The following is a 56,859-nucleotide window of genomic DNA, read 5'->3' on the forward strand; positions in this document are numbered from 1 at the left end:
TGGAAACGCCGTTCTTCGGTGTTCGGCTCCCTCTCGTGGCATTGCTTCGCAATGCACTGCCGGGCAGTGGATGACCTGGCATCTTCGCAACGAAGGCCATCTGGTGAACGAGAAACGGATCAGACGGTTGATGCGGCTCATGGGCTTGATGCCGATCTACCAGAAGCCCAACACCCGCTGCCCGGCAGCACATGCGCAGCATGTGCGAGAGGGGGCAAGGCGGCGAAGGGCCACAAGACGTATCCCTACTTGTTGCGAGGGTTGCGCGTCGACCGGCCCAACCAGGTCTGGGCCGCAGACATCACCTACCTGCCAATGCGACGGGGCTTCTTGTATCTGGTGGCGATCATGGACTGGCATACCCGCAAGGTTCTGGCCTGGCGCATCTCGAACACGCTGGAAGCCGACTTCTGTGTCGAGGCTCTGAATGAGGCGATCCACCGCTTCGGCCCGCCAGAGATCATGAACACCGACCAGGGGAGCCAATTCACGTCCTTTGCCTGGACAGATCGTCTGCGCCGCTCCGGCGTGCGGATATCGATGGATGGCAAGGGTCGGTTCCTCGATAACATCTTCGTCGAGCGGCTCTGGCGGAGCCTGAAATACGAGTGCGTCTACCTGCACGCCTGGGAGACTGGATCAGAGGCGAAGGCGGGCGTTGGAAAATGGATCGACTTCTACAACCGCAAACGCCCCCATTCCGCCCTTGGCGGCAAGCCTCCGGCCGTGGTTTATTGGCTGAGAAAAGAAGAAACCCAACCCGATCAGCAGGAGCAGAGAGTAGCTTAAGTTACGCCGAAAGATGTCCAACGATTGGGGAGTAGCTCACATAGTGGCTGAGCCAAGATAATATGGCGCTTTTGAAACAAACATGGGAGCTTCGGCCATTTTGGATTTGGAGCTACCAGAATTGATGACATTGGGTTTCGATCCACGCTTTCGTGGAAGCCGATCAGTAAGACGGCTTGGTGTTACAGATGTCCGTTAGCGGCGAGGCATCGACAAACGATATAGATGCCGGTCGAGTGACCAATTTGATGGTCGTGTCAGGGCGGTGAAGCGCAACTGCCTGCGCTCGCAAAAAAAAGGCGTGGACGGCTCTGGTCGCTACATACTCAGCGCTCTAGACACTGCCACGACTGACTGCAGCGTTTTGGCGATGAATTCACTCTCATCCTGGCCAGCGATAGGTGAATGCACGGAAACACCAGCAATTGCATCCGACCCTTTAGTTACCGGACTTGCCAACGTTATTGTTCCCGCTGACGTTTCTTGTTTCACAACCGCAAAACCCAATTCCCGGCACTTGGAAATCTCTACCAAGATTTCTTCGGGGTTGGTCTTTGACCAGGGAGTAACAGCAGTCAGGTTCGTCACGTTCAAGAGCTGGCGTACTTGCTCATCATCTTGCAAAGACATTATGCAACGGCCGCTAGCCGACAGATGAATGGGGACTTTCCGTCCAGGAAGGGTGTTTTCAAAATTCCCCGAGTATCCAGGAAGGCGATGAACATAAATCATTGTGTCACCGGCTGGAACGGAAAGCGAAACGTCCAGTCCAAGGTCTTCCCGCAGCTTCACCAAATGTGGCCATGCCCGTTTGGCGAATTGGTTTCGAGAAAGGTAGCTGAAGAGCAGATCCACTGTCTTGACTGTCGCTCCGTACCGTTTGGAGTTCGCTTCTTTCTCAAGGTATCCTGCTTTGACAAGTGTAGCAGTCAACCGCTGCAGAGTAGGAACTGTTAGGCCAGTATTCTTGGCGATTTCGGTAAGAGACATTGGTCCCGTGCTCTCTGACAAGGTGTCCAATACCAGAAATCCGCGTTCGACCGAAGTAAGGAACCTAGGATCTTCCTTTGGGTTTGGTTTCATCTGCTGCTGCATTTGCATCAAACATAGGCTCCAATAGCTTGCGCTGCTTGTTTGACCGCGTTTCCGAGGGCGTGCCTTTTGTCTGGGTCGTTGAAGGTTTCTGTTGGTCCCCCAACAATGATTGCACCCTGCACTTTGCCATTTGACCCAACAACGGCGGCACCTACGGATGCAGCCCCCATTAGGACTTCTTCGCTCTGATAAGCGTATCCGACTTCACGGGTTTTATTGATGGCTGCGTAAATATGTTCCTTGGTGGACAACGAGCGTGGGGTGATCTGGCGGATCGTGGAGCCAGCGATCACCTTCTCCCGCTCTTCGTCGTCCATGGCGGCAAGAATCGCTCTCCCCGACGCTGTTTGAATTGCGGGCCATCGTCGGCCGAGGGGAGAGAGGTTCAGCAATTCGTCTCGGCTTGGAATGCGCGAAAGGTAGACGATTTCTGTGCCATCCAGAACGGTCAAATCCGCTCTCGTGGCGAACCGTTCGGACAGATCAATCAGATATGGCGTGGCTGTCTCAAGAAATCGGTTGTTGCGTAGGTATCCATAAACTGGTCGCAGACAGGCGCGCCCCGGAACGTACCTCTTTCCGGCTTCTTCTCGTTCAAGATACCCTAATGTTTCAAGGGTGTAGATACTTCTCTGCACCGAACTCTGCGTTTCGTGATTGAGCGCCGCGACGTCCTTAACTGACAGAGAATCCGGGGATTTCTGGAATGCTTCAAGAACTTCGAGGGCTTTCTGCAGCGCGTTCGAACTCATTGGGTATGATCTCCTAACTTACGCTTGAGTAGATCATGGAACAGTCAGTTTTCGCAATCATGCATTCGGAAAATTCGGTTGACTGAAGGTAAAAATGATTCTTAAATTGCATATTGAGTAAAAAAATCGATATACGATAAAGTGGGAGGACCCTATGAAGAACTTGTTGAAATCCGCGGCCCTAGGCTTGCTTGCGCTGTCTGCGCCAGCGTTTGCAGATGATTGGCCATCGAAGAATATCAATCTAACAGTTGGCTATGGTGCAGGGGGGACGACCGACTCTACAGCGCGCGTTCTGGCAACCTTGCTCGAAGAAGAACTCGGCACTTCGGTGACAGTGATCAACAAGCCCGGTGGTGGCGGTTCAGTTGCAGCAGGCCTTGCAGCCGCGCAGCGGCCGGACGGCTACAACGTGTTTACCTTCACGACAGGGGCGGCTGTTCTTTCCCCTCACCGTCAGGATCTGCCCTACGATACTCTTTCGGACTTCACTTTCATCGCACAGTATGGTGCTTGGAACCTCGGTATCGTGGTGCCTGCCGATGCGCCGTATCAGACCTTTGAAGAATTGGTTGCCTTCGCGAAGGAAAATCCTGGCGAAATCAGCTATGCGATCGCGGGCACCGGCACTCCTCAGCACCTGACAATGGAGCGCCTCGCTTCGGAAGAAGGGCTGGACTGGAAGGCAGTTCCTTTCAAAGGCGGAGCGGCGTCAGTGACAGCGTTGCTTGGAAATCACGTCGACGTGATGGCCGGGGCAACCGAATGGCTCCCCCAAGTACAATCTGGCGATTTCAAATTGCTAGCCATCATCACAGATGCGCGCATGGACCAGTTTCCGGACGTGCCGACTTTGAAAGACCTTGGTTATGATATCGCAGCACCATCAATCCTGGGCATCGCGGCTGCAGATGGCGTGCCGGATGATGTGGTCGCCAAACTCGATGCGGCAATCCAAAAAGCAACTGAGAGCGAGGAACTGCAAGCCATCATCGACAAACTGGCGATGAAGATGACCTATCGGAACAGCGCCGATTTCGAGCAGAATGTCCGCGAAAACTACGAGATCCAGGGCGAGATCATTCGCGCCGCCGGACTTGGCAAATAGCAACGCGACATTCTGAGGACCCGCCGCATTTGGCGGCGGGTCTTCTTTTTCCATGGGAGGTGGGACATGGCTCGAACAACTTCAGACATAATCTCAGGACTAGTGCTGGTTGGTGCATCAGCAGTGCTCTATTTTTACCTGATACCGAATTTCGTAGAAGGAAACGAAAGCGGCGCTATGTCGCCCCAGTTCTTTCCGAGACTTGGCACAATTCTCATAGGGATTGGCGGGGCGGCATTGATTTTAATCACAGTAGTGACACGCGCCTCGGAAGAAACCGCTAGTGACGCGGAAGATCAAACCGACCCATCGGGAAAAACATTCGTCGCGCTGCTGATCGCTGCCGCAATGGCTGGGTTTATTCTACTCTTTCAGTGGGTCGGATACTTCTACGCTGCACCACCTCTCATCGCCATTCTGATGTTCCTGTTCGGCGCGCGGAACCCGCTCATCATTATCCTTACCGCAGCTGTTGCTACCGGCGCATTGTACGCCGTGTTCAGCCTCGGTTTGAAGCTTCCGCTTTTCTGAGGTGCATCGATGCTAACAGAACTTTTCTCCGCCCTGGACATGCTGCTCTCGGTCCAAAACCTCGTGGCAATCTTTGCAGGTGTAGCCTTTGGCGTCTTCATGGGTGCAGTTCCCGGTCTGACTGGGACAATGGGCATCGCATTGGTCATCCCGCTTACCTACGCATTTGAGCCTATCACCGCGTTTGCGCTTCTCCTCGGAACCTATAAGGGCGCACTTTTCAGCGGGTGTATTCCTGCAATTCTCATCAATACACCAGGTACTCCCGCGGCTGCCGCCACGGTTCTTGACGGTTATCCCTTAACCAAACAGGGCCGTGGCGGCGAAGCCATGGGGATGGCCTTATGGTCGTCAGTTATCGGCGATGTCATTTCGACCGTGGCTCTCATCTTCGGCGCTATTCTGCTTGCTCAGCTTGCCACCAAGTTTGGCCCACCGGAATTCGCCATGCTGGTCTTGTTTTCGTTGACGATTGTTGCCGGTGTCTCTGGCGATTCCATGATCAAAGGGCTGATCGCAGCTGCTGTCGGCTTCATCTTTGGAACAGTTGGTCTTGATCCGATGATGGCGACACCGCGCTTTACCTTTGGCGAGCTCACTATGTTGAACGGCATATCGCTCATGGCGATGTTGATTGGCCTCTTCGCAGTTTCAGAGTTGTTCATTCAAGCCGAAGCGTCAGCCTCTTCGATCTCAAAGGTCCTCGTGCCCAAAGCCAAAGTGAGTTGGGCAAAGATACGCGAAAAACTCCCTACGATCCTGCGTGGTTCGGCTATCGGCATCGTGCTGGGCTCGATTCCAGGTCTTGGAGCAACGCCCTCAGCATTTCTGTCCTATTCGGAAGCAAAGCGTGCCTCGAAAACTCCTGAAAAATTTGGAAAGGGATCGCTCGACGGCGTCGCAGCCGCTGAATCAGCAAACAACGCTACAGCTGGCGGCGCTTTGATCCCTCTTATGGCCTTGGGTGTTCCTGGCGATGTTGTAACTGCCGTTCTGCTTGGTGCCTTCCTGATCCACGGGTTAGCTCCTGGGCCACAGCTCTTTGCCGAAAACCTCGACCTCGTTTATGCGATCTTCATTGCGCTTTTACTTGCTGCACTAATGCTTCCTGTGATCGGTTTGGCTGCGATCAGGCTCTTCTCGCGCATTGTTATGATACCGCGATACGTGTTGTACCCGATCATTGCGATACTCTGTTTGCTAGGTGTTTTTGGCTTCAATTCCAGTCCGACGGACCTCTGGATCATGTTGGGGTTCGGCTTTCTCGGATACGGCATGAGAAAGCTCGCCTTCCCACTCGCCCCTATGATGATTGGCTTTGTGCTGGAACCTATAGGTGAGCAATCTGTCAGGCAGGCACTAACAATTTCATCGGGTGATTGGTCTGTTTTTATATCAACCCCAATCTCTATTCTGTTTCTCGTTCTGACGGTCCTGTCGATCGCGTTCATTGCACGCAGAACTTTGAAGGATCGTAAGGAGGCGAAAGCATGAGCCGCGCAGCAAGCCAGTCTTTTCAAGTACGTAAACCTGCAATCAAAACTGAGAAGGGTCTTGTCGCATCGCAAAACCGTATCGCATCGGAGATCGGCGCGGACGTTCTGCGAAAAGGAGGAAATGCTATCGACGCCGCGATCGCCACGTCTTTTGCGCTCGGCGTGGTCGAGCCATGGATGAGCGGAATTGGCGGCGGGGGCTATATGATCATCCGCCGCGCTGATGACAAAGGCGCGCAGGTGGTCGACTTCGGTATGCGGGCACCGTCAGGTCTAATGGTCGAGGACTATCCGGTTATGGACGGCACGGCGAGCGATCTCTTTCCGTGGCCAGTCGTCAAGGACGACGCCAACGTCTTTGGTGCCAGATCAGTCGCTATCCCCGGACAAGTGGCTGGTATGGCCAAAGCCCATGAGGCTTTTGGATCAATGCCTTGGGCCGACCTTGTTGCGCCTGCGGTTATCGAAGCGGAAGAAGGGCTGTTGGTCGATTGGTATGCTCAGCTGATCCTAGCGGGTGCGGCCAAGGGGTTGGCCAAGTTCCCTGCATCTCGCAAAACCTATTTGGATGACGATGGCTTTCCGAAAGCTTCTGCATGGACGGCGCTTGGACAGACGCGGTGCGATCAAAGTGCACTCGCAACAACTCTGGCCTCCATCGCTTCGCAAGGAGCAGCAGCCTTTTATCGGGGAGACATTGCGCGGAACATCGTAAAAGATCTGCAATCTGCAGGCGGGCGTCACCTGCTGGAGGATTTCGAAAACTATCAGGCAACGATCGTTCCAGCTTCAGAATTCGCCTATAAGGGCCATCGCGTATTCGGAACACCTGAGATGACTGCGGGCCCAACCTTGGTGCGGGTGCTCCAATTGCTCGAAGGCTGGACACCAGAAGGTTCGAAGCCAACAGCGGAAGACCTTGTCACCTTTGATCGAGCCATCCGACAAGCCAACCAAGAGCGCTTCGCGACAATGGGTGACGTTGCGAACGAACTTGTCCCAAGCTGCACGACCCATTTCAATGTGGTGGACGAAGAAGGAACAATGGTGGCTGTCACCCAGACTCTTCTTTCGATCTTTGGTTCGCGCATGACGTTGCCGGGAAGCGGCATACTTATGAACAACGGAATTATGTGGTTCGATCCAGAACCCGGAAAGCCAAACTCAATAGGCGCAAACAAACGCTGCCTCGCAAATATGTGTCCGACACTGCTTGAGCGTTCGGACGGAGCCCGGTTTGGTTTGGGTGCTGCTGGCGGACGCAAGATCATGCCAGCTGTTGCCCAGCTAACGTCCTACTTGTTGGACTATGGAATGGACGCCGACACAGCAATGCATGAACCAAGAATTGACGTCAGCCTTGCCGAAACGACAATTGCGGACAACACACTCCCAGACTCAATCCTAGATGCTCTGGAACTGAAGCTTCCGAGTGTAACCGCTGCACCGCGTACCACGTATCCTTATAACTTTGCCTGTCCATCGGTTGTTGAGCGAAACGAGTCAACAAACTTTGGAACTACCGAGATAATGGCCCACTGGGCAGACACCGTATCTGCGGAAGCTTAGTGCAATGAACAGTTTTCTGGCGGAGGTCGGTTGGCTTGATCTGGTTGCTTTGGTGACGCTTGGCTTCAGTTTTACGCTCTATGGCCCCAACAGTTCATTCATTCCAGGTGTTTAGCCCCCAATCATTGGCAGCTTGCGGCGTAGGTGATGTCCGAGCACCAGACCTGGTTCAGACGATCAACGCGAAGATTACTTAACAGTTAAGGATAAAGACAATTCTATCTTTAACGCCTCCTTCACCGCGGTCATTTTAATTTCTTGTCTTGAATATGCTGAGGCCAGACTTTGGGTACCTTTCATCTTTATGACGGGGTTTCTCGGTCCATGAATTGGCGAAGCTTCCGGTAGTGAGACTATAGTCAAATGGCAACCAATACATTCGAAGCCTTCTATCTCGGCGTTTTTTCTGACCTCGACCCGAACGAAGGGAATTTTCAGGCGGAAAACTCAGGCTCGTTAGTCGGGCAGACCTTCGGCGGATCGGCTGCGCCCCTCTATGACAGCATCGACAGTCTGACGACGGATGACGCCAACAATGATGGCGGCATTCTGGAAAACGACACCGGGCAGGTTGGCGAGGATCTGGTTTTTGGCGGCGTCGCCTCCACGCTGGACAGCGTCATCGAATATAACGTTACACTCACCTATATCGACGGCACCACGGCAACCACACAAATCATGTTGCTTCAGGACGAATCCGGCCGCGTGTTCTTGGCGCCGTTTTCTACAGGCAGTGGCAACAATACAGCGCTGAGTGCAAAGCCGATTGAATCGATATCGCTCGACTCAGTCTCTGCTGACAACTACAGCGGCCTACTTGCCAACACTGAACAAGACGCCTTCATCGACGGTGCGGTTGATGGCACCGCCGGCGATGACAACATGGGGACCACCTATACCGACGCGGATGGCACCCAGATGAACGCCTATGGCGGAAATGACACCGTTGATGCGGGTGCGGGCAATGACACCGTCAATTCGGGCAACAACAATGACGTCGTTTATGGCGGAGAAGGCAACGACAGCATCGACTCTGGCAGCGGGACCGACACCGTTTATGGCGGAGAGGGCAATGACACCATCGACAGCGGCACAGGGGCCGACGTTGTTTATGGCGGCGCGGGCGACGATCTCATCACTGACAATGTTGGTGGTGCCGGTTCCCACGACACCGTCGACGGCGGTAGCGGCAACGACACAATCGAAGGTGGTTCCGGCGACGACCTGATCTTTGGCGGCATAGGTGCCGACAGCATTGATGGTGGCGCAAATAACGACGTCGTTGAGGGCGGCGAAGGCAACGACACAATTTTCGGTGGGGATGGCGCTGATACAATTATTGGCGATAGTAATCTGGGTGCGGGTCAGACGGAATACATCGCGCAAGGTTTCCTGAAGGGCGAGAACTTCACCCTCACCAATGACCATTTTAATTCGGCCGGCGCAACAGAGTTTACCATCGACGGCGCACCGGTTGAGATCCGCTTCGTTGACAATGATGCTATTAGTGACGGAGACGCCGCGACCCAAGAGATCGCAGACGACGCCGATCAGATGATCGAAATCAATGGCGTCCTTTACAATTTTAGCGCTGATTTTCAGGAGACGTTCACCGGATCGGACGGCAACACCTATGAATTCTTGATCGTCGACGTTGACTTAAATCAGGATGGTACGTTTGACAACTATACGGTATTTGGCGATCACGCCACTGATCCGGATGGCGATCTAGCCTATGAAGACGGCTACCTACTGATCCCGGTCGGGACGCCCCCCGCACCAGGAGTCGATCTGACCGCGACCGGAACAACGACACCCTTCACCTCGATCCCCTACGCGTCACTATATGGTGCGCGCGCGACAACCTACGCAGACAGCATTGATGGTGGCGCGGGTGACGATTCAATCTACGGCGGCACCGGCCAGGACACGCTTTATGGCGGCACCGGTGACGACTATCTGGACGGCGGCGCGGATCGCGATCAATTCGTAGTCGAAGACGGATTTGGCAATGACACCATTGTGGGTGGTGAAACCGGAACCGATTCAGACACTATATTACTTAACAATGTGACCACCGGTGGCGTGACGGTTACCTTTACAGATGCTGAAACGGGTACTATCACCGATGGCGCCGATACGATCTCCTTCAGTGAAATCGAAAACCTGTCGGGGACGAACCAGGGCGATTATTTTGACCTGTCGGCGCGCACCGATGACAATTCCTACATTTTCTCGCTTGGCGGTGATGATACACTCATCGGTGGCTCGGGCCAGGACGATCTGCGCGCCGGGGATGGCAATGATTACATCGACGGGGGCGATGGCGGGGGTAACCTCGAAGGTGGCAGCGGCAACGACACGGTCATCGGCGGTTCTGGCAATGAAGACATCTATGGCGGCATCGGCGATGACCTGATTTACGCCGAAGCCGGCGACGACGTGATCTATGCCGGGACAGGGGCGGATACGATCATCGCCGGAACGGGCGATGACAACATCGAACTGGGCTCCGACTCGGATCGCGACATTCTGATTCTGGAAGACGCTTTCAGCACCATCGGCGGAACGGACTATGTCTGGGATTTCGACCTGACCGACAGCGGCGACGGCACGACCGTCGACCAGTTGGATGTCAGCGACCTGCACGACGCAAACGGCAATGCCGTCAACACCTGGGATGTCGTTGTCAGTGACACAAATGGCAACGGCACCGGTCACGCCATCCTGACATTCCCCAATGGCGAAAGCGTCACGCTGTTTGGTGTCACGCCAGCGCAGGTCGACAATGCCTCGAAACTCAATTCCATTGGCATTCCCTGTTTCACCCCAGGAACCATGATCAAAACCCCGAATGGGGAAACGCCCGTGGAAGAACTGGCTCTTGGTGATATGGTCACAACGCTTGAGCATGGGCACATGCCCATACGCTGGGCGGCCCGTTCTGACATCAGCTATCAAAACGCACCGCTTCCGGAGCAATATGTACCGGTGCGCATCAAGCCTGGTATTCTGGGCAATCAGCGCGCACTTGTTGTCTCACCGCAACATTGTATCCTCATGGCAAATCACGACGCTTCAAGGACATTTTATGTGCGCGCCAAGCATCTTGCCGAAGAAACGTCGCTGGCCTCATTTGCGCGCAGGCGCAACACCGTGAGCTATGTGCATATTCTGCTGGATCAACATGCCACATTGATCTCGAACAATATCCCCAGCGAGAGCTTTTATCCCGGCCCCTATGCGGTGGAAAACCTGTCAGCGTTAAACCGTATGAGATTGTTTGCACTGATCCCTGATTTGGCCTCGCAACCGGTTGCCACGGCCTATGGCGCGCGCGCTGCGCCGACGTTGACCCGCAGCCAGCTGCGCAAATGCGTTGCCAGCGGAACGCTTGCTGGCGCCGTGCCCGCACTGCCAGAGCTGTCGGAACTGTAAGTTCATTCTGGAACTGCTCTGCCTCCTGAAACTGGATCGTTTGAAGGTGGAGTTTTCCGCTATTAATCCCTGGCTGGGAGAGGAGCGGAATCGCATGAAAGCATCGAAGTTCACGGAAGCGCAGAAGGCCTTCATTTTGAAGCAGGGCGAGCAAGGTACGCCGGTCGCCGCGCACTTCGCCAAGGACAATCCGGTCCGGCCGCATGCGCAAGGTCGAAGTAAGGAGGACATCCGCGCTGCGCGTGGCTTCGTCTCGGTCAGACATCAGCGTGACGACATTGGGCTGCGTGGGACGCAGTTCAGCAGCCTCTTCGATCGTGATGATATCGTTGCCGAGGAAATGCGTGCCATCAAAAAGAAGATGAAGCACGAGAAGGCGAGCTACTACAAAACGCACGGGCTAAGGAAAAATGCGACGATCGAGCTGTATCTGGCGGGATGTGATGACGAAATGGTCAAAGCCGTCACCGGCCATTCAGGCGTTGAGATGCTGAAAAAGTATGGTGGGCCGATCCGGCAAAGAGAGCTCGCGAAGCGCGCTCAAGAGGCAAGAAATCAAATGGAACGAAGCAAGACCGAAACGTGAAAGTTTCAACGGTTGTTTCAAAAATGGCAGTGAAGGAGAGCAAGGATGACGCAAGTCATTGATTTTATTGGAGGCGAGTACCGGAATCGAACCGGTGTACACGGATTTGCAATCCGCTGCGTCACCACTCCGCCAACTCGCCTTACCGGTGGTGTGAGGCGTGATTAATCACATGCCGGGGGGCGGTGCAAGGGGGCGTGCGCAGAACCGGCGGGAAATTTTGAAAAATTCTGCGGCCGCAATGGGCTGGAGTGCCGCTTTGAGTGTCGATCTGCCGGGGGCGCCAGCGGGGCAGGCTGCCTTGGTGGCTGTCCGTAGTCCTGCCGGGTGTCGCAACGGGGGGACGGTTACGCCGGGCTGCGGGCGGGTTTGGTCAGATCCGACCGGCTTTGTCTGCTGCCGGGTTTGGCCCGAGGAGAGCCTGCCTTAGGGCGTCGGCGATCAGCTGGGGGACGCCGGGCAGCGCCCCGAGCACGGGCAATATGTCGCCGGGATAACTGGCATCGGCCAGCGCCTCGGGGATGTCGTCGCGGACGTGTTCGCCGGATTGTGCAAAGAACGGCAGGCAGAGGGTCGGGTGTTCCGGTTTGGCCGCTGCAAGATCGCGGGCGGCGTCCGCGATACGCGGATCTTCCTCGACATAGCCTGTGATCAGATCCGTGCCCGGCAGGTGGTGGCGCATGGCGGCTGCAAAGGCCTCGGCGGCTTCGGCGGCCTTGGGCCCCCGGGCCGACCCATGAGCGGCCAGAAGGATGCGGGTCCGGGGCAGCGACCATCCGCGTGCCTCGCAGGCCGTGGCCAGCGCCTTGCAGGCCAGTTCCGGCAGGGCCGGGTCCAGACCGAAGGGGGGTAACAGGTGAACATCATGCCCTTGGAGCCGCTTGGGCAGCACCGAGCCGGTGAACCAGCCGTTGGCCATGAAGAACGGATAGATCAGCGCGCCCTTTGGTGTCACCTGTTCCAGTCGATCAGCTGTGGACAACGTGGCCGAGCGGATATCCCAGTCGGGCAACATCGCAGCGACGGCATCGGCCAGATCGGCCAGCGCGCGTTCCTGGGGCGCCGGATCGGAAGGCTGGCCATGCGCGGTAATCACGGCGGTCGGGCGATGTGGGGGCAGGGGGGCGGGATCGGTCATCTGGAGGAGCCTTTCGGCTGTAGGAGGGGGCTGGCAGGGCATCGACCTTGCGGGTCGCCTGCGGGTGTTTCGATGGCATTACGGCAGGGCGGGGGCGCTGGATCAATCTTCTGCGGGCCGCCATGGCCTCGCCACCGCTGGGGCTGGGGGCAAGCCATGGGCGTCATTGAGGCGGCTGTCGCAGATCGTCGAGGAAACTGCGCAGCTGCTCCGGCTGAATGGGTTTTGTGAACAGTCTGGCACCTGTGTTTTGGGCAAGCCGGGCGACCTGCGGGCGGCGGTCGGCGGAGATCAGGCATGCGGGCAGCGCGCCAAGGTCGCGGTTGAGGCGGGCGATCACCTCGGCGCCGTTCTGGTCCGCCCCCAGTTGCAGGTCAATCACCAGAACATCCGGTGTGACGTCGATTTCCGTCAGCAAGGCGCGGGCATCCTCTTCACTGGCACAGGGCAAGACATCGATCCCCCATTGCTCCATCGTCAGGGTCAATGCGTGGCGCAGATCGGGATCGGTGACGATCAGCAGCGCGATCAGCTGCCCCAAGGGCACAGCTGCCGGATCCGGGGAGGCTGTCCCGGAAGGGGCGACCTCGGCCATGCGAGCGCCGGACAGCTCCGACTGATGTGACTGGTGCAGCCGTGCGGTGTCACGGGGCAGATCAACGGCAAAGACCGTTCCGCGCCCCACACGGGATCTGAGCGTCAGGGGATGGCCCAGCAACCCGCAGGCGCGTTCCACAATCGCAAGGCCAAGGCCCATGCCGTCAGCGGCGCTCACCGTGGCGTTCAGCCGCTGGAATTCTGCAAAGATCAGCGTGCGATCCTCGTCGGGAATGCCGGTCCCGGTGTCCCAGATCTCAACCCGGACCGAGTCCCGGCGGGGGCGGATGCCGACAAGCACACCCCCCCGGCTGGTATAGCGCAGCGCATTTGATATCAGGTTCTGCAGGATGCGCCGCAGGTAGGTCACATCGCTCAGCACCCGCGTCTGGCTGAGCCTGAGGCGGAACGAGAGGCCCTTGGCATCTGCCATCGGGCGCAATTCGTCATGCAGTTGCAGCAGCAGGTCGTCGAGATCGACGGACGTCACATGCCGTGTGGCGCGGCCGGAATCCAGTCGCGAAATATCAAGGAGCGCTGAGACCAGTGTCTCTACACTGTCCAGCGCATTTGCCGCCTTGTTCAGGGTTTCGCGGGGACCGCCTGTCGGCAATTCGCTCTGCAGCGCTGCGACAAAGAGCTTTGCCGCCGAGAGCGGTTGCAGCAGGTCATGGGAGGCGGCGGCCACAAAGCGCGACTTTGAGGCATTGGCGCGTTCGGCGGCCTGAAGCGCGTCTTCCAACTCCAGAGTTCGGTCAAGCACACGCTGTTCAAGCGTGTCACGGGCCTCGCTCATCGCGCGCGCGGCGGTCCGTTCGGCGGTGACATCGGTGAAGCTGATCACGAAACCGCCGTCGGGCATTTCCTGCATAAAAACCGTCAGGACCCGCGTCATGCCCTGCTGCACGTCGAAGGAAAGCGGCGCCCGTATCGCTGGGCCGGATCGTATCCGTTCAGAAGGGATATCCGGTGCAGGATCTGCTTTTGGCCGGGTCCAGAGGGTGACCTGATCGGCCATATCGGCCTGTTCAAATGTGAACTCCGCCCGCAGATGTTCGAAGATCCGCTCGAAGCGGCTGCCGATGCGAAACCGGCTGATCGGAATGGACAGCAGCTCTCCCATGAGCCGGTTCCAGCCAACCAGACGCGCCTGCTGATCGAAGATGCAGACCCCCTGGTTCAGGTGTTCCAATGTGGCGCGGATGAGCCGGGCCTGATCGTCGAGGATGCGTTCACGTTCCTGGTGCTGAAGACGCATGATGTCGGTGACATCGGTTTGCAGGATGACGGTGCCACTGTCGGAGGTGCGGTGTTCGCTGACCTGAAGCCAGCGGTTCCCGGTCATGCGAACGTTGAACATGACGCTGCGGTCCTGATGCCGGGCCAGCCTGCGCGCGGCCCATTCGGCGGCTGTGGTCCCGGCGGGCAGCGACAGGGCCGAGCTGCCGCTGACCAGATTGACATAGGCCTCAAATGCCAGCCCCGGCCGCAGCCGCGCGTGGATGTCGGGCATGTGCATCCCAAATCGGCTGTTGCACATCACCAGTACATCCTGCGGATTAAAGAGGGCAAACCCCTCCTGCACGGTTTCGATGGCATCGGCGAGATTGGCGCGCGCCGCCTCGGTCTCGCGGTTGGCCTCGGCAAGTTTGGCATTGGACAGGTTCAGAAGGTCCAGCGTGCGCTCCAGATCGCGGGTGCGGCTGCGGATTTCCTCTTCCAGCAAAACGGCGCGTTCGAACTGCGCATAGGCGAGACCGGAGGCATCGGTGTTCTGTTCCACCCGGCGCATCAGCGTTGCGGTGATTTTCAGCAGTTTTTCGTTCTGCCGCTCCAGCGAGTCGCGGGGATCAATCAGGCCTTGCGTCATGATCGTGCCGGTGGGTCGCAGGCCAGGGGCGGATAGATGGCAACCCCTGTCAGCGTCTGGTTCACATGGATGGAATTCACCTGTTCACCATAGGTGCAGAATCCGACAGCACGATGTTTGGCAAGAAGCGATGAGATCTGCGGCGTGAGCTGTTTTTGCTGGGCTTCCATCCGTCGCAGGAGGCAATCGCAGGCAAGGATCACATCCGGGGTCTGTGTCTCGCCAAGAGCGGTCAGGGCACGGTCGAGGTGATCGACCATGTCCAGGGGTTCGGCCAGTGTCAGCACGACGCCTTCGTCGATGGCGGAAAAGAACACCAGATCGCCCGTCTCAGCGACCTGCTGAATGGCGCGCACATGGTGCTGGCCACCCAGGCGCACGACGACGGGATGGGCCGCAAAGGTGAAAGTGGTCAGCTGTTCAGGATCCTTGCCCAGGAGCCGTGCATATTCGCGCGCAGCCGGCTCGGCGTTGATTTCATAGACCAGCCGACGGGCGGGATCGGCACCGGTGACCACCATGCGCTGGGCCGTGGGCACCAGATGGTCGGTGTTGAAGACCTTGACCGGGCAATTGCTGCGGATCTGTAGCAACACCGCCGCATTCTGGCGCGCCATGCCGTCACAGAGCACATAGGTCGCGCCAAAATCGGTACCATCGCCTGCGGAGCCGCCAAACAGTGGCACGGGGCCCAGACCGGGTGCGAGATCGGCGGTCAGCGCGTCCTCCTTGATCGACAGCCCGTCGATCAGCAGAAAGGCGAATTCGGAGGTCCATTGCGGCGTCTCTCGCGCCATGTCGTTGCGGTTGCGGATGATCTGGTCGATCTGGCACTGGGCATCATATGTGTTCAGATCTTCGATGCTCAGCACACGTGCGCAGAAATGGCTGCGCGGCAGGCCGATTGCGATGATCTCCCCGTCGGTATAGCCAGCTTCGCCGATCTCGCCTGCGGTGGTGCATCCAATAACAGTGGCCGGTGCGAGCTGCTGCGCCGCAGCCGCGCTGAGCGCATGGATATCGGCCTGCGGCGAGACAAAGAGGATGACCAGCTCCAGCTCGTCCAGCGGCGCCAGCGTTCCGGCCAATGTCGCCAGCGCATCAGGGGAGTCTGCCGCTGCCCGTCCCGTGCGGGTGATGCGATCCGCATTGTGCAGCGCCCCCGCCATGGCGGGCAGAGAGACCCGGTCTGAAGCCTGCGCCGTTGCGCGGGGATCAGCCGTGTCAGGGAAGGGGGCGGGGCGCGTCATGTCGGATGGTAGGCAGCTCAGCCCAGATCTTGCAAGACGTTTGCAAAGCTTGTTTCCTTTGCAATCAGAACCGCTTGGGTCCGGCTTTGGACCCCGAGTTTGCGCATGATCGCGGTGACATGCGCCTTTACCGTGGTTTCGGCGATCGACAGGTCATAGGCGATCTGCTTGTTCAGTTTGCCCGCGCAGATCAGTTGCAGGATCCGCGCCTGCTGATTGGTCAGCGTCGCCAGACGCCCGGTCGCATCCTGCGTTTCACTGTCCCGCGGCAGCAGCACATAGCCGGGCGGGACGAAAGGCGTGCCCCTGCCGATGGCGTCAAAGGCGTCGATATAGATCTCGCGCTGGCTGTGCTTGGGCACAAAGCCGGCGGCACCGGCGTGGATGGCTGCGCTGATGACCCGGTTGTCCGCCATCGACGATACGACAAGGATCGGCGCGGTCGTCGCATTGTGCAGCCGTATCAGCCCGTCGAGGCCCTGAGCATCGGGCAGGTTGAGATCCAGCACCACCGCATCGGGAGCAGGAGTGTCCGAAACCTCGGAAATGGCCTGTTCCACTGTCGCGGCGGTTGCGATGCTGGTGATCCCAACCGTGGCGCGCAGCGTCATCGCCAGGGCGTCGCAGAACAGCGGGTGATCCTCGACGATCAGCGCGGTCACAAAGCCTGCCGGGTCCTGCGCATCCGGGGTGCGAGGTCGCTGGGGATGATCTGGGGCGGGCGAATGGGTCATCACACTCCTCAAGCCTATGCCAATGGTCCATGGTCTGCGCCGGGCAATCGCGGGTCACATTGCGCGCCAAAGCCACGCGCCCGTCATGCCGCTCATGCTAGCAGCACCTGCAAGCCGCGACCAATAGGCGAAAAGTCTAAGACGGCTCGCGAAGATGCAACGGCCGTGATTTCGCGTCTGGCGGGAGCGTAGGCCTGTGCTATCCTTGTTGCGCGCACCGTCGCCGTCTGATCTGCAACCAATGTCGCATATCGGCGCGCAGCCGGATTGCGTTATGCAGGCGCCAGCAGGGGCGTCCCAGTGCCCGCAACACGATGTATCGCCAGCAAAAGGAATAGGCTTATGAAACTTGCCGATACCCGCAGCATCGCTGCCCCGCGCGCCGAGGTCTGGCAGGGGCTTCTGGATGCCGAAACGCTGAAGGATGCGGTGCCCGGCTGCCAGGAAATGGAGGGATCGGCCGAGGAGGGTTTCACGGCGGTTGTGGTACAAAAGGTCGGCCCGGTTAAGGCGACATTCCGCGGCACTGTGACCCTGTCCGATCTAGATGCGCCCAATAGTCTGACCCTGCGGGGGGAGGGCAAGGGCGGCGCGGCTGGGTTCGCCAAGGGCGACGCCCATGTGACGCTGAGCGATGGTGAGGACGGGCATACCCTGCTGACTTATGAGGTCGAGGCCAAGGTCGGCGGCAAACTCGCCCAGCTTGGAAGCCGGATCATCGACGGGTTTGCCAAAAAGATGGCCGACCAGTTCTTCGAGCGGTTCCAGACCGCCGTCGAAGGGGATAGTTCGGTCGAAACAGATGCCTCAGCGGAGGAGGCCGGGACACCCGACGCCAGCCAGGACGAGGCGCCGCGCAAAGGTTGGATTGGCCGGGTGCTCGGCAATTGAGCGGACAGGTGGTCAGGGGAGAGATGCCGGTTAATCCGGCTCTTCCAGATGAAATTTCACGATTTCACGCCACAGCCGCTTGACGCTCCGAAAGCACCGATTTATAGACCAAATTCCCTGAGCGGGTATGGTGAAATGGTATCATAAGAGCCTTCCAAGCTTAAGGTGCGGGTTCGATTCCCGCTACCCGCTCCAGGATTTCCGACATAGATCAGACCGGTAGCTGCGCAGAAGATCTCTCCGGGGTGTTCAGGGCGGTGCCGAACCATTCATGCGGCGGTATGACAGGCTTTGACGGCCTCTGTGCGCTTGACCTCAGGGGTTTGCGGGGTCATGAACCTTGGCGATGCGCAGGCGACAGAGCCTGCCACACGGAACGTCGAAGGAGCTGACATGGCGGGCAATCAAGCGGTCCCGACTGCGGATGTAGAGCGCGAGAAATCGCGCAAGATTGGTGTCCTGTCTGCCCTCTGGCCGTTTATGCGCCCCTACCGCCTGTTGATGGCCACCGCGACGCTAGCACTCGTGCTCACCGCGGGCCTGTCGCTGACGCTGCCGCTGGCGGTTCGCCGGGTGGTCGATAACTTCCGGGTTTCCGATGCTGAGCTGCTGAACCAGTATTTCGCCGCTGCTCTGGTGATTGCGGCGCTGCTGGCCGTGGGCACGGGCCTGCGCTATGCGCTGGTCACGCGGCTGGGAGAGCGGGTGGTTGCAGATATCCGCAAGGCGGTGTTTGACCGCGTCATCGGCATGAGCCCGGCGTTTTTCGAGCAGATCATGACCGGAGAGGTGCTGAGCCGGATCACCACGGATACAACGCTAATCCAGTCGGTGCTGGGCTCGTCGGTGTCGATTGCCCTGCGCAATATGCTGATCTTTGGCGGCGGTCTGGTGCTGATGCTGCTGACCTCGGCCAAGCTGACCAGCCTTGTTCTGCTGATCGTGCCTGCGGTGATCGTGCCGATTCTGGTGTTGGGGCGGCGGCTGCGCAAGATCAGCCGCGAGAATCAGGATTGGATCGCGGCCTCTTCCGGCAACGCGGGTGAGGCGCTGGGCGCGGTACAGACGGTTCAGGCCTATACGCATGAGAGCGCCAGCCGGGGCGAATTCAGCCGGATGACAGAAACCGCATTTGACGTTTCAATGCGGCGGATCCAGACCCGTGCTTTCCTGACCGTGATCGTGATCTTTCTGGTATTCTCCGGCGTGGTTGGCGTCCTGTGGATGGGCGCAAACGATGTGCGCGCCGGGGTCATGTCCGAAGGCACCCTGGTCCAGTTCGTGATCTATGCGGTGCTGGTTGCAGGCTCGGTGGCGGCGCTGTCAGAGATCTGGAGCGAATTGCAACGGGCCGCTGGCGCAACCGAACGTCTGGTGGAGCTGCTGACAGCGGTGGATGAGGTGCAGGATCCGTCGCGTCCGCAGGCGCTGGCCGAACCGGTGCGGGGCGAAATCCGATTTGACAATGTGTCCTTCCGCTATCCCGCCCGTCCGCTGATTCCGGCCCTGAGCGACGTCTCCCTGACGGTGAAGCCGGGCGAGACGGTTGCCTTTGTCGGCCCCTCCGGTGCGGGCAAGACAACCATCATCCAGATGATCCAGCGGTTCTACGATCCCACTGATGGCGCGGTCTGTCTGGATGGTGTCTCGTTGCGGGACCTGCAACGGGATGCTTTCCGCCGACATATCGCGCTGGTGCCTCAGGACCCGGTGATCTTTGCCGCCTCGGCGCGGGACAATATCCGCTTTGGTCGTCCCGAGGCCAGCGACGCCGAGGTCGAGGCCGCCGCCCGTGCGGCCGCCGCCCATGACTTTATCACTCGGCTGCCAGAGGGCTATGACAGCCAGGTCGGGGAACGTGGCGTGATGCTGTCGGGCGGTCAGAAACAACGGATCGCCATCGCCCGCGCGATTCTGCGCGACGCGCCGGTGCTGTTGCTGGATGAGGCCACATCCGCACTGGATGCCGAAAGCGAACGACTGGTGCAAGCCGCTGTCGATGAGCTGAGCCAGGGCCGCACCACCTTGATCGTGGCGCATCGACTGGCAACCGTGAAAAAGGCAGATCGCATCGTGGTGATGGAAGAGGGCCGTATCGTGGCCACCGGCAGCCACGATCAGCTGGTTGCCGAAGGCGGGCTTTACGCGCGTCTTGCACGGCTTCAGTTCACCGATGGGCTGGCTGCGGAATAGGCAGACCCGGTCTCAAATGAGCCGAATTTCGGCTTCAAGGTCGAAAAACTTCAAATGTCGCTGCGTCAAAGCGCAGGCTTCCTTGACGTGACCCTGTCGGCGCGCTTGCGCGGCGGGTCGTTTCAAATCATTTTGTGTTAACTGAAATTCCCCGGCACAAGGGGACTAGGGGAGGAAACCAATGGGATTTGCCACGGCTGCGGACTGCTTGGCACTAACGAACGAGATGCCTTTTGGGCAGCGGAATATGCCGACGACGCTTTATGGGTTGCTGTCCCGTACGGCCGGGAAATTTCCCGACAACAACGCGGTGAGCTACCAGATTTTCTCTGGTCCCAAGGATAAGGCCGAGACCCTGACCTGGCGCCAGCTGAAGGACAAGGTGACCCAGGCGGCGAATATGTTCCGGTCCATGGGGATCGGTGAAAAGGATGTGGTCGCCTATATCCTGCCGAACTGCAATGAAACCGTCGTGACCCTGCTCGGCGGCGCTGTGGCAGGCATCGCCAATCCGATCAACCCTCTGCTTGAGCCGGAGCAGATCGCCTCGATCCTGCGCGAAACCGGGGCAAAGGTGGTGGTGACGCTGAAGCCTTTCCCCAAGACCGACGTCGCCCAGAAGGTGGCGGAGGCGGTGCGCCATGCGCCCAAGGTGAACACGGTTCTGGAAATTGACCTCAACCGCTATCTGACGCCGCCAAAATCCTGGATTGTACCGATGATCCGCCCCAAGCTTGAGGGCAAGGACAAGCTGGCCCATGCGGATTACAAGAATTTCAACAAAGAGCTGCGCAAGCATCCGACCGAGCTGACGTTCGCGGATTCCGACAGCGACCGGGTGGCCTGCTATTTCCACACCGGCGGCACCACCGGGATGCCCAAAGTGGCGCAGCACACCTATTCCGGCATGAACTACAACGGCTGGCTGGGCAGTAAGCTGCTGTTTACCGCAGATGACAATATCATGTGCCCGCTGCCGCTGTTCCATGTCTTTGCCTGCCATGTGATCCTGATGGCGGCGGTGGCCTCGGGGGCGCATGTGGTGTTCCCGACACCGCAGGGCTATCGCGGCGAGGGTGTCTTTGACAATTTCTGGAAGCTGATCGAACGCTGGAAGATTTCCTTTATCATCACCGTGCCCACTGCAATTTCGGCCAAGATGCAGCGGCCCGTCGATGCCGATGTCTCGACCGTAAAGACGGCCTTCTCCGGCTCGGCGCCACTGCCGGTCGAACTGTTCAAACGGTTCGAAAGCGCAACGGGCGTCAGCATTGTCGAAGGTTACGGCCTGACCGAGGCGACCTGCCTGGTCTCCTGCAACCCGGTTCAGGGCGAAAAGAAGATCGGCTCGATCGGCATTCCGCTGCCCTACACTGACGTCAAGATCGTGAAGGCAACCAATGGCGATATGGTCGAGCTGGGTGTGGATGAGATCGGTGAGATCTGTATCTCGAGCCCCGGCGTCTATGCCGGTCATACCTATACCGAGGTCGAGAAGAACGAAGGTCTGTTCTACAAGGACACCTATCTGCGCACCGGCGATCTGGGCCGTCTGGATGCGGATGGCTATCTCTGGATCACGGGCCGGGCGAAGGATCTGATCATCCGCGGCGGCCACAATATTGATCCGGCCGAAATCGAAGAGGCGCTGCTGGGGCATGAGGCCGTCGCCTTTGCGGGTGCAATCGGCCAGCCGGATGCCCATGCCGGCGAGGTGCCATGTGCCTTTGTCGAGCTGGTGGATGGCGCAAGCGTGACGCCGGAGGATCTTTTGGCCTATTGCAAGATCCACGTGCATGAACGCGCGGCAATCCCGAAACATGTCACGGTGATGGATGAGCTGCCGAAGACGGCCGTGGGCAAGGTGTTCAAACCTGATCTGCGCAAGAATGCCATCACCCGGATCTACAATGAGGCCCTGCTGAAGGCCGGCCTGCCTGCGCGCGTCGAACATGTGGTCGACGACAAAAGCCGCGGTCTGGTCGCCCAGGTTGAGGCCAATGGCGCCTCAGCCTCCGATATTTCGGATGTGCTTGGTGTCTTTACCCGCCCCTGGGAGCCGATGCCAAAGGGCTGATCCCAGAGCGGCGGATGGCACTGCGCCACCCCAGCATCAGAAAGCGCCCCACGCGGGCGCTTTTTTCATTTGTAAAGCATGGTTTTTGATTTCGGCGCTGCTAATCTCATTCGACGGACTATGAAGATAGGGAACGGGTGAGATGAACTACGAGCGGCTGATCGACGAAGAAACCTGGGCCTTTATCCGCAAAACCGGCGAATGTTACCCGGATGATGCGGTGGATCTGTCGATCACGGAACAGCGCAAGGTCTATGATGACATGGCCGCTGAATTCCGTGTCGCGCGCCCGGATGTGGTCCGCTGCGAGGATCGGCTGGTGGGGGCGGTCCCGGTGCGGATCTACACCGCCGGAGAGCCGGGCTGCACGGTGATGTACTGCCATGGCGGCGGCTTTGTCGTTGGTGGGTTGGACAGCCACGATGACGTCTGCGCCGAGCTTTGCGCCCAGAGCGGTTATCGCGTTGTGGCGGTTGATTACCGTCTGGCCCCAGAACATCGCCACCCTGCGGCCTTTGAGGACGCCTGGGCGGTCTTGCAGTGGATCCGCGACAGTTTTGAGGGGGATCTGGTTCTGGCTGGTGACAGCGCCGGTGCCAATCTCTGTGCAGCCGTGGCGCATCATGCGCGCGGACGTATTGACGGGCTGGTGGGGCAGGTGCTGATCTACGGCGCCTTTGGTGGCGATATCAATCAGGGCTCTTATCTGGAACACGCGCAGGCGCCGATGCTGACACGGGATGATATCCTCTACTACGGGTCAATTCGCCGCCCGGAAGGCACGCAGGCGACGGGCGATCCGACCCTCGAACCGCTGGCCGATACCGATTTTTCCAACCTGCCCGCAACGGTGCTGATCACTGCCGACTGTGATCCGGTGCGCGATGATTCCCGCCATTACCGAGACAAGATCATGGCCGCCGGTGGCAAAGCGCATTGGATCAACGAACAGGGGCTGGTCCATGGCTATCTGCGCGCCCGCCACAGCGTCGGCCGCGCCCGTGACAGTTTCGAACGGATCTCCGTCGCCGTGGAGGCGCTGGGGCAGGGGCTCTGGCCCTATGAGTGAGCGCTGTCGTCGGCCCGGCCCCTGGCACATGATCAGCCTGCGAAATCGCGGCAGTTTTCAGGGGCGGCTGCGCGGTTGTACCAGCCGCCGCTCTTGACCCGCCAGTCGCTGCTGTGGGTGGTGACATAGGACCAGTTGCCCACTGGAAGATGCGCATAGCCGATGGTGTCGCCGGGTTGGATCGTCCCGATACGGGCGGTGCCCGCACTATGGCCGGAATGGAGCGGGACCGGAGCGCCAAGCCAACCCAGACAGGCGCCTTCAAATTCATCGCGGATCGGCAGATCCACCAGCAACCGCCGCAGATGCGTATCGTTCAGCGTCAACTGCCTGCGCCCGGTGTTGACCTTGCAGCCGTGATACTTCTCCAGCGCGCGGATGTCCTGCACCTGCCGGTTGCTCTGCGGGTCAAGCGCGACGGATTTTCCGAAGCAATCGCTATTGTCGAAAACGCTTTGGCCCAGCACCGTTCCAAAACAATAGCCGGCACGGTCCATGATCAGATTTCGCGTGAACCACAGATCATCGCAGCCGTCCTGTGCAAACGCGGGCAAGGGCAGCAGCGTTAACAGTAGTGTGAGATAGCGGATGGGCATGGCAGGCTCCTGTTGATCGCGGCGACGGTCCGATAAGCCTGCCATGGATCCTCAGCTGAGGAAAGATTTTGCCTTCATCGTGTCGGCGATGGGCGCACCAAGGCGGCTGAGGATGGTAGGCGCCAGCTGGCGCTGGTCGATCACCACATCTTCCGCCGGGCCTTCGGCCGGGCCGAAATAATACAGCGCGGTTTCCTGTTGCAGGGCGCTGCGCCCGCCATGGTGGCCGCGATCATCCTGCCCGTGATCGGCGGTGACGATGATCTCATAGCCCATTTCGCGCCATTTGAAGATAAACGGCGCCAGCATCTCATCCATGACGAAACAGGCGTGGTCCATTTGCTGGCAATCGTGGAAAAACCGGTGCCCCATGCTGTCCAGCGTGCAGGTGTGCAGCATTCCGTAGTTCAGCCCGAACCGCAGGCAGAGGTTTGTCAGCGTGCCAAACAGATCGACGTCCGACGGGGTCATCTGGTTGTCCAGCCCGTAGCCGGTCATCGAATGGAACCGCCCGTGATTGATCGTGGCGCTGTCCGGTTCGTCATATTCAACGTCGCGCACGGGGTCATAGGGGTGGCGGTTGAAGAAGGAGGACCAGAAACTATGCGCCACCGCACCGGTTACGCCGCCGCCCTCGCGAACCTGGCTGAACACATCCTTGTGGCCCAAGCGGAAGACATTGCCATTGCCGGTGCAGCCATGTTCGGCGGGGGCAACACCTGTGTGGATCGAGGCATAGCAGCTGGCGGAGATCGAGGGCAGCACCGAACGGTGTTTCCAGACCCGCGCTTCGCCGCTGTAGACCCAGCCTTCCAGATTGCCAAACAGCCGACGGAAGTTGCGCCACGGCACCCCGTCCAAGATGATAAGGAGAAGTTTGTTGTCCATCGCAGAACCCAAGGTCTTGTAAAGGTGAGTTAAAAAGGCGGCCGTGAGGAGTGTTCCTGCGGCCGCCTTTGAGTGCGTCCCGCCGCAGTTGCCTGCGACGGGGGGATATCAGGTGCTGGGCTGCTAGTTGCCCGCACTTTCCATCTTGCGGTTGGCGATGACCTCTTCCAGCCACCCGAGCCGCATTTCCGGCACCGAGCTGAGCAGCAGATCGGTGTAATCGTCAAAGGGGGGCGACAGCACTTCGGTCTTGCCGCCATAGCGCTGGACGCGGCCCTGATACATCACCGCGATATTATCCGAAATCGCCCGCACCGTGGCGAGATCGTGGGTGATGAACAGATAGGCGACATTCTCGATCTTTTGCAGTTCCAGCAACAGCTTCAGAATGCCGTCGGCCACCAGTGGATCCAGCGCCGAGGTGACCTCGTCGCAGATGATCATCTTGGGCTTCGCCGCCAGCGCTCGTGCAATACACACCCGCTGTTTCTGTCCGCCCGACAGCTCCGCCGGGTAACGGTCGATGAAGCTTTCGCCCAGCTCGATCTCATCCAGCAGTTCGATGATGCGCTTGCGCTTTTCGGCGCCCTTCATGCCAAAGTAGAACTCCAGCGGACGGCCGATGATCGTACCGACGGTCTGGCGCGGATTCATCGCCACATCCGCCATCTGATAGATCATCTGCAATTCGCGCAGATCCTCGCGGGTGCGTCCCGCCAGATCGGAGGACAGCCGACGCCCGGCAAACTCGATATCACCCTCGCGCGGTGGCAATAGCCCGGTGATCACCCGTGCCAGTGTCGATTTACCAGAGCCGGATTCTCCGACCACGGCCAGCGTCTGACCGGGGTGCAGGTCGACGTTCACATTATGCAGCACATCGAATTTGGTGCCCTGGTAGCGCGCGGTGATATTGCGCACGCTCAGCACCGGCTCCGAGGTCGGGGCCTTTTCCTCATGGGTGATGGAGCGCACCGAGACCAGCGCCTGTGTGTACTCCTCCTGCGGGGCGTTGATGATCTGATCGACGGGGCCGTATTCCACCATATTGCCGTGGCGCAGCACCATGATGTCGTCGCTCACCTGTGCCACCACCGCAAGGTCATGGGTGATATAGAGTGCAGCCACACCCGTGTCGCGGATGGCTTCCTTGATCGCCATCAGCACCTCGATCTGGGTCGTCACATCCAGCGCCGTTGTCGGCTCGTCAAAGACCACCAGATCCGGCTCCGGGCAGAGCGCCAGCGCCGTCATGCAGCGTTGCAGCTGACCGCCGGAGACCTGATGCGGATAGCGCTCGCCGATATTGTCGGGATCGGGCAGACCCAGCTTGGCAAAAAGCGCGCGGGCGCGGGCTTCGGCCTCTTTCTTGGAGAACTTGCCCTGTTCAACCGCCGCTTCGATCACCTGTTCCATGATCTTCTTGGCCGGGTTGAACGAGGCCGCCGCCGATTGCGAGACATAGGTGACCTCGCCGCCGCGCAGGCGACGGATATCGCGCAGTTTGGATTGCAGGATATCGCGGCCATTCACCCAGACCTCGCCGCCGGTGATCTTCACACCGCCCCGGCCATAGGCCATGGAGGCCAGCCCGATGGTGGATTTTCCGGCGCCGGATTCGCCGATCAGCCCCAGCACCTTGCCCGGTTGCAGATCAAAGCTGACACCATGCACGATTTCGATGTCATGGGGCTTTTCCCCCGGCGGGTAGACAGTTGCGCCGATCTTGAGATTGCGCACTTTCATAAGAGGTTCGCTCATCCGCGGCCTCCTTTCAGCGAGGTTGTGCGGTTCAGGACCCAGTCCGCGACAAGGTTGACCGAGATCGCAAGGGTGGCGATGGCGATGGCAGGCAGCAGTGCCGCCGGAATGCCATAGACGATGCCTTCCTTGTTTTCTTTCACGATCCCGCCCCAGTCGGCTTCTGGCGGTTGCACGCCAAGGCCGAGGAAAGAGAGCGTCGAGACAAACAGCACCATGAAGATGAACCGCAGGCCCATTTCGGCCACCAGCGGTGACAGCGCGTTGGGCAGGATTTCGCGGAAGATGATCCAGGCGGTTTTCTCCCCTCGCAGACGCGCGGCTTCGACGTAGTCCATCACCTCGATATCCACCGCAACCGCACGGGCAAGACGATAGACGCGGGTGGAGTCCAGCAGACCCATGACCACGATCAGAACCGGCACGGTCACCGGCATCACCGACAGCACCACAAGGGCAAAGATCAGCGTCGGGATCGACATCACCAGATCGACCAGCCGCGACATCACCTGATCCACCCAGCCACCGGCAACGGCGGCAAAGAAGCCCAGCACCGATCCGGTGACAAAGGACAGGATGGTGGCCGCAGTGGCGATGAAGATGGTGGTGCGTCCGCCATAGATCATCCGGCTGAGAAGATCACGGCCGATATTGTCGGTGCCAAGGAGATGCTCAGCCGAGCGCGGCTCCCAGACGTCACCGACGATTTCAGCCATCCCATAGGGGGCCAGCAGCGGTGCAAAGATCGCCATCAGGAAGTAGAGGGCCGTGAAGAACAGCCCAATCATTGCAGAGATAGGGATATTCTTCATTTCGGATGCCTCAGACGCGGGTTCGACAGGATCGCCACGATGTCGGCAATCATGTTCAGCACGATGTAGACGGCGGCAAAGATCAGACCGCAGGCCTGCACCACCGGGACGTCACGCTTGGACACGTGGTCGACCAGATACTGGCCCATGCCGGGGTAGACAAACACCACCTCGATCACCACGACGCCGACCACCAGATAGGCGAGGTTCAGCATCACCACATTCACGATCGGTGCGATGGCATTGGGAAAGGCGTGACGGGCAATCACGTTGAAGGTGCTCAGCCCCTTCAGCTCCGCCGTCTCGATATAGGCCGATTGCATCACATTGAGGATCGCCGCCCGCGTCATGCGCATCATATGCGCCAGAACCACCAGTGTCAGCACCGCGACGGGCAGGGCAATGGCGTTCAGTTTTTCCAGCAGGCTCATGGATTCATTGATCATTGCGACCGAGCTGAACCAGCCCATCTGCACCGCAACGAAATAGATCAGCAGATAGCCAATCAGAAATTCCGGGATCGAGATCGAGGCCAATGTCACGGCCGAGATCAGTTTGTCAGGCCAGCGATCGCGGTAACGTACCGCCAGAAGGCCCAGGAAGATCGCCAAGGGAACCGAGATCACGGCAGCCCAGAACGCCAGGAACAGCGTGTTGCCAAGACGGCGGCCAATGCTGGTTGCAATGTCCTGACCATTGGTCAGGGCGGTGCCCAGATCACCTTGCAGGGCGCCGAACAGCCAGTCGAAATAGCGCAGAACAGCCGGTTCATTCAGCCCCAGTTCCTCGCGCAGGTTGGCAAGTGCCTCGGGCGTGGCCGACTGACCCAGAATGGACTGCGCCACATCGCCGGGCAGGATCAAGGTGCCCATGAAGATGAGCACGGATGCGGCGATCAAGAGAATTAGTCCCAGCGCGAGGCGCTGGGACACAAGTTTCACGACGGGGTGCATGGCATGGACCTCTATCAGGCCAACCAGCACTTATGCGACCATTTGCCGGCCATGGTGTCGCCGGTGGAATCCACCACCCAACCCTGAACCTTGCTGCTGGTCGCTTCGATGAAGTCGTTGAACATCGGGCAGATCAGACCGCCTTCGTCCCGCACCATCATGCCCATCTGGCTGTAGAGCGCCTTGCGCTTTGCTTCGTCCAGCTCGCCGCGGGCGGCAAACAACAGCTGGTCAAAGTCTTCGCGCTTGAAGCGGGTGTCGTTCCAGTCTGCGGTCGACAGATAAGCGGTCGAATACATCTGATCCTGCACCGGACGGCCACCCCAGTAGGAGGCACAGAACGGCTGGGCGTTCCAGACTTCGGACCAGTAACCATCACCGGGCTCGCGCTTCAGTTCCAGCGGGATACCGGCGGCATTGGCCGACTGCTGGAACAGCTGGGCTGCATCCAATGCACCCGGGAAGGCAACATCCGACACCCGCAGGGTGATCGGGCTGCCATCATGGCCGGATTTCTTGTAGTGCTCTGCCGCTTTGGCCGGATCAAACGGGCGCTGCGGGATGCTGTCATCAAACAGCGGATAGGCGGAGTTGATCGGCATGTCGTTACCGACGGAGCCATAGCCGCGCAGAACCTTATCGACCATTTCCTCACGGTTGATGGCATATTTAAGCGCCAGGCGCAGCTCGTTGTTGTCAAACGGCGCGGTGTCGCAATGCATGATGAACACATAGTGGCCCGGACCGGCTGCGTTGCGCACGGTCAGGTTCGGTGCACGGTCGAGGAGACCTGCAACCTTGGGCTCAACACGGTTGGCGATATGCACCTGACCCGATTGCAGCGCCGCCATACGGGCGGTGGCGTCGTTGATTACCACGATTTCGACTTCATCGACATGGCCGCGGGTGTCATCCCAGTAGTTGGGGTTTTTCTTCCACATATGGCGCACGCCCGGCTCATCGGCGACCAGCATATAGGCACCGGAACCGATGCCCGCTGCCGGGTTGTCAAAGCCGCCATCAGGCTGGATCATCAGGTGATAATCGGCCATCAGATAGGGCAGGTCGGCGTTCGGCGTGGTCAGCGAGACGACGAAGTTGTCGCCATCGGCCTTCATGCTTTCGATGCCGCGCATAATGCCGAGCGCACCCGATTTACTGTCCTCGTTGGAGTGGCGCTCCATGGTGCGCATCACGTCCTCGGCCGTCACCGCCTTGCCGTTGTGGAATTCAACGCCCTTGCGGATCTTGAATGTCCAGGTCTTGGCGTCTGCACTGGCTTCGACGCTTTCGGCGAGACGGTTTTCGATGCCGCCTTCGGGCGTCACGTTCACCAGCGTTTCACCGAACTGATAAAGATTGTGGTAGGGCACCTGGCTTGCGGCCACGGCGGGATCGAGCGAGTCGGTGCTGCCGCCGCCGATGGAGCCGAGCTTCAGCGTGCCCCCTTTGACCGGGCCTGCGGCCTCGACGGCGCGGGCAAACAGGCTGCCTGCTACTGCGGCGCTGATGCCGAGTGCGGCGGTTTTGCCCATGAATTCACGCCGGGTCATTTTCCCGGAGGTGACGCTTTGCGTCATGAAATCAATCTGGTCTTTCATTGCGGACTCCCTGTCGTATCTAGACGCTGAACACGTCATTTCTTGAATTGTCATTCAAGGTTTGCGCATTTGCTGCGACCTCGCAACCCTTATTAGCGTGCTTTCTGGCGCAGGCGGGGATGGCGAAGGCATAAAGAGACGGTGATCCCGTCGTCTTTTGGAACTGGTATGTCGTATTTGGTAAGAAGTGAATGGCTGGTGGGACAATATGTGGAAAAAACCAATGCACTCGCGATGCCAATTATTATCGCCGCCGCACCCCCTATTTCGCCAATGGATGGTGGACCCCGCCTGATTTTCGGCCAAAACGGGTGATCCGTGCCGGTTTTGCGACAGGCCGCAGCTGCGGGCGCGATGGCCGATCTGGCGCATTTTCGCGATTTCGGATGCTTGCTTTGGCACCAATGGGCGCGTCAGGACATGACGGAAAACGACATCCGCAACCTATCCGCAATCGCCCGCAGAAAAGCGCAGTTCACCAGTCCGCGCTGTCCATCCAGATGGTCACCGGACCGGAGTTGATCAGCGCAACCTGCATATCGGCCCCAAAGGACCCGCGCGCCACAGGCACCTCAAGCGCCGCCAGCTGATCGGCAAACCGGGTGTAAAGCGCGCGGCCCAGATCCGGCGCGGCGGCATTGGAGAAGCCGGGCCGGTTGCCACGGCGGGTATCGGCGGCCAGCGTAAACTGGCTGACAACCAGCGCGCCGCCGCCGATGTCCTTTACCGAGCGGTTCATCTTGCCCGCCTCATCGCGGAAAATCCGCAGCTTGCTGATCTTGGCCGCCATCTGATCCGCTTCGGCCGCGCTGTCCCCCGCCATCGCGCAGATCAGGATCAGCAGGCCTTCACCGATTTCACCGATGATATCGCCGTCGACGGTGACAGACGCCTCGGACACTCGCTGGATCAGGGCACGCATGGATTATCCTACTCAGTGATATGCGGCGTCAGTCGCGCCAGGTGGTGAAGTCGTGCAGTTCAGCACGTTCAGTGCGGAACTGGTTGGCCGGATGGTCGGGATCGGCATAGCCGAAAGACAGCGCACAAAGGATATTTCGATCCTCCGGTATGTCGCAGAGCTGATGCAGCATCGGCGCATAGGTGGCAACAGCGGCCTGCGCGATGCTGGCAACGCCCGCTGCGGTTGCGGCCAGCGTGAACCCGGTGACAAAGCCACCGCAATCCAGCGCACCATAGGGGCCAAGCTCCTTGGGGCTGGTCAGGATCGCGCAATGGGGGGCGTCAAAAAGCGTAAAGTTGCGCATCATCTGCCGGTGAGAGGCGGCGCGATCGCCGCGTTCAACACCAACCGCCTCATAAAGCGCCCAGCCGCAGGCCTGTCGCCGCGCCTTGTAGTCGCCACTGTAACGCTCGGGAAAGGGGAGGTCGGGGGCAACAGGATCCTTTGCGACCGCCTCCGCCAGGGCCACCCGCAGCGCATCCGTCGCCGCGCCGCTGAACAGCGTCACCTGCCAGGGCTGGGCATTGCACCAGGAGGGCACTTTCTGGGCGCACCGCAGGATATCCTCGATAATCGCACGGGGTACCGGATCGGGGCGAAAGCCGCGACAGCTGTGACGGCGGCTGAACAGCGCATCAAGCGCAGGAAGGGTGGTCATGGCGGATCCTTATGTCGGCTTCGGGGGGCTCGTGGTCTCGGCGCGGAATGTCAGCGTGATCCGAAATAGGCCACGGCAGCGCCGATCAGCAGTGCCAGAGCAACGGCGGCGGCAATTTTCCACACCGAATAGGGGCGTTCTCCCTGTACCCGACCGGATTGCCCGTTGACCACAAAACGATAAGTCTTGCCCCGATATTTGTAAGCGGCCAGCCAGACCGGCAGCAGCACATGTTTGAAGGTGATATCGGAAAAATCGCTGTCGATATGTTCGATCCGTTGCCGATCCCCGCCAATGTCAAAACGCACGTCGCGTTCGATGACCCGGCGCATCCGCGCAGTCGCCTCGCCGTAGCCATCGGCCAGTTCCACCGCATAGGCCTCGGCCCGGAACCCGGCCAGATACTGCGGCTGGTAAGGCTCCAGCGCCGACAGGTCCCAGGGCTCCAGCGCATCGGTGTTCTTTTTCGGCAGGCTCTTGGAGGCGAGCACCAGCACATCGTCAAAGAACCGCTGCACCCGCCCCGAGACCGGCCGCCAGCGTATCTTCGGCACCTGCCGCGACTGGCGCTTGCCGTCGACCATCACGGTTTCGGTGACATAATAGACGGTGCCGCGCTGGCCGCGATACTGTGAGCGGGTGTCGGCGTCGAAGGTCCAGTAGGGGACATAGATGCCGTCCATGCGTCGGCCTTTGCGGGCATATTGTTGCAGGCCGCTCGGCGCAAACCACAGCTGGCCCAGCCAGTCCGACATCGCCTTATGGGCGCTGCGCTCATCAAAGGCGAAGGGCAGCACGCCCTTGGGCTTGATATGACGGTGGATCCCGGTGTCTGTGACCATCGGCGTGGCGCAAAACGGACATTCCCCCGCATGGTCCTTTGGGTCAAATTCCACCTGCGCGGCGCAGTTCGGACAGCGCAACACGCGGGTTTCTTCCATGTCGGCCTCGGCCAGACCCGAGGAGAGCGCCGTCTCGAAATCCAGCTCCCGCAGGCTGCCACCCCGCCACGGGCCGGATCGGATCGCTTCCCGGTGGCCGCAATGATCGCAGGTCAGCGTGCCGTTTTCAGGATCATAGCGATAATCCGCGCCGCATTGCTCGCAGGGGAACCGATGTTCCTCAAGCGGTGCCTGCGTCTCGGCGCTGGCGGAGCTCTCGGCAGGCGACAGGCCGGAGGGCGGCGGCGGTGGGGGCTGGGTCACGTGGGGAAGCCTCAAAGATATCTATGCAGCAGTTTCGGCACCATGATGCGCAGGGCGTTGTCTTTCAACAGGAAATGGCGCCACAGATGGAACAGCCCATGCAGGACGATGACAATGAGCAGCGCATCAAAGGCAAGTTCATGCAGCTCTTCAGCCAGCTCATGCAGGGTGCGGCTGCCTGCGGCCGGATTGATCGGCAACACCCCAAAAGCGCGGATCGCAAAGGGAGCCAACACCCCGGCCAGCGCTCCGGTTGCGACCATGACCGGCAGGCCGATCTGCAAGACACGGTGGTTCAACCCGTGGAACCGTCTGGCCCAGCCCGGCAGCTTGGGACCGGCGCGCCCGACCAGCCCTTTGCGCAGATAGACAAGCGTCCAGATCAGCACGACCACGGCAAGGAGCAGGCCAACGCCCGCGTGGGTGGCCAGCGCCAGCCCCGGATCGGCGCGGTTCTCCTCCGGTTCCACGAGAAAGAAATAGAGGATCAATCCAAGGCTCAGCCAGTGGAGCCATTTGAGCGCGCTGCGTCGGGTCATATGCAGAAGGTCCTTCGTGGCACAAGGGCTGCGGTCGGTCCTGAGAAAGGGCGCCGATGATCGCAGCGCCCTCGGGATTGTGTGATGTCAGCCAGCCGGCGGTGCGGGCGGCGGTGGCGGAGGCGGCGGTGGCATGATGGTGAACAGCTGCGCCAGTTCGATGACATCGCCTGCCGCCTTCCAGCCGTCCTGACCGGGTGTCCAGACCAGGCTGTCCCGGCGCAATCCGCCCTCCTGTGCCATTCGCCCCAGTCGGGCCTTGGAATAGGGGCCGGTGGTCTGACCGTTCTCGGCAATGTGCCAGACATGTTCCACCGGTGGAGGCGGCGGCGCCACCGGCGCGGCGGCCTGCGGTGCAGCGGGTGCGGGCCGCGCGCCCCAGGGACCGCTGGTCTGACCCGCTGCATGAGCGGCGGCACCCGGCTGCGCCATCTGCGCCATCTGCTGGGCCATTGCCATGCCCATCCCCATGCCCATTCCGGCCCCCATGCCGCTATTGGGCGCCTGGGCGGCGGCGGTCATCGCCTCGGCGGCGGAGAACTGCGTATAGCGGCCAAGATCACCGACGATTCCCATCTGTGTGCGCTTGTCCAGCGCCTGTTCGACCGCGGCGGGCAGCGAGATATTCTCGATATAGAGCTCGGGGATCGCGATGCCGTATTCGGCCACCGTGGCGGAAATCTCAGCCGCCACCAGCTTGCCCAGATCGGCGGTATTTGCAGCCATATCCAGAACCGGAATGCCGGAGCCTGCCAGCACCCGGCTCACCTGCTGGACGATGATATTGCGGATCTGGAAGGAGATTTCATCCATGGTGAACTCACCATCGGTGCCGACGATCTCACTCAGGAACCGGGCCGGGTCCACCACCCGGATGCTATAGGTGCCAAAGGCGCGCAGACGGACCGGCCCGAACTCCGGGTCGCGCGCCATGATCGGGTTCTTGGTGCCCCACTTCAGATCATTGAACCGGGTGGTGTCGACAAAGTAGATCTCGGATTTGAACGGCGACTGAAAGCCGTGATCCCAATGTTGCAGGGTGGTCATGATCGGCATGTTGTTGGTCTCCAGCATGTAGAGACCGGGGGTGAAGACATCGGCCAGCTGACCTTCATGCACAAAAACCGCCGCCTGACCTTCGCGCACCGTCAGCTTGGCGCCGTATTTGATCGCGTGGCCTTCGCGCTCGAACCGCCAGACCAGCGTGTCATTGGTGTCGTCGGTCCAGTGGATGACGTCGATGAACTCTCCCTTGAGAAAGTCGAAAATACCCATTGTCTTCATCCTCTTTCGGCGATGCCGGGGCATCGGGGTCGGCAAATGCGGAGCCGCTACTGCGGCTCTCCCATGATATCATATGCGATGGCTTGCACGATGGGCCGCGCCTCATCGGCGGACATGCCGGTGCGCAGGCGTGGATCGTACAGGATTTTCAGGAGTTTCTCATCCTGGCTGGTCAGCAGCGCAAATTCGTCGTCATCGTTGAAGATCGAGGGGCGCGCCTGCGGGCTGTCGTTGCGCAGGCCAAGGCCCTGGGCAACTTCCTCGTGGATACAGCTGCGCCGCGCCAGATCCGGGTGCTCGGCGCGGATAAGCGCGACCCCGCGCATATAGGACGATGGATCCGCCTGCAGCCCCCCGGCGCGCACCAGACAATAGTAGCTCTGCGGCGGGTTGGCAAAAACCTCTAGGTCGGCGTCGCTGATCGACGGCAGGATCTCCCGCACGCGGCCGGCGACATAGGCGCTGTCGTCGGCGCCTGCAAAAATCACGTTGAAATTGGCGCGCGCACGGCTGGTGGTGGTGCTGATCGGATGGCCGGTGATCCGGGCCAGACGGGCGGCATAGGCATCAAGGGTGGCGCGATCCGTCTGCTGCTGTTCAGCGCTGACCGAGGGGCCAAAATCGGCCCGCAGACGCACCGGCCCGTCCCAGCGCCCAAGCGCGCCGGAGGTGCGCAGATTGCTGCTGCCATATTCGTCGTAAAAGGCGATCTGCTCAAAATTCCGGCGCAGATCATCGGCGTCATAGGGCGTCTCCGGCCCGCCCCCATCGGTCCGCAGCAGCCCGCGTGTCAGCAGGTCCTGCTGGAGGGCGCTATAGTAGCGGGCCAGCCGCTGGCTCTCGGCGGAGGGCGGCTTGGGCTGCGGGGCGAGATTGGCCGGGCGTGTCGGCGGCACCAGCGAGGTGCGCTGAGCGAGGGGATCGCATCCCATCAGGAACGCAGTCCCGGCCAGCGCGCCGACAAGCACCGGCACCAGCCGTCGCCTTCGGGCGCGCTGCGATATCGGCGCGGCTGCGGTCATGCGGTGCCGGGAACCGCCGTGGCGGCGGTATCGCCGACCCCGTCGCGCCGCGCCTTTGCCGAGGCCAGCGTGTCGCGCAGCTCCGCTTCCATCTTCTTCAGCTCCGCCTCGGCGGCGGCGCGCTTGGCCTTGCCCTCATCGGCGATCTGAAGGCTTTCCTGAATGGTGCCGATCAGATCCGCATTTGCCTGTTTCACCGCTTCGATATCAAAGACACCGCGCTCCATCTCCTGTCGGATCATCTTGTTGCTTTCGCGCAGATTGGCCGCGTTGGAGGTCAGCAGCTCATTGGTGAGGTCATTGGCATCGCGCACCGCCGCCGCCGCCTCGGCAGAGCGCTGGATGGTAACAGCCTGTGCCAGCTGGGTCTCCCAGAGCGGCACGGTATTGACCAGCGTCGAATTGATCTTGGTCACCAGCGATTTGTCATTCTCCTGCACCAGCCGGATCGACGGCAGCGACTGCATCGTCACCTGGCGCGTGAGCTTCAGATCATGCACCCGACGTTCCAGATCGTCGCGGGCCGCGCGCATGTCACGCAGCTCCTGCGCGCGCATCACCTGATCGGCCTCCGGTGCGGCGGCCACTGCCGCCTCCAGCGCCGGGATTTCCTTGCTGTCCAGTTCGGCCAGCTTGGCCTCACCTGCTGCAATATAAAGCGCCAGTTCGTCATAGAAGCTCAGCGTCTTGGCATAAAGCAGATCCAGAGACTTGATGTCTTTCAGCAGCTGATGCTCATGGCCAAGCAGATTGTCGGTGATGCGGTCGATCTGGCCCTGCACATCCTCAAACCGCGCGGTGAACTTCGCAAAGGGCGCAGCGCGACCCAGCAGCCGCTCCCAGAAACTGCGCTTGCGGCGCACATCCAGTTCGGACACCGAAAAGCCCCGGATCGTGGTGACGATATTGCGCAGCGAATCGCCGGCAGGACCGACATCCTTGTTGCGCACATCGGTTAGCATGGCCTGGCTGATCTGTTGCAATTCAGCCTGCGCACCGGAGCCGAAGTTGATGATCGAGTTGCTGTCGGACATGTCGATCTGCGCCATGCGCGACTGGATGTCTGCACTGGTGGCGGCGTCGGCCTGATCCAGCGACTGGATTTCGGCCGTCGGTTCCGGCAGTGTGATCGCGGTGATTTCGGAGATCAGCTGAGCCTCCTGGGCGGCTTTCGTCTGGGTCGTCTTGGACATGTCGAAGTTCCTTATGGCTGTGTCAGCGGGGGTCCAGGTGAACGCCCTCGCGCTGCAAACGGTCCCGCAGCACGTCGATTTCAACGGTCAGATCGGTGCGGTCCTCCAGCAGCATCTTGCGGGTGCGGGCGGCAAAGTTTTCCTCAAGGTCGCGCAGCAGCGCCAGATAATCCTCGCGCGACCGGGGGTCGCCACTGCGCGTATAGATATCGGCAAACTTGATCGTGGCGTCGCGCGCGCCCATCAGATAGACGGTCAGATAGCGCCGCGCGCCGGTCAGGTCGCGGGGGTCTTCCTCAACCGTGCGGAAGAGATCGCGCGCCACCTCCTGAAAGGCCTCAACCCGCTGTTCGACCTCGCGGTCACGGGCGCGCAGAGCAGCATCCTTCATGGCCGAGAGATAGGTTTCCGCCTCTTCGACGACACGGGCGACCCGGTCGCGCTGGAAATCGTCGATGCCCTCGGCGCCCTTGTCGCGCAGGGGATCAAGCCCAAAGGCCGCCAGATGCAGGCCGCTCGCCGCTGCGGCATAGATCAGCGCCGTCAGCGCGCCGGGGTCCTGCCGCCAGGCGGCAAACAGCGCGCCGACACCGCAGAGCAGCGCGGCGAGGATCTTGCGGGGGAGGGCAGGGCGACGGGCGACCTTGCGATCGTCATAAGCGGCCTCGGCCCTCAGCCCGTCGCGCAGCAGATAGGCCGATCCGGCCCATGTCGCGGCCGCAAGCAGCCCAAAGGCGAGACCCGCAGCCCCCGAAAAAACGGACATCAGCGCGACCAGACCGGCAGGCAGCGCCATCAGATTGGCGCGTGCTCCGACCGGATCGACGCGGGCATTGCGATAGCTGCCAGAACTGGAGCCCGCGCCGCCCGACGCCGGTTCATCGGCGGCTTTCCGCTCTTGTTCGTCGGGACTGTATTTGCCGCCAAAACGCCGCGCCATGCGATCAGCCTCCGACCAGCCAGCCGGTTGCCAGACCGATCATCAGGATCAGCAAGGCCACAAAGGCGAGTTTCTGCACGTTTATTCCCCCGAGATGAGCGCTCCAAGCAATTGGAAACTTAGGATATGCAGCGCCATCTTGCTAGGGGGAAGTCTCAGGCCTTCGCCGCAGGACCGTCTTTGGCGGTGGCTCAGCGCCGGGGCGGTTTGCCGCCACCGCGTGGGGCTGAACTGCGACCCGCATCACGGCCAGCTCCGCCGCCTGCGGGTTTGCCGCCGAATTTTCCGGTCGGTTTGCCTGTCGGCTTGCCAGTCGGCTTTCCGGTCGGTCTGCCGCCCGGCGTCTCCGTGCTGCGACCCGCCGGTTTTCCGCCGGGCTTTCCGGCGAACCGGTCAGCGGGTTTGCCCTTGCCTGAAAATTTGCCGCCGGACGCGCCGCCAGGACCGGACCGGCCGGCGGGCCGGGCGCCTGAACGCTCTGCGGATTTGTCGCCAGAGCGGTCCGAGCCTGCAAATGAACGGCCCGCCGGTTTTCCGGCAGGTTTTCCGGCAGGTTTTCCGACGGGCTTGCCGCCTGGTTTTGTCGCTGGTCTTGCGCCGGCTTTCGTCGCTGGCTTGCCCGCCGGTTTCGCGGCACCGGGGCGCTGTCGTACCGGGCGGCCTGGGCGCTTGGGCTTGTCGTCTTCCTCGGTCTCGGGACCGGTCAGACCCAGCTGATCGCGCACCACACGCGGACGCAGCTCCTCGACTTCGCCTGGCTTCAGATTGCCCAGCTGGAACGGCCCATACGACAGGCGCAGCAGGCGGTTCACGGTGAACCCGATATCCTCAATGGCGCGGCGGATCTCCCGGTTCTTGCCTTCGCGCAGGCCAATGGTCAGCCAGGCGTTTGCGCCCTGCTGACGATCCAGCGCGACGGTCATCGGCTGAAATCTCTCTCCCTCGATCACGAGCCCCTGACGCAGCGGTTCAAAATCGCTGTCCTTCGGTCGGCCGTTGATCCGCACCCGGTAGCGGCGCAGCCAGCCGGTCGACGGCAGCTCCAGCTGCCGCTTGATGCCGCCGTCATTGGTTAGCAGCAGCAGCCCCTCGGAGTTGAGGTCAAGCCTGCCGACCGTCATCACACGGGGCATGTCCTCGGGCAGCTCATCAAAGATGGTCCGGCGGTCCAGCTCGTCGCTGGTGGTGGTCACCAGCCCCGCTGGTTTGTGATACATCCACAGGCGCGGCGGCTCCGGATCCTGCATCGGCATGCCATCCACCACGATCCGGTCCTTGCCCAACACCACATTCAGCGCCGGGCTGTCGATGACCTTGCCGTTCACGGCGATACGCCCTTCGGCGATCATCTTTTCGGCCTCGCGCCGCGATGCAACACCGGCGCGCGACAGCACCTTTGCGATGCGGTCGCCGTCCGGGCTCTCGCCGGTTGCGGAGGGGGCGGTCGGTTTCTTGCTGGCGCGGGCTGGTTTCGCCGCTGCGGGGCGCTGGCCCTTGGGGGAGGATGGTGTTTTGCTCATACCTGAGGCCATAGATCATTCCGCGCGGTTGCGAAAGCTCCCATTCTGGGGCAGGGAGAGCTATGCCGTTTCGTTCTCATATGGATATTGCGCTTGCCGAGGCGCGCGCAGCCGCCGCGCGCGGCGAGGTGCCGGTGGGCGCCGTGCTGATCGCGCCGGATGGCCGTGTCGTGGCACAGGCGGGCAATCGCACCCGTGAACTGAACGACCCCACCGCCCATGCCGAGGTGCTGGTGATCCGTGCGGCCTGCGCCGCCGCCGGGTCCGAGCGGCTGACCGGTCACGACCTTTACGTGACGCTGGAACCCTGCGCGATGTGCGCGGCGGCGATTGCTGCCGCCCGCATCGGGCGTGTTTACTACGGGGCGTCCGATCCGAAATCCGGTGGCGTCGCCCATGGTGCCTGCGTGTTCTCGCACCCGCAGGCTCATCACGCGCCCGAGGTTTACGATGGCATTAGCGCAGAGCCGGCCGAAACCCTGCTGAAGGAGTTCTTTGCGGCGCGTCGCGCCGGGGACGGTTGACCGCGCTGATTTCCTGCCCGTAGCGTGGCGGCGCGGCGGGCCAGCAGATGAGCGGCCTGCACTGCCGAAATGGGGGGGGCGAGTGATGAGCAAGGAATATCTGGCAGATGACGGGCAGCTGCGCTGTGGCTGGGCTGGATCCGCGCCCGAGTTTCTGGCCTATCACGATCAGGAATGGGGCTATCCGGTGGCAGATGATCGCCGCCTGTTTGAAAAGATCTGTCTGGAGAGCTTTCAATCCGGCCTGAGCTGGCGGACCATTCTGGCCAAGCGGGAGAACTTCCGCGCCGCCTTCCATGGTTTTGACTGGGACCGCGTGGCGGAATTTGGCCCGGCAGATGTGGAGCGCCTGTTGCAGGATGCAGGCATTGTCCGCCATCGCGGCAAGGTCGAGGCGGTGATCAACAATGCCCGGCGCGCGCAGGAGCTGGTCAGGCAGGAGGGCTCGCTGGCGGCGTTTTTCTGGCGGTTTGAACCCGGTCCCGATGCGCAGGTGCCGCCGCAGACGGCCTCTATCACGCCGCAGTCCATCGCGCTGTCAAAAGAGCTGAAGAAACGGGGCTGGAAATTTGTCGGCCCCACCACCTGTTTTGCCTTCATGCAGGCGATGGGGCTGGTCAATGACCACGCGGAGCATTGCATCTGCCGCGCGCAGGCGGCCAGGGCGCGCGCCAGCTTTCAATCCCCGGCCTTATCCGGCGGCGAGTGATAAGGCCGCACGCGTGATCTTCGCGCTTTTGAGGTCAGCGCGCTACCAGGCTTTCGCGCGTGCCCGCGCCGCCCCGGCCGGGGCGGCGCCACGCCCAACGGGACCGGATCTGCACCGCAGGCCGGGGTCCGGGCGGGAGCCTGTCGGCTAGACGTCGATTACGTCCAGAACCTGCGGCTCGATCACCGTCACATCCGGCAGCGCCGCGGCCAGTTTCTCGGCGCTCTGCTCAAGGATCGGGAACGTGCGGTAGTGGCAGGGGATCACGGTCTTGAAGTTGAAATACCGTGTCGCCGCATAGGCCGCCTGCGCCATATCCATGGTGAAATGCCCGCCCGCGCTCAGGATGCCGATGTCGGGTTTGTAGTAATCCCCCATCCAGTCCATATCGGCCATCAACCCGGTATCGCCCGAGATATAGAGCGTCTTGTTTTCACTCATCAGCATGTAGCCGACTTCGCTGCCCCCGGTGCGCAGCCCGTCCTGGGTGGCAAAGGTCGAGCTGTGCGAGGCAGGCACCATCGCCAGTTGCGGCCCGTCCAGATTGACAGTTCCGCCTTTGTTGAAGCCGATGGTGGTGACCTCCTCGGTCTCGCCCCAGATGCCCATCAGGTCATATTGCCCCACAATCGGCACGTCCAGGCGTCGCGCCAGCGCCAGCACGTCGATCGCATGGTCGAAATGCGCATGGGTCAGAATGATATGGGTGGCGCCGGTGATCGCGGCGTCATGCTGGTCCTCGGCGAGCATGGGATTGCCGGTGAGCCAGGGATCGACCAGCAGAACCTGCCCTGCGGTCTCGATGCGAAAACTGCCATGGCCCAACCAGATGATCTTCATGTTCTGTCTCCCTCAATACTGTTACGATCGGCCCCGCTGGCGCATCGTCTTGGCCTAAGCCTATCGCGCTTGGTGCAAAAATCCACTCGCCCGCGCTCCGTCACGCCGATTTCACCGGGGTTTCGCGCCGCCACAGGCTTGCGGCGGCGGCGGTGCGGCGGTAAATGCGTCCTAACACGAGATGAGGGTTTCCATGTCGATTGACCAAAGCACCGCCGCAAAAGTGGCCAAACTGGCCCGTATCAAGGTCGAAGAGGACGCGCTGCCAGCACTGGCGGATGAGTTCAACACCATCCTCGGCTTTATCGAGCAGCTGAACGAGGTGGATGTTGAGGGCGTCGAACCGATGACGTCGGTGACGCCGCAGCGCCTGAAACGCCGCGTCGACGAGGTGACCGATGGCAATCAGCAGGACAAGATCCTGGCCAATGCCCCCGATGCCCGCGAAGGGTTTTTTGCAGTGCCCAAGGTGGTTGAATAAGACATGACCGAACTCAACAAACTCACCCTGTCCGAAGCCCGTGACGCATTGCGCAAGGGCGAGACCACCTCTGTCGAGCTGACCGAGGCCTGCCTCAAGGCCATCGAGGCCGCAGATGCCCTGAACGCGTTTGTGCACAAGACACCCGAAATCGCGCTGGAGCGCGCCAAGGCAGCAGATGCACGGATCAAGGCGGGCGATGCGCCCGCCATGTGCGGCCTGCCGATCGGCATCAAGGACCTGTTCTGCACCAAAGGTGTCGCCAGCCAGGCCGCCTCCGGCATTCTGGAAGGTTTCAAACCCGAATATGAATCCACCGTATCGCAGCAGCTGCAGGATGCAGGCGCTGTCATGCTGGGCAAGCTGAACATGGACGAATTCGCCATGGGCTCGTCCAATGAAACCTCCGTCTATGGTAACGCGGTCAGCCCCTGGCGGCGCGGCAATGATACTGCCGAGCTGACACCGGGCGGCTCCTCCGGCGGCTCCGCAGCGGCCGTGGCTGCGGATCTGTGCCTTGCGGCCACCGGCACCGACACTGGCGGCTCGATTCGCCAGCCGGCCGCCTTTACCGGGATCACTGGCATCAAGCCCACCTATGGGCGCTGCTCGCGCTGGGGGGTGGTGGCCTTCGCCTCCTCCCTGGATCAGGCGGGCCCGATGACCAAATCGGTGCGCGATGCAGCAATGATGCTTGAGGCGATGTGCGGCCACGACCCCAAGGACAGCACCAGCGCCGATCTGGCGGTGCCGAACTTCGAGGCGATGCTGACCGGCGATATCAAGGGCAAGAAAATCGGTATCCCGCGTGAATACCGCATGGATGGAATGCCCGGTGAAATCGAGAAACTCTGGTCCGAAGGCGCCGAGATGCTGCGTGCCGCCGGGGCCGAGATCGTCGATATCTCCCTGCCGCACACCAAATACGCCCTGCCTGCCTATTACGTGATCGCCCCGGCCGAGGCCTCCTCCAACCTCGCGCGCTATGACGGTGTGCGCTATGGCCAGCGCGCGGCGCTGGAGGCGGGCGATGGCATTACCGAAATGTACGAAAAAACCCGCGCCGCAGGCTTCGGCCATGAGGTACAGCGCCGCGTTATGGTGGGGACCTATGTTCTCTCGGCCGGTTTCTACGACGCCTATTACAACCGCGCCCGCAAGGTCCGCACCCTGATCAAGAAAGACTTCGAAGACGTCTTTGCCCAGGGCATTGACGCGATCCTGACCCCGGCGACACCTTCGGCCGCCTTTGGCCTCGGCGAAATGATCGACGCGGATCCGGTGCAGATGTATCTCAATGACGTCTTTACCGTCACCGTGAACCTCGCCGGCCTCCCCGGCATTTCGGTTCCGGCCGGTGTTGATGCGCAGGGCCTGCCGCTGGGGCTTCAGCTGATTGGCCGCCCCTGGGAAGAGGGCGATCTGCTGAATACGGCCTATGCGCTGGAAGGGGCCGCCGGTTTTGTGGCCAAGCCGGCCCAATGGTGGTAAACCCTGTCCTGATCTGAGCAGAACCAACAGGTGGTGATCATGCGTCTATTCCGGTCCATCTTGGCGACCAGCAGTCTTGTGCTGCTGGCTGCGTGCCAGCCTCCGGTGCCTGAAAGTGGCCCCGAGGCCGGATTTGGCTCCAGCCCCTTTGACCGGGCACCGGCGACAGGCACCACGATTAATGGCGATCCGCTGGTGCCGCCGGTCCGCGTCGCAGCCGCAGGCAGCAGCGACGATATTGCCCGCGAAACCGCCGCGGCCCTCGCGGCTGCACGCGGCAACTCGGGCACCGCACCGATCGAGGCCAGCCCGTCAAACCCGGCACCGGCCCTTGCAGGCAATCCGCGGATCTCCGACGAGAATGATTTCGATGCGGTCGCCTCGCGCCAAAGCATCGAAAGCGATGCCGAGCGTCTGGCCCGTCAGCGCGCCCAGTATCAGGTGGTCAGCCCCACCGCAGTGCCCGAACGCAGCGGCGACCGCGATCCCAATATCGTACGCTATGCGCTCAGCACCTCCAACCCGCGTGGGCAGCGGATCTATTCACGCTCCGGCTTCAACCTGGCGGCCCGCTCCTCGCGCAACTGCGCCGGATTTGCCTCGCCGGAACTGGCCCAGATTGCCTTTCTCGAAGCGGGCGGCCCGAAACGTGACCGCCAGGCGCTTGATCCCGATGGGGACGGCTACGCCTGCGGCTGGGATCCAGCGCCCTATCGACTTGCGGTGCAGAACTGAGGCGGCTGGCGCCTCATGACACCTCCGCCGACCTCTGCTGACACCGGGACGGATGCCATCTGGCACCCCAGTCCCAATTTCAATGCGCGCCGCCATGATCTGACGCCGCATCTGGTTGTGCTGCATTACACCGCGATGGACAGTGCCGAGGCCGCATTGGAGCGGCTCTGCGACCCGCGGTACGAGGTGTCAGCCCATTACCTGATCGCCGCTGACGGACGGCTGTGGCAGATGGTCAGGGAGGCCGACCGCGCCTGGCATGCCGGCGCCGGGGAGTGGTGCGGGCAGGAGGATATCAACTCCCGCTCGATCGGGATCGAATTGGACAACCGGGGCGATCATCCGTTTTCCGCAGCCCAGATGAACCGGCTGGAGGAGCTGCTGCGGGCTGTGCTGTTGCGCTGGCGGATCCCGGCCTCCGGTGTGATCGGGCATTCCTGCATGGCGCCGGGGCGCAAATGTGACCCGGGCGCCCGCTTTGACTGGGCGCGGCTGGCCAGACAGGGGCTCACCAGCGCCGTGCCGGGTGCTGCGGCGCGGCCAGAGACCGACGTCGGGATGGACCGCTTTCGCGCTCTGGCGCGGCGGCGTGGCTTTACGGCGGATGTGGATGACGCCACCCTGCTGCAGGCGGTGCGCCTTAGATTCCGGCCATGGCAGACCGGTCCCTTGACCGACAGGGACGTCCTGCCGCTGCTGACCGATGCGTCCCGGACAGAGGCCTGAGCGAGGCTCTGCCTCGCGCTCCGGGATATTTGACGCCAGAAGATAGAGAGCGTCCCGGCATCTTCTGGCCGCAAATATCCTGGGGGTGAGCGCCGCAGGCGCGAGGGGGCAACGCCCCCGGTGCACTATCCGCTTGACCTTGGGCGCAGTAGTTTCTACCCCAACCCCTGCGCAGAGGGCCGGACGGCCGCGGGGGGCCGCAAGGCGTCGCGAGGAAAGTCCGGACTCTACAAAACAACGGTGCCGGGTAATGCCCGGGCAGAGCGATCTGACGGAGAGCGCCACAGAAAACAGACCGCCCATGTGCGCCTGCCTGTCAGGTGATCCCATGTGGGTAAGGGTGAAACGGTGGGGTAAGAGCCCACCGCGCCGCTGGCAACAGGGGTGGCACGGCAAGCCCCACCGGGAGCAATGCCAAATAGGACCCCCGCGCGGGCCGGTCGGCGTCAGCCGATACCGCCGCTAGGCATGTTTTGGCCAAGAGGGGTCGGGTTGGCAGCTGGAGGTGCGCAGCAATGTGCATCCTAGATGAATGGTCGTCGAAGGGGCCCTGGCCCTGGAACAAAATCCGGCTTACAGGCCCTCTGCGCAAAATATCCCCTCGAATCCTATTGACTCGCGGGGTGGTGCAGGTAAAAGCGCACGCTCATATAGGAATTTACCGAGAGGCCCCTGCCTTTTCGGACGCAGGAGAATACCATGGCGAAGCCGACCACAATCAAGATCCGCCTGAACTCGACCGCGGGCACGGGCCACTTCTACGTGACCAAGAAAAACGCACGCACCATGACCGAGAAAATGGTTGTGCGTAAGTACGACCCGGTCGTGCGCAAGCACGTTGAATACAAAGAAGGCAAAATCAAATAAGCCTCTTGGTGTTGCGCTGCCTCCGGCCGCGACACCGCCCCCGATATTCGGGACAGTAGATCAGAAGGGTCGCACCAGGGTGCGGCCCTTTTTCGTGTGGCCGCGCTGTTGCCTGACTGACCTGGCGCCACTGACCGGGCGCCGCTGGCCGGGCTGCCGGTCGCGCGCATTTTATGAAAATTCGGTAAATGAAAACACCGACGGTGCGCCGGATCGGCCCGAAAATGCCACATTTGGCCGTCACATATGTCTTGGGATGTGGGTGAGAGAGTGGGTCCGGGATGCAGCGCCAGAAGCGCGCGGTTTCGGAAGTTCACAGCACCACAGGTCGGCTCGGGGGAGCGACCATGACAGGAGGCGACGGTGGGGTCGCCTCCTGTTTTTCGTTGTGGTCGCAGATTAGCCGCGCCACTCGGCCATGACCATCACAGGCAGCAGGCCCATACGCTGCATCAGCGCCGCAGAGGCGATGTTGAAGGAGGCGTAAGTGGTGGCGATCACCGGAACGCCCTTGGCCGCCACAGAACGCTTCATATCGGTGATCAGCGCGGTTGCGACACCCATGCGCTGCCAGCTCTTGGCGACGGCGACATGGTGCAGCATGGCGCGGGTCTCGGCCCTGCGGACGGGGAGGGCAGGGCGCTCCTCGATGCCATAGATGACATAGCCCATGATCCGCCCCTGCGGGCTGACGGCGGCGCGGGCGGTCAGGCTTGGCTCGCTCAGCCATGTCTCAAGCCAGCGGGCCAGCGCTGCACCATCAGGATCGGCCGGGTAGCGGTCAGGCTGGTGGGTGACATGCAGCGCGTGCAGCTCTTGCAGCAGCGGGACAATGCGGTGCGCCTCTTTTGGGGCGATATCAATCAATCTCATCGGGGTCTCAAATTCGTTGCGTGACATGTCCCGGCCGCAACGGCAGCGCGGGCAAAGAAAAAGGGCGGATCGTGATGATCCGCCCCGGTCTTGGTTGGCTCTGGAAGGTGTCGCGTTATTCGCGGTTTCCAAGCAGCTGGAGCAGCATCATGAACATATTGATGAAGTCCAGATAGAGGCTCAGCGCGCCCATGATCGCGGATTTTGCCAGCCATTCCTGGTCGCCCATATGGGCGTGCTGGAGATAGTCGTTCTTGATCCGCTGGGTGTCATAGGCGGTGAGGCCCGCAAAGATCAGCACGCCGATCACCGAGATCGCAAAGGCCATTGCCGACGACGCCAGGAAAATGTTGACGATAGACGCCACGATCAGGCCGATCAGGCCCATAATCAGGAAGGCGCCCATGCCGCTGAGGTCCTTCTTGGTGGTGTAACCCACCAGCGACAGGCCCGCAAAGGCGATGGAGGTGATCAGGAACACCTGCACGATGCTTTCGCCGGTGAACACCAGGAAGATCGAGCTGATCGACAGGCCCATCACGGTGGCGAAGACGTAGAACAGCAGCTGGACGCCCGCGGCCGACATGCGGTTCGCGGCGGCGCCGATGCCAAACACAAAGGCCAGCGGGGCAAACATGATCACCCACTTCAGCGGCGAGGCGTAAAGCGCATAGCCGATGCTGGTCAGGTATTTATCGGCGCTCAGCTGGGCTGCGGCATTGGCCGGATCGGAGGTCACCGCCAGGCCGGAGATGGCCCAGGCAGCCAGAAATGTAATGAATGTGCCCACGGCCATGGTGCCGTAGACCTTGTTCATATGGGCGCGCAGGCCCGCATCGATCTCCGCAGAGCGTGCGCCCGCTGTGGACCGGATGGTGTCAAACTGTGCCATGTATCATGGTCTCCGTCTCTAAACTCCCTCGCGCAGTTTCCCTGCTGCGTGCAGAGAGCTGGCGTTCCTCGCAAATATCGGGTGAAGCGAGGCGCGGTTCAAGGCCGTAGACCGAAGTTTCGGTGGAATTATCGACAAAAAACCTGGGATGTTTGGCGAGGGCTTGCACAGAGCCAGACCAAAGTGTTCCGGAAACGGGTCCGCGCCCCCTCTGAGATCACCCTGAGGCAGTTTTCACAACTTGGGCGTGCGGTTCTGTAGGTGCTGTCTGGCGACCCTGTTGCAGGCTAACATCATGAACCCACAAAAGACGCACAAAGATTCCATCTTCACGGCATCGCCACAGGTGGCCGCCGGTCGTGCGTCGGCGACACCTCCGGTGACGGTCCCAGATAGTTCCTTGACTCCCAACCTTGATCCTGGGGCAGACTGTTGGGGGTGCAAAAGGCCCGCAGCGCGGACCTCTTTTCGTATTAGGCTTGGTGTGAGCCTTGTCGGCGCGTCGCCTTTAGCGGGTCCAGCTGCTCGGCGCGTCCCAGATCGGGCGGCGGGCCTCTGCCTGGGCTTCGGTCTTGCTGATGCCCATGTCGTCCAACGCGCTTTGATCAAGCGTGGCCAGCATCCGGCGTTCGCGCCAGATGGCGAGGCGTTGGGCAACGGTTGCGAGGAACGAGCGGCGGGGCGCGCAGGCGCAGTTGCGCAGGCTGTTGTCCATATAGGTCATGATTTTTGTCCTTTTCTGGAACTCTGATGGGGTTACGGTGTCTGATCAATTCTATTGATGTATATGGCGGAGTGTGATTGATATGGAAAACGAATGTTTATGATTTGAACCATCAAGGATTGTGATGATGCGAAACCTCGATATCACCACGCTGCGCTCGTTTGTGGCGGTTGCGGACAATGGCGGGGTGACCCGCGCGGCCGGTTTTCTGCATCTGACCCAATCGGCGGTCTCCATGCAGCTGAAGCGGCTGGAGGAGCTGTTGGGCCTGCAACTGCTGGACCGTTCTGGCCGCACCATTGCGCTGACCGCATCGGGCGAGCAGCTGCTGGCCTATGCGCGGCGGATGGTGGCGCTGAATGACGAGGTGATCGGGCGACTGACCGATCAGGCCTATGAAGGTGAAATCGTTCTTGGGGTGCCGCATGACATTGTCTACCCGGCGATCCCGCAGGTGCTACAGCGTTTCAATGCGTCGTTCCCACGGGTGAAGGTGCAGCTGATCTCCAGCTATACCCGCTCTTTGAAAGAGCAGTTTTCGCGCGGTGAATGCGATCTGATCCTGACCACCGAAACCGCCACCTCGGAAAACGGCGAAACGCTGGCCAAACGGCCGCTGTGCTGGATTGGTGCGCCCAATGGATCAGCCTGGCGGCAGCGCCCGCTGAAACTGGCCTTTGGCCGCTATTGCACCTTCCGGCCCAAGGTGGTGAGCGCGCTGGACGCCGCCGGGATCGCCTGGGAAATGGTGGTGGAGACCGATAGCGACCGCACCATCGAGGCGACGGTCAGCGCCGATCTGGCGATCCACACCATGATCGAGGGCACCGAGCCGCCGCATCTGCTACAGATCGACCACGGTGGCAGCCTGCCGGATCTGCCGATCCAGCTGATCAACCTCTATGGGGCAGAGACCTCTGGCTCGCCGATGGTGACTGAACTGGCCTTTCTGGTGCGGAAGGCCTTTCGCAACATCAGTACCCCGCTGGCGGCGGCGCAGTCCCATTGGACCGCAGCCTGACACCTGCGCCCTAACGATCGCGCCCTGCGGTTGCCCTGCACGGCGGCGGCTGCCGTCGCCTAGGCCTCTGGCCGGATCATGATCACCACCTTGCCGGTGGCTTTGCGGTTGCGCAGCAGCTCCAGCCCTGCGTCAGTCTCCTCCAGCGGCAGGCGGTGGCTGATGTGTGGGCGCAGCGAGCCGTCACGATACCAGTCGATCAGCCGCGCGATGGCGCCCCTGACCACCGCCGGGTGGCTCTTCAGGTAGCCGCCAAAGTAAAACCCGATAACGCTGAGGTTCTTCACCAGCAGGTGGTTCGCCGGGATCTGCGGCACCTCGCCGCCGGCAAAGCCGATGGGCAGCAGCCGCCCGCCCGGGTTGGTAGACCGAAAGGCCGCTTGCCAGACATCGCCGCCAATCGCCTCATAGACCACATCGGCCCCGCCCAGATCCTTGACCGCCTGCCGCAGATCCTCGTCGGCGTCGATCAGATGATCCGCGCCCGCCGCCTTGGCCACGGCCAGCTTCTCGGCTCCCCGCGCATGGGCGATCACCCGCGCGCCCAGACGTTTGCCGATTTCCACAGCCGTCAGCCCGACACCACCGGCAGCGCCGGTGACCAGCAGGGTTTCCCCCGGCTGCAACCGCGCACAGTGATCCAGCGCGACCAGTCCGGTGCCATAGGTGATCTGAAACGCAGCCGCATCGGCAAAGGACATCTCGTCGGGGATCCGCGTGACGCGATCGGCCGCAAACACCCCGGCCTCCGCCAGCCCGCCCTGACCGGAAAACACCGCCACCCGATCGCCAACCGCCAGCCCCTCCACATCAGGGCCAAGCGCCTGAATGACGCCCGCCAGTTCCAAACCGGGAATAAATGGCAGGTCCGGCGTATCCTGATATTTGCCACGGAGCAGAAGAAGATCGGCAAAGTTCAACCCACAGGCGTGTATTGCAACTGCAACTTCTCCGCTTCTCGGTGATCCCACGTCAACTTCTGCGATAGTCGGGGAAATGTCAAAACTGCTGACACTGTAGGCGCGCATATCATTTTTCCATATCTGGCATGGGGTAAGGTGATTCTGAATGGCCAAACCATGCCAGATTCGCCTTCAGATCACCTCACTATTTATGGGGAGGTGGAGAACATGTGTAAAACATGCAAAAAAGTGAAATAAAATTGGTACATGAAATCATGCGTTTGCCGCACAGGTGCTGACCCCGGCGAGAGTGAACGCTTGAATTCAACCGTTAAGGTCGTACACTCAACTCCAATGGGAGCGCCTTGTCGTTTGTCCAGAAACCCGTCGGGTTTTTTGGCAACATTGGCACCACGCGGTATTTGCCGGGTGGGCGGGGGTTTAAAAAGGCGGTTAGGGTGGCACCCAGTTTTGTAAATCTTAGGAGAAACGCATGGCTCATCCAGTGGACGTGCACGTGGGGAAACGTATCCGGCATCGCCGGTGGCTCATCGGCATGACGCAACAGCAGCTCGCAGAGCTGGTTGGTATTAAATTTCAACAGATCCAGAAATATGAAACCGGTGCAAACCGGGTCAGCGCCTCCCGGCTCTGGGATATTTCCGACGCGCTCAGCGTGCCGGTCAGCTTCTTTTTTGAAGGTCTGCAAGATGATGATGCCCCGGCATCGGACAAGGCACGCGTGCCTGACGATCTGATGGGCGACAAGGAGGCATTGGATTTGGTGCGCTCCTACTATGCGATTCCTGAAAACCAGCGCCGTCGTCTGTTCGAACTGGCGCGCGTGCTCAGCGACGCAGCCTGATTTTCCCGCCTCAAGTGGGGGCTTGGGGCTTGAAATATGCGCGGTTGAATGTCACCCCTTCGGGTATGACTTCAGCCGCGTTTTCAGATCTGGACGTTGCCCATCGGATGGCCGATGCCGCACGTCAGGCGATCCTGCCCTATTTCCGCTCAGCCGGGCTGCAATCCGACAACAAGCTGGACGAAGGTTTCGATCCCGTCACCATCGCCGACCGGGCCGCCGAACAGGCGATGCGCGCGGTGCTTTCGCAACTCAGGCCCGACGACGGCATCCTCGGCGAGGAATACGGCGAGACCCGTGGCCAGTCCGGGCGCATATGGGTGCTGGACCCGATCGACGGCACCCGTGGCTTTATCAGCGGCACCCCGACCTGGGGGGTGCTGATTGCCCTTGGCGATGCGGATGGCCCTTTCCTCGGCATCATTGATCAACCCTATATCGGTGAGCGGTTCATCGGCACGCCCGAGGGGGCCAGTCTGACCGGCCCGCTGGGGGAGGTCGCACTCAGCACCCGCAAGACATCGGATCTGTCGGCGGCCACGCTGTTCACCACCTTTCCCGAAGTCGGCAGCGCAGCGGAACGCGCCGCCTTCCAGCGGGTCGCCAGCGAAGTGCAGCTGACCCGCTACGGGATGGATTGCTACGCCTATGCGCTGCTGGCCGCCGGGCAATGTGACCTGGTGATCGAGGCCGGGCTCAACGCCTACGACATCCAGGCGCCGATCGCGGTCATCGAGGCCGCCGGTGGCGTGGTGACCAACTGGCAGGGGGAGCCTGCGCATGAGGGCGGTCAGGTCCTGGCCGCAGCCACCGCCGAGCTTCATGCCGCGGCGCTTGCCCTGATCCGCAAAACCACTTGAAACGACCTCGGGCAATCCATTAGGGTTCGGCCACGCGCCGAGTCCTTTGCCCATATTCTGTCGGCGCGCCATCACACTTCTGAACCGAAATGGGCGGCCTGACGGAGTGTGACCTGTGCCTGAAATTCTGATCGAAGATGTTGATATCGCGCTGACAATGGATGATCAGCGCCGCCAGCTGACCCATGCCGATCTGCGGATCCGCGACGGCGTGATCGCCGAGATCGGCAGCGATCTCACCACAGAGGGCGAGCGGATCAGCGGCCGGGGCTGCGTGGTGACCCCGGGCCTTGTGAACACCCATCATCATCTCTATCAGAATCTCACCCGCGCGGTGCCCGGCGCGCAGGACGCGCTGCTGTTTGGCTGGCTCAAACGGCTCTATCCGATCTGGTCGGCCTTCACCCCGGATGACATCCATGTCTCCGCCCAGCTGGGGCTGGCCGAACTGGCCTTCTCGGGCTGCACGCTCACCTCCGATCACCTCTACCTCTATCCCAATGGCACCCGGCTGGAGGACAGCATCGAGGCGGCGGGTGATATCGGTCTGCGCTTCCAGCCGACGCGCGGCGCCATGAGCATCGGCGAAAGCGCGGGCGGCCTGCCGCCGGACAGTCTGGTCGAGGAGGAACGCGCCATTCTCGACGATATGATCCGCGTCGTGGACCGGTTCCATGACCCCGCCGAAGGCTCCATGTGCCGGGTGGCGCTGGCGCCCTGTTCACCGTTTTCCGTCAGCCGCGAACTGATGCGCGACACTGCGCTTCTGGCCCGCGACAAGGGGGTGATGCTGCACACCCATCTGGCCGAAAACGACGAGGATATCGCCTATTCCATGGCGCAGTTCGGCTGCCGCCCCGGCCAATATGCCGAAGATCTGGGCTGGACCGGCCCTGACGTCTGGCATGCCCATTGCGTGAAACTGGATGCCGGGGAAATCGACCTCTTTGCCCGGACCGGAACCGGCGTTGCCCATTGCCCCTGTTCCAACTGCCGCCTTGGCAGCGGCATCGCGCCGCTGCGCGCCATGCGCGATGCGCAGGTGCCGGTTGGTCTCGGCGTGGATGGATCGGCCAGCAATGATATGGCCAGCCTGATCAGCGAAGCCCGTCAGGCGATGCTCTTGCAGCGGGTCGCACAGGGGGCTGATGCCATGAGCGCCTATGAGGCGCTGGAGATTGCCACCCGTGGCGGCGCGGAGGTGCTGGGGCGGCGCGATGTCGGCCAGCTGGCGGTGGGCAAACGTGCCGATATCGCGATCTGGGACGTGACCGGCATCGCCTCCAGCGGCAGCTGGGATCCGGCGGCGCTGCTGCTGGCGGGGCCGGCGCAGGTGAAACATCTCTTTGTCGAAGGGCGCCAGATCATCCGCGATGCCATGCTGGCGACCGTGGATCTGCCAGACCTTCTTGAACGGCACCAAAAAGCCACCACACGGCTGATGCAGCTGGCCTGACGACAGCTGGCCTGACGCAGCTGACCAGATCGGCGACAGCGCGCGGCGCTCATCTTCTGGCCCGAAATATCCCCGCCGGAGGCAGAGGCGCATCAGCGCCTCTTTCCCCCTCGGTGCCCGGCTCAGCTGCGCGCGCCGTTGATCCAGACCTCGGTCACCGCGCGGTCATCGCCCATCATGATGGTGGCAAAGACCGCCTCCCAGAGATCGCGCGCCCCCGCGCAGCGCTGCGCAATCGCCGGGGTCGAGGCCAGATCCAGGACCACCAGATCGGCCTCCATGCCGGGGGCGAGATTGCCGATCTGGGCCTCCATGCGCAGCGCGCGGGCCGAGCCTTGGGTGGCCAGCCACAGCAATTGTGCAGCATGCAGCGGCGTGCCGCGCAGCTGGCCGATTTCATAGGCGGCCGCCATGGTGCGCAGCATCGAGAAACTTGAGCCACCACCGGTATCCGTCGCCAGACCAATGCGTTGCCCCTCAGCCATCAGCCCGGCCATGTCGAACAGCCCAGACCCGATGAAGGTATTGGAGGTTGGACAATGCACCAGCGCGGCGCCAACCTCGCGCAGGCGGGCGCGCTCGCGGTCTTCTAGATGGATCGCATGACCGTAGAGGCCACGTTCGCCCAGCAGGCCAAATTGCTCATAGGTGTCCAGATAGTCCCGGGCCTCGGGAAACAGCGATTTCACCCAGGCAATCTCGTCGGTCTGCTCGCTCAGATGGGTCTGCATCAGGCAGTCTGGGTGCTCGGCCCAAAGCGCACCCATCGCCTCCAGCTGTTCGGGGGTCGAGGTGGGCGAGAACCGTGGCGTGATCGCATAGGACAGCCGGTCCACCCCATGCCAGCGGCCAATCAATGCAGCGCTGTCGTCATAGGCCGATTGCGCGGTGTCGCGCAGGCCTTCCGGGGCGTTGCGGTCCATGCAGGTCTTGCCCGCAACCACGCGCTGCCCGCGCGCCTGCGCAGCGCTGAAAAACGCCTCCACGCTTTCGGGGTGGATCGTGCAGTAGCTGCACATCGTGGTGGTGCCATTGGCCCGTGTCAGATCCAGATAGCGGCCTGCGATTTCATCGGCATAGCCACGGTCGCCAAAACGCATCTCCTCGGGGAAAGTATAGCTGTTCAGCCAGTCGATCAGCCGCTTGCCCCAGCTGGCAATGATCGCGGTCTGCGGGAAATGCACATGGGCATCGACAAAGCCGGCGAGGATCAGGTGGTCGCCATGATCCACCAGGCTGGCGGAGGGGTGGGCCTTGCGCAGCGCATCAGCCGCGCCCAGTTCCAACACCTTGCCACCACCAATCGCCACCGCTTCATGCAGCGTCGCCGCAGCCTCGGGGTGGTCGCCCTCAAACGGGTCTCCCGCAAATGACAGGACCTGCCCCCGTAAGATAAATTCTGCCTGCATCCAACGCGGTCCTTTCTTGCCAAACTGCGATGCGCAGGATACGCGCAGCGACATCGACGGTAAATTACGTCATTGTCATTGTTTTTCGGTAACAGCTTCTTTTATTCCAGAAGCAATCACCAAAAGGGGCCTCGGAATGATCGCAGATGACCAAAAAGAGCCAGTCGATGCCACATTCGAGGATGCCTACGAGCTGGACCGCAAACGGGTTGCCCAGATTCTGGAGGCGGTGGAGGCCGATGACCAGCCTCAGCTGACCGAGCTGATGGAGCCGCTGCACGCCGCTGACATCGCCGACCTTCTGGAACAGATCAGCGCCTACGAACGTGGCCGCCTGATCCGCCTTTATGACCGCGAATTCGACGGCGAGATCCTGTCGGAACTGGATGAATCGATCCGCGAAGAGGTGATTTCGCTGCTGGCGCCGCAGGTTCTGGCTGAGGCGGTGCGCGACCTCGAAAGCGATGATGTGGTCGACCTTCTGGAGGATCTGGAAGAGCCTCAGCAGGCGGCCATCCTCAATACGCTCGAAGATGCCGACCGGGTCGCGGTGGAGCAATCGCTGAGCTACCCGGAGAATTCCGCCGGCCGTCTGATGCAGCGCGAGGTGGTGATGGCCCCCGACCACTGGACGGTGGGGCAGGCGATTGATTTCATGCGTGAATCCGAACACCTGCCGGATCAGTTCTACCATGTGGTTCTGGTCGACCCGCGGCTGCACCCGGTGGGCAATGTCACGCTTGGCCGTATCATGTCCTCGAAACGGGAGGTGCGGCTGAGCGAGATCGTCGAAGACACCTTTCAGATCATTCCCGCCGATCAGGACGAAGAAGACGTCGCCTATGCCTTCAACCAGTATCACCTGATTTCGGCGCCGGTTGTCGATGACGAGGGGCGGCTGGTCGGTGTCATCACCATGGATGACGCCATGATCGTGCTGGATGAGGAACATGAAGAAGACATCCTGCGTCTGGCCGGTGTCGGTGAGGGCAGCCTGGCCGACCGGGTCATGGCCACAACGAAGCAACGCTTTCCCTGGCTGGCGGTGAATCTGGCAACGGCGATTCTGGCCTCGCTGGTGATTGCCCAGTTCGAGGCGACGATTGCGGAATTTGTGGCGCTGGCGGTGCTGATGCCCATTGTGGCCTCGATGGGTGGCAATGCCGGCACCCAGTCGCTGACCGTGGCGGTGCGCGCACTGGCCACCCGCGACCTCACCGGCTCCAACGTCTGGCGGGTGATCCGGCGGGAGGTCCTGGTGGGGCTGGTGAACGGCCTCGCCTTTGCGCTGATCATGGCCGTTGTCGGCATCCTGTGGTTTGGCTCACCCATGCTCGGCGTCGTGATCGCCGTCGCTATGGTGATCAATCTGGTCGTCGCAGGGCTGGCGGGGACAGCGGTGCCGATTATTCTGGAGAAAATCGGCGTCGACCCGGCGCTGGCCTCCGGCGCCTTTGTGACGACGGTCACGGATATCGTTGGTTTCTTTGCCTTTCTCGGGCTGGCCGGGGTGTTGCTGCTCTGATCCTGCCCGCTGTTGCCGCCCGTCCGGGTGGTGTTCACTTGCTTTGACAGGAGCCGCATCATGGATGACCTCACCCGGATCAAGGCCGACGCCCGCAAGGCGGCCTTTCAGCGCCGCAAGGCCGCCTTTGACATGAATAAACCCGGTGTCGCGGGGCATCTCTCGGAGGTGCTGGCAGGCTATCGCGGCGTGCCGCTGTCGGGCTATATGCCGATCCGCACCGAGATCGACCCGCTTCCTGCGATGGCGGAAGCCGCCGCTCATGGCCCTGTTGGTGTGCCGGTGATCCAGGCCAAGGATACACCGCTGAACTTCAGCCGCTGGCAGCCTGATGGCGCGCTACGTGACGGTCCCTTTGGGGCAAAGGTGCCGGAGGTCGATGACTATTTCGAACCGGAAATCCTGATCGTGCCGCTGGTCGCCTTTGATGCGCGCGGCGGGCGGCTGGGCTATGGCGGCGGCTTTTATGACCGCACTCTTGAGCTGCTGCGGGCCAAACGTCCAAGCCTCGCCATCGGTTTTGCCTTTGACGCGCAGGAGGCCGAAAGCCTGCCGCTGGAGCCCACCGACCAGCCGCTGGACATGCTGATCACCGAAAGCCGGGTGTTGCAGTTCAGCTGACACCCGCTGCGACGGGCCAAGGGTTTGTCAAAAAACCTTGGCAAAACTTTTCAAAAAGTTTTGCACCCGCAACGCGGCTCTTGTCCTGAGCCTTGCAACGGCGTACCACGCGGCAATGCGACTATTATTTCTTGGCGATGTCATGGGCCGTGCGGGACGCAAGGCCATTTCCGAACACCTCCCGCAGATGCGCAAGGACTGGCGGCTCGATTTTGTCGT

50 protein-coding genes, 2 tRNA genes, 1 other RNA gene and 2 pseudogenes (1 of these 55 only partly in view) are annotated in these 56,859 nt (G+C 61.1%); 26 read left to right on the forward strand and 29 right to left on the reverse strand.

Annotated elements, in window-relative coordinates:
• Positions 1-70: 70 nt before the first annotated feature.
• Positions 71-735 (forward strand): annotated as a pseudogene (locus tag VWY60_RS18025) (IS3 family transposase); the annotation flags it as partial.
• 372 nt (positions 736-1,107) lie between these two features.
• Here VWY60_RS18025 and VWY60_RS18030 read toward each other — a convergent pair.
• Complete coding sequence (locus VWY60_RS18030; RefSeq protein WP_416541347.1) at positions 1,108-1,890, reverse strand: IclR family transcriptional regulator; 783 nt, start codon at positions 1,888-1,890, stop codon at positions 1,108-1,110.
• A complete protein-coding gene (locus VWY60_RS18035) occupies positions 1,890-2,636 on the reverse strand; it encodes an IclR family transcriptional regulator (RefSeq protein ID WP_416541348.1) in 747 nt (248 codons plus the stop codon). The genes VWY60_RS18030 and VWY60_RS18035 overlap by 1 nt, the downstream gene beginning before the upstream one ends.
• 154 nt (positions 2,637-2,790) lie before the next feature.
• Between VWY60_RS18035 and VWY60_RS18040 the strand changes: the two genes are divergently transcribed.
• The 5 genes from VWY60_RS18040 to VWY60_RS18060 all read left to right on the forward strand — a co-directional run bounded on the left by VWY60_RS18040 (position 2,791) and on the right by VWY60_RS18060 (position 10,778).
• Complete coding sequence (locus tag VWY60_RS18040; protein WP_416541349.1) at positions 2,791-3,744, forward strand: tripartite tricarboxylate transporter substrate binding protein; 954 nt, start codon at positions 2,791-2,793, stop codon at positions 3,742-3,744.
• 66 nt (positions 3,745-3,810) lie between these two features.
• The gene (locus tag VWY60_RS18045; protein ID WP_416541350.1) at positions 3,811-4,275 is read left to right on the forward strand and encodes a tripartite tricarboxylate transporter TctB family protein; all 465 of its coding nucleotides are present in this window, start codon (positions 3,811-3,813) and stop codon (positions 4,273-4,275) included.
• A gap of 9 nt (positions 4,276-4,284) precedes the next feature.
• Complete coding sequence (locus VWY60_RS18050; RefSeq protein ID WP_416541351.1) at positions 4,285-5,769, forward strand: tripartite tricarboxylate transporter permease; 1,485 nt, start codon at positions 4,285-4,287, stop codon at positions 5,767-5,769.
• Positions 5,766-7,340 (forward strand): gamma-glutamyltransferase, encoded by a 1,575-nt coding sequence (locus tag VWY60_RS18055; protein ID WP_416541352.1) that lies wholly within the window; start codon positions 5,766-5,768, stop codon positions 7,338-7,340. Before VWY60_RS18050 ends, VWY60_RS18055 begins: the two co-directional genes overlap by 4 nt.
• Before the next feature lie 363 nt (positions 7,341-7,703).
• Positions 7,704-10,778 (forward strand): Hint domain-containing protein, encoded by a 3,075-nt coding sequence (locus tag VWY60_RS18060; RefSeq protein WP_416541353.1) that lies wholly within the window; start codon positions 7,704-7,706, stop codon positions 10,776-10,778.
• 166 nt (positions 10,779-10,944) lie between these two features.
• Here VWY60_RS18060 and VWY60_RS18065 read toward each other — a convergent pair.
• The 6 genes and pseudogenes from VWY60_RS18065 to VWY60_RS18090 all read right to left on the reverse strand — a co-directional run.
• Positions 10,945-11,103: pseudogene (locus VWY60_RS18065) on the reverse strand (ATPase, T2SS/T4P/T4SS family); the annotation flags it as partial.
• Between the two features lie 329 nt (positions 11,104-11,432).
• A tRNA-Cys gene (locus tag VWY60_RS18070) sits at positions 11,433-11,506 on the reverse strand.
• Between the two features lie 231 nt (positions 11,507-11,737).
• Entirely contained in the window at positions 11,738-12,502 is a 765-nt protein-coding gene (locus tag VWY60_RS18075) for a CbiX/SirB N-terminal domain-containing protein (RefSeq protein WP_416541354.1), read from the reverse strand.
• Between the two features lie 163 nt (positions 12,503-12,665).
• Positions 12,666-14,969 (reverse strand): PAS-domain containing protein, encoded by a 2,304-nt coding sequence (locus VWY60_RS18080; protein WP_416541355.1) that lies wholly within the window; start codon positions 14,967-14,969, stop codon positions 12,666-12,668.
• Positions 14,966-16,219, reverse strand: coding sequence for an FIST N-terminal domain-containing protein (locus tag VWY60_RS18085; protein WP_416541356.1), 1,254 nt, complete (start codon positions 16,217-16,219; stop codon positions 14,966-14,968). The genes VWY60_RS18080 and VWY60_RS18085 overlap by 4 nt, the downstream gene beginning before the upstream one ends.
• A 17-nt stretch (positions 16,220-16,236) precedes the next feature.
• Complete coding sequence (locus tag VWY60_RS18090) at positions 16,237-16,830, reverse strand: LuxR C-terminal-related transcriptional regulator (RefSeq protein WP_416535137.1); 594 nt, start codon at positions 16,828-16,830, stop codon at positions 16,237-16,239.
• Positions 16,831-17,295: 465 nt separating this feature from the next.
• Here VWY60_RS18090 and VWY60_RS18095 point away from each other — a divergent pair, with 465 nt between their 5' ends.
• The 5 genes from VWY60_RS18095 to VWY60_RS18115 all read left to right on the forward strand — a co-directional run bounded on the left by VWY60_RS18095 (position 17,296) and on the right by VWY60_RS18115 (position 23,183).
• Positions 17,296-17,844 (forward strand): CoxG family protein, encoded by a 549-nt coding sequence (locus VWY60_RS18095; protein ID WP_340546091.1) that lies wholly within the window; start codon positions 17,296-17,298, stop codon positions 17,842-17,844.
• A 121-nt stretch (positions 17,845-17,965) separates the two neighbouring features.
• Positions 17,966-18,039 (forward strand) — tRNA-Gly (locus VWY60_RS18100).
• Between the two features lie 198 nt (positions 18,040-18,237).
• A complete protein-coding gene (locus VWY60_RS18105) occupies positions 18,238-20,037 on the forward strand; it encodes an ABC transporter transmembrane domain-containing protein (protein WP_340546090.1) in 1,800 nt (599 codons plus the stop codon).
• Positions 20,038-20,218: 181 nt separating this feature from the next.
• Positions 20,219-22,114, forward strand: a complete 1,896-nt coding sequence (locus VWY60_RS18110; RefSeq protein WP_340546089.1) for an acyl-CoA synthetase — start codon at positions 20,219-20,221, stop codon at positions 22,112-22,114.
• A gap of 142 nt (positions 22,115-22,256) precedes the next feature.
• Complete coding sequence (locus tag VWY60_RS18115) at positions 22,257-23,183, forward strand: alpha/beta hydrolase (protein ID WP_340546088.1); 927 nt, start codon at positions 22,257-22,259, stop codon at positions 23,181-23,183.
• 32 nt (positions 23,184-23,215) lie between these two features.
• Here the strand turns inward: VWY60_RS18115 and VWY60_RS18120 are convergent, their stop codons facing one another.
• The 15 genes from VWY60_RS18120 to VWY60_RS18190 form a co-directional block, all read right to left on the reverse strand.
• Positions 23,216-23,779 carry a DUF4453 domain-containing protein gene (locus tag VWY60_RS18120; protein WP_416541357.1) on the reverse strand — a complete coding sequence of 188 codons (564 nt, stop codon included), beginning with the start codon at positions 23,777-23,779 and terminating at the stop codon, positions 23,216-23,218.
• Between the two features lie 51 nt (positions 23,780-23,830).
• The gene (locus tag VWY60_RS18125; protein WP_416592534.1) at positions 23,831-24,667 is read right to left on the reverse strand and encodes an alkaline phosphatase family protein; all 837 of its coding nucleotides are present in this window, start codon (positions 24,665-24,667) and stop codon (positions 23,831-23,833) included.
• Positions 24,668-24,790: 123 nt separating this feature from the next.
• Positions 24,791-26,428 (reverse strand): ABC transporter ATP-binding protein, encoded by a 1,638-nt coding sequence (locus tag VWY60_RS18130; RefSeq protein ID WP_340546086.1) that lies wholly within the window; start codon positions 26,426-26,428, stop codon positions 24,791-24,793.
• On the reverse strand, positions 26,425-27,240 hold the full coding sequence (locus tag VWY60_RS18135; protein WP_340546085.1) for an ABC transporter permease: 816 nt from the start codon (positions 27,238-27,240) through the stop codon (positions 26,425-26,427). The genes VWY60_RS18130 and VWY60_RS18135 overlap by 4 nt, the downstream gene beginning before the upstream one ends.
• Positions 27,237-28,193, reverse strand: a complete 957-nt coding sequence (locus VWY60_RS18140; RefSeq protein ID WP_416535138.1) for an ABC transporter permease — start codon at positions 28,191-28,193, stop codon at positions 27,237-27,239. The genes VWY60_RS18135 and VWY60_RS18140 overlap by 4 nt, the downstream gene beginning before the upstream one ends.
• A 14-nt stretch (positions 28,194-28,207) precedes the next feature.
• The gene (locus VWY60_RS18145) at positions 28,208-29,794 is read right to left on the reverse strand and encodes an ABC transporter substrate-binding protein (protein ID WP_061048721.1); all 1,587 of its coding nucleotides are present in this window, start codon (positions 29,792-29,794) and stop codon (positions 28,208-28,210) included.
• Between the two features lie 475 nt (positions 29,795-30,269).
• Positions 30,270-30,716 (reverse strand): D-aminoacyl-tRNA deacylase, encoded by a 447-nt coding sequence (dtd, locus tag VWY60_RS18150; RefSeq protein ID WP_416535081.1) that lies wholly within the window; start codon positions 30,714-30,716, stop codon positions 30,270-30,272.
• A 28-nt stretch (positions 30,717-30,744) separates the two neighbouring features.
• A complete protein-coding gene (locus tag VWY60_RS18155) occupies positions 30,745-31,416 on the reverse strand; it encodes a nitroreductase (protein WP_416541358.1) in 672 nt (223 codons plus the stop codon).
• Between the two features lie 50 nt (positions 31,417-31,466).
• A complete protein-coding gene (locus VWY60_RS18160) occupies positions 31,467-32,621 on the reverse strand; it encodes a TFIIB-type zinc finger domain-containing protein (protein ID WP_416541359.1) in 1,155 nt (384 codons plus the stop codon).
• 11 nt (positions 32,622-32,632) lie between these two features.
• Positions 32,633-33,160, reverse strand: coding sequence for a cytochrome b/b6 domain-containing protein (locus VWY60_RS18165; RefSeq protein ID WP_416541360.1), 528 nt, complete (start codon positions 33,158-33,160; stop codon positions 32,633-32,635).
• Positions 33,161-33,247: 87 nt separating this feature from the next.
• Entirely contained in the window at positions 33,248-34,435 is a 1,188-nt protein-coding gene (locus VWY60_RS18170) for an SPFH domain-containing protein (RefSeq protein WP_416539063.1), read from the reverse strand.
• 56 nt (positions 34,436-34,491) lie between these two features.
• Positions 34,492-35,376, reverse strand: coding sequence for a DUF2927 domain-containing protein (locus VWY60_RS18175; protein WP_416541432.1), 885 nt, complete (start codon positions 35,374-35,376; stop codon positions 34,492-34,494).
• Positions 35,377-35,462: 86 nt separating this feature from the next.
• Positions 35,463-36,659: a toxic anion resistance protein gene (locus VWY60_RS18180; RefSeq protein WP_416541361.1), complete on the reverse strand. Its 1,197-nt coding sequence runs from the start codon at positions 36,657-36,659 to the stop codon at positions 35,463-35,465.
• Between the two features lie 22 nt (positions 36,660-36,681).
• Positions 36,682-37,599: a 5-bromo-4-chloroindolyl phosphate hydrolysis family protein gene (locus VWY60_RS18185; RefSeq protein ID WP_416539062.1), complete on the reverse strand. Its 918-nt coding sequence runs from the start codon at positions 37,597-37,599 to the stop codon at positions 36,682-36,684.
• A gap of 191 nt (positions 37,600-37,790) precedes the next feature.
• A complete protein-coding gene (locus tag VWY60_RS18190) occupies positions 37,791-39,119 on the reverse strand; it encodes a pseudouridine synthase (RefSeq protein WP_416541362.1) in 1,329 nt (442 codons plus the stop codon).
• A 62-nt stretch (positions 39,120-39,181) separates the two neighbouring features.
• On the opposite strand from VWY60_RS18190, the gene VWY60_RS18195 reads away from it, so the two are divergent.
• Positions 39,182-39,643, forward strand: a complete 462-nt coding sequence (locus tag VWY60_RS18195; protein WP_340546073.1) for a nucleoside deaminase — start codon at positions 39,182-39,184, stop codon at positions 39,641-39,643.
• Positions 39,644-39,728: 85 nt separating this feature from the next.
• Positions 39,729-40,352 (forward strand): DNA-3-methyladenine glycosylase I, encoded by a 624-nt coding sequence (locus VWY60_RS18200; protein ID WP_416535089.1) that lies wholly within the window; start codon positions 39,729-39,731, stop codon positions 40,350-40,352.
• A 147-nt stretch (positions 40,353-40,499) separates the two neighbouring features.
• On the opposite strand, the gene VWY60_RS18205 is transcribed toward VWY60_RS18200, so the two are convergent.
• Entirely contained in the window at positions 40,500-41,192 is a 693-nt protein-coding gene (locus VWY60_RS18205; RefSeq protein ID WP_416541363.1) for a metal-dependent hydrolase, read from the reverse strand.
• Positions 41,193-41,385: 193 nt separating this feature from the next.
• Between VWY60_RS18205 and gatC the strand changes: the two genes are divergently transcribed.
• The 6 genes from gatC (at position 41,386) to rpmG (ending at position 45,492) form a co-directional block, all read left to right on the forward strand.
• Entirely contained in the window at positions 41,386-41,673 is a 288-nt protein-coding gene (gene gatC / locus VWY60_RS18210; protein WP_008561736.1) for an Asp-tRNA(Asn)/Glu-tRNA(Gln) amidotransferase subunit GatC, read from the forward strand.
• Between the two features lie 3 nt (positions 41,674-41,676).
• Complete coding sequence (gene gatA, locus VWY60_RS18215) at positions 41,677-43,164, forward strand: Asp-tRNA(Asn)/Glu-tRNA(Gln) amidotransferase subunit GatA (RefSeq protein ID WP_340546070.1); 1,488 nt, start codon at positions 41,677-41,679, stop codon at positions 43,162-43,164.
• A 39-nt stretch (positions 43,165-43,203) separates the two neighbouring features.
• Positions 43,204-43,899, forward strand: coding sequence for a hypothetical protein (locus VWY60_RS18220; RefSeq protein ID WP_416541364.1), 696 nt, complete (start codon positions 43,204-43,206; stop codon positions 43,897-43,899).
• Positions 43,900-43,914: 15 nt separating this feature from the next.
• Positions 43,915-44,625 carry an N-acetylmuramoyl-L-alanine amidase gene (locus VWY60_RS18225; protein ID WP_416541365.1) on the forward strand — a complete coding sequence of 237 codons (711 nt, stop codon included), beginning with the start codon at positions 43,915-43,917 and terminating at the stop codon, positions 44,623-44,625.
• 171 nt (positions 44,626-44,796) lie between these two features.
• An RNA gene (gene rnpB / locus VWY60_RS18230) (RNase P RNA component class A) lies at positions 44,797-45,217 on the forward strand.
• Positions 45,218-45,324: 107 nt separating this feature from the next.
• Positions 45,325-45,492, forward strand: a complete 168-nt coding sequence (gene rpmG, locus VWY60_RS18235) for a 50S ribosomal protein L33 (protein WP_007814563.1) — start codon at positions 45,325-45,327, stop codon at positions 45,490-45,492.
• Between the two features lie 399 nt (positions 45,493-45,891).
• On the opposite strand, the gene VWY60_RS18240 is transcribed toward rpmG, so the two are convergent.
• The 3 genes from VWY60_RS18240 to VWY60_RS18250 form a co-directional block, all read right to left on the reverse strand.
• Positions 45,892-46,365 carry a GNAT family N-acetyltransferase gene (locus VWY60_RS18240; RefSeq protein ID WP_416541366.1) on the reverse strand — a complete coding sequence of 158 codons (474 nt, stop codon included), beginning with the start codon at positions 46,363-46,365 and terminating at the stop codon, positions 45,892-45,894.
• Positions 46,366-46,480: 115 nt separating this feature from the next.
• Positions 46,481-47,257, reverse strand: coding sequence for a Bax inhibitor-1 family protein (locus VWY60_RS18245; RefSeq protein ID WP_340546067.1), 777 nt, complete (start codon positions 47,255-47,257; stop codon positions 46,481-46,483).
• A gap of 508 nt (positions 47,258-47,765) precedes the next feature.
• The gene (locus VWY60_RS18250) at positions 47,766-47,981 is read right to left on the reverse strand and encodes a DUF1127 domain-containing protein (protein ID WP_416541367.1); all 216 of its coding nucleotides are present in this window, start codon (positions 47,979-47,981) and stop codon (positions 47,766-47,768) included.
• 127 nt (positions 47,982-48,108) lie between these two features.
• Between VWY60_RS18250 and VWY60_RS18255 the strand changes: the two genes are divergently transcribed.
• Positions 48,109-49,002, forward strand: a complete 894-nt coding sequence (locus tag VWY60_RS18255) for a LysR family transcriptional regulator (RefSeq protein WP_416535096.1) — start codon at positions 48,109-48,111, stop codon at positions 49,000-49,002.
• A 59-nt stretch (positions 49,003-49,061) separates the two neighbouring features.
• Here the strand turns inward: VWY60_RS18255 and VWY60_RS18260 are convergent, their stop codons facing one another.
• Positions 49,062-50,030, reverse strand: coding sequence for an NADPH:quinone oxidoreductase family protein (locus VWY60_RS18260; protein ID WP_416541368.1), 969 nt, complete (start codon positions 50,028-50,030; stop codon positions 49,062-49,064).
• A 367-nt stretch (positions 50,031-50,397) separates the two neighbouring features.
• Between VWY60_RS18260 and VWY60_RS18265 the strand changes: the two genes are divergently transcribed.
• The 3 genes from VWY60_RS18265 (at position 50,398) to VWY60_RS18275 (ending at position 53,085) form a co-directional block, all read left to right on the forward strand.
• Positions 50,398-50,769, forward strand: coding sequence for a helix-turn-helix domain-containing protein (locus VWY60_RS18265; RefSeq protein WP_340546062.1), 372 nt, complete (start codon positions 50,398-50,400; stop codon positions 50,767-50,769).
• Positions 50,770-50,834: 65 nt separating this feature from the next.
• Positions 50,835-51,629 carry a histidinol-phosphatase gene (hisN, locus tag VWY60_RS18270; RefSeq protein ID WP_416541433.1) on the forward strand — a complete coding sequence of 265 codons (795 nt, stop codon included), beginning with the start codon at positions 50,835-50,837 and terminating at the stop codon, positions 51,627-51,629.
• A gap of 115 nt (positions 51,630-51,744) precedes the next feature.
• Positions 51,745-53,085, forward strand: a complete 1,341-nt coding sequence (locus VWY60_RS18275; protein WP_416541369.1) for an 8-oxoguanine deaminase — start codon at positions 51,745-51,747, stop codon at positions 53,083-53,085.
• A gap of 122 nt (positions 53,086-53,207) precedes the next feature.
• Here VWY60_RS18275 and guaD read toward each other — a convergent pair whose 3' ends face one another.
• On the reverse strand, positions 53,208-54,494 hold the full coding sequence (guaD, locus tag VWY60_RS18280; protein WP_416541370.1) for a guanine deaminase: 1,287 nt from the start codon (positions 54,492-54,494) through the stop codon (positions 53,208-53,210).
• Positions 54,495-54,630: 136 nt separating this feature from the next.
• On the opposite strand from guaD, the gene mgtE reads away from it, so the two are divergent.
• The 3 genes from mgtE to VWY60_RS18295 all read left to right on the forward strand — a co-directional run.
• Positions 54,631-56,019 (forward strand): magnesium transporter, encoded by a 1,389-nt coding sequence (gene mgtE, locus VWY60_RS18285; protein ID WP_416535100.1) that lies wholly within the window; start codon positions 54,631-54,633, stop codon positions 56,017-56,019.
• A gap of 60 nt (positions 56,020-56,079) precedes the next feature.
• Complete coding sequence (locus VWY60_RS18290; RefSeq protein WP_416541371.1) at positions 56,080-56,640, forward strand: 5-formyltetrahydrofolate cyclo-ligase; 561 nt, start codon at positions 56,080-56,082, stop codon at positions 56,638-56,640.
• Between the two features lie 115 nt (positions 56,641-56,755).
• A protein-coding gene (locus tag VWY60_RS18295) for a TIGR00282 family metallophosphoesterase (RefSeq protein ID WP_340546057.1) crosses the window boundary here: on the forward strand, positions 56,756-56,859 show its beginning. The gene runs 709 nt beyond the window's last position; 104 of the gene's 813 nt are visible here — the first part of the coding sequence; it begins with the start codon at positions 56,756-56,758; its stop codon lies beyond the right edge, outside the window.

The organism is Phaeobacter sp. JH20_26, from assembly GCF_048056275.1.
Taxonomy (GTDB): Bacteria; Pseudomonadota; Alphaproteobacteria; order Rhodobacterales; family Rhodobacteraceae; genus Phaeobacter; species Phaeobacter bryozoorum.

Excerpts from the sequence above, each read along its gene's own strand:
- VWY60_RS18030 (WP_416541347.1), bottom strand. The coding sequence starts at position 1,890 with ATGCAAATGCAGCAGCAGATGAAACCAAACCCAAAGGAAGATCCTAGG.
- VWY60_RS18035 (WP_416541348.1), bottom strand. The coding sequence starts at position 2,636 with ATGAGTTCGAACGCGCTGCAGAAAGCCCTCGAAGTTCTTGAAGCATTC.
- VWY60_RS18040 (WP_416541349.1), top strand. The coding sequence starts at position 2,791 with ATGAAGAACTTGTTGAAATCCGCGGCCCTAGGCTTGCTTGCGCTGTCT.
- VWY60_RS18045 (WP_416541350.1), top strand. The coding sequence starts at position 3,811 with ATGGCTCGAACAACTTCAGACATAATCTCAGGACTAGTGCTGGTTGGT.
- VWY60_RS18050 (WP_416541351.1), top strand. The coding sequence starts at position 4,285 with ATGCTAACAGAACTTTTCTCCGCCCTGGACATGCTGCTCTCGGTCCAA.
- VWY60_RS18055 (WP_416541352.1), top strand. The coding sequence starts at position 5,766 with ATGAGCCGCGCAGCAAGCCAGTCTTTTCAAGTACGTAAACCTGCAATC.
- VWY60_RS18060 (WP_416541353.1), top strand. The coding sequence starts at position 7,704 with ATGGCAACCAATACATTCGAAGCCTTCTATCTCGGCGTTTTTTCTGAC.
- VWY60_RS18075 (WP_416541354.1), bottom strand. The coding sequence starts at position 12,502 with ATGACCGATCCCGCCCCCCTGCCCCCACATCGCCCGACCGCCGTGATT.
- VWY60_RS18080 (WP_416541355.1), bottom strand. The coding sequence starts at position 14,969 with ATGACGCAAGGCCTGATTGATCCCCGCGACTCGCTGGAGCGGCAGAAC.
- VWY60_RS18085 (WP_416541356.1), bottom strand. The coding sequence starts at position 16,219 with ATGACGCGCCCCGCCCCCTTCCCTGACACGGCTGATCCCCGCGCAACG.
- VWY60_RS18090 (WP_416535137.1), bottom strand. The coding sequence starts at position 16,830 with ATGACGCTGCGCGCCACGGTTGGGATCACCAGCATCGCAACCGCCGCG.
- VWY60_RS18095 (WP_340546091.1), top strand. The coding sequence starts at position 17,296 with ATGAAACTTGCCGATACCCGCAGCATCGCTGCCCCGCGCGCCGAGGTC.
- VWY60_RS18105 (WP_340546090.1), top strand. The coding sequence starts at position 18,238 with ATGGCGGGCAATCAAGCGGTCCCGACTGCGGATGTAGAGCGCGAGAAA.
- VWY60_RS18110 (WP_340546089.1), top strand. The coding sequence starts at position 20,219 with ATGGGATTTGCCACGGCTGCGGACTGCTTGGCACTAACGAACGAGATG.
- VWY60_RS18115 (WP_340546088.1), top strand. The coding sequence starts at position 22,257 with ATGAACTACGAGCGGCTGATCGACGAAGAAACCTGGGCCTTTATCCGC.
- VWY60_RS18120 (WP_416541357.1), bottom strand. The coding sequence starts at position 23,779 with ATGCCCATCCGCTATCTCACACTACTGTTAACGCTGCTGCCCTTGCCC.
- VWY60_RS18125 (WP_416592534.1), bottom strand. The coding sequence starts at position 24,667 with ATGGACAACAAACTTCTCCTTATCATCTTGGACGGGGTGCCGTGGCGC.
- VWY60_RS18130 (WP_340546086.1), bottom strand. The coding sequence starts at position 26,428 with ATGAGCGAACCTCTTATGAAAGTGCGCAATCTCAAGATCGGCGCAACT.
- VWY60_RS18135 (WP_340546085.1), bottom strand. The coding sequence starts at position 27,240 with ATGAAGAATATCCCTATCTCTGCAATGATTGGGCTGTTCTTCACGGCC.
- VWY60_RS18140 (WP_416535138.1), bottom strand. The coding sequence starts at position 28,193 with ATGCACCCCGTCGTGAAACTTGTGTCCCAGCGCCTCGCGCTGGGACTA.
- VWY60_RS18145 (WP_061048721.1), bottom strand. The coding sequence starts at position 29,794 with ATGAAAGACCAGATTGATTTCATGACGCAAAGCGTCACCTCCGGGAAA.
- dtd (WP_416535081.1), bottom strand. The coding sequence starts at position 30,716 with ATGCGTGCCCTGATCCAGCGAGTGTCCGAGGCGTCTGTCACCGTCGAC.
- VWY60_RS18155 (WP_416541358.1), bottom strand. The coding sequence starts at position 31,416 with ATGACCACCCTTCCTGCGCTTGATGCGCTGTTCAGCCGCCGTCACAGC.
- VWY60_RS18165 (WP_416541360.1), bottom strand. The coding sequence starts at position 33,160 with ATGACCCGACGCAGCGCGCTCAAATGGCTCCACTGGCTGAGCCTTGGA.
- VWY60_RS18170 (WP_416539063.1), bottom strand. The coding sequence starts at position 34,435 with ATGGGTATTTTCGACTTTCTCAAGGGAGAGTTCATCGACGTCATCCAC.
- VWY60_RS18175 (WP_416541432.1), bottom strand. The coding sequence starts at position 35,376 with ATGGGATGCGATCCCCTCGCTCAGCGCACCTCGCTGGTGCCGCCGACA.
- VWY60_RS18180 (WP_416541361.1), bottom strand. The coding sequence starts at position 36,659 with ATGTCCAAGACGACCCAGACGAAAGCCGCCCAGGAGGCTCAGCTGATC.
- VWY60_RS18185 (WP_416539062.1), bottom strand. The coding sequence starts at position 37,599 with ATGGCGCGGCGTTTTGGCGGCAAATACAGTCCCGACGAACAAGAGCGG.
- VWY60_RS18190 (WP_416541362.1), bottom strand. The coding sequence starts at position 39,119 with ATGAGCAAAACACCATCCTCCCCCAAGGGCCAGCGCCCCGCAGCGGCG.
- VWY60_RS18195 (WP_340546073.1), top strand. The coding sequence starts at position 39,182 with ATGCCGTTTCGTTCTCATATGGATATTGCGCTTGCCGAGGCGCGCGCA.
- VWY60_RS18200 (WP_416535089.1), top strand. The coding sequence starts at position 39,729 with ATGAGCAAGGAATATCTGGCAGATGACGGGCAGCTGCGCTGTGGCTGG.
- VWY60_RS18205 (WP_416541363.1), bottom strand. The coding sequence starts at position 41,192 with ATGAAGATCATCTGGTTGGGCCATGGCAGTTTTCGCATCGAGACCGCA.
- gatC (WP_008561736.1), top strand. The coding sequence starts at position 41,386 with ATGTCGATTGACCAAAGCACCGCCGCAAAAGTGGCCAAACTGGCCCGT.
- gatA (WP_340546070.1), top strand. The coding sequence starts at position 41,677 with ATGACCGAACTCAACAAACTCACCCTGTCCGAAGCCCGTGACGCATTG.
- VWY60_RS18220 (WP_416541364.1), top strand. The coding sequence starts at position 43,204 with ATGCGTCTATTCCGGTCCATCTTGGCGACCAGCAGTCTTGTGCTGCTG.
- VWY60_RS18225 (WP_416541365.1), top strand. The coding sequence starts at position 43,915 with ATGACACCTCCGCCGACCTCTGCTGACACCGGGACGGATGCCATCTGG.
- rpmG (WP_007814563.1), top strand. The coding sequence starts at position 45,325 with ATGGCGAAGCCGACCACAATCAAGATCCGCCTGAACTCGACCGCGGGC.
- VWY60_RS18240 (WP_416541366.1), bottom strand. The coding sequence starts at position 46,365 with ATGAGATTGATTGATATCGCCCCAAAAGAGGCGCACCGCATTGTCCCG.
- VWY60_RS18245 (WP_340546067.1), bottom strand. The coding sequence starts at position 47,257 with ATGGCACAGTTTGACACCATCCGGTCCACAGCGGGCGCACGCTCTGCG.
- VWY60_RS18250 (WP_416541367.1), bottom strand. The coding sequence starts at position 47,981 with ATGACCTATATGGACAACAGCCTGCGCAACTGCGCCTGCGCGCCCCGC.
- VWY60_RS18255 (WP_416535096.1), top strand. The coding sequence starts at position 48,109 with ATGCGAAACCTCGATATCACCACGCTGCGCTCGTTTGTGGCGGTTGCG.
- VWY60_RS18260 (WP_416541368.1), bottom strand. The coding sequence starts at position 50,030 with ATGCGCGCCTACAGTGTCAGCAGTTTTGACATTTCCCCGACTATCGCA.
- VWY60_RS18265 (WP_340546062.1), top strand. The coding sequence starts at position 50,398 with ATGGCTCATCCAGTGGACGTGCACGTGGGGAAACGTATCCGGCATCGC.
- hisN (WP_416541433.1), top strand. The coding sequence starts at position 50,835 with ATGACTTCAGCCGCGTTTTCAGATCTGGACGTTGCCCATCGGATGGCC.
- guaD (WP_416541370.1), bottom strand. The coding sequence starts at position 54,494 with ATGCAGGCAGAATTTATCTTACGGGGGCAGGTCCTGTCATTTGCGGGA.
- mgtE (WP_416535100.1), top strand. The coding sequence starts at position 54,631 with ATGATCGCAGATGACCAAAAAGAGCCAGTCGATGCCACATTCGAGGAT.
- VWY60_RS18290 (WP_416541371.1), top strand. The coding sequence starts at position 56,080 with ATGGATGACCTCACCCGGATCAAGGCCGACGCCCGCAAGGCGGCCTTT.